At 66.6% G+C, this 57,671-nt stretch carries 52 protein-coding genes (1 of these 52 running past the window's edge); 26 read left to right on the forward strand and 26 right to left on the reverse strand.

Features of this window, described 5'->3' with window-relative positions:
* The first annotated feature begins 899 nt into the window (after positions 1 to 899).
* Positions 900 to 1,625: a formylglycine-generating enzyme family protein gene (locus tag NTY77_17335; GenBank protein MCX5797257.1), complete on the forward strand. Its 726-nt coding sequence runs from the start codon at positions 900 to 902 to the stop codon at positions 1,623 to 1,625.
* A 6-nt stretch (positions 1,626 to 1,631) separates the two neighbouring features.
* Here NTY77_17335 and NTY77_17340 read toward each other — a convergent pair whose 3' ends face one another.
* Positions 1,632 to 1,757, reverse strand: coding sequence for a hypothetical protein (locus tag NTY77_17340; GenBank protein MCX5797258.1), 126 nt, complete (start codon positions 1,755 to 1,757; stop codon positions 1,632 to 1,634).
* A gap of 235 nt (positions 1,758 to 1,992) precedes the next feature.
* Positions 1,993 to 2,187: a hypothetical protein gene (locus tag NTY77_17345; protein MCX5797259.1), complete on the reverse strand. Its 195-nt coding sequence runs from the start codon at positions 2,185 to 2,187 to the stop codon at positions 1,993 to 1,995.
* A gap of 1,862 nt (positions 2,188 to 4,049) precedes the next feature.
* Between NTY77_17345 and NTY77_17350 the strand changes: the two genes are divergently transcribed.
* From NTY77_17350 to rsgA, 3 genes are all read left to right on the forward strand, one after another.
* On the forward strand, positions 4,050 to 4,490 hold the full coding sequence (locus tag NTY77_17350) for a hypothetical protein (GenBank protein ID MCX5797260.1): 441 nt from the start codon (positions 4,050 to 4,052) through the stop codon (positions 4,488 to 4,490).
* Positions 4,491 to 5,239: 749 nt separating this feature from the next.
* Positions 5,240 to 5,641: a hypothetical protein gene (locus tag NTY77_17355; GenBank protein ID MCX5797261.1), complete on the forward strand. Its 402-nt coding sequence runs from the start codon at positions 5,240 to 5,242 to the stop codon at positions 5,639 to 5,641.
* A 164-nt stretch (positions 5,642 to 5,805) separates the two neighbouring features.
* Positions 5,806 to 6,876 carry a ribosome small subunit-dependent GTPase A gene (gene rsgA / locus NTY77_17360; protein MCX5797262.1) on the forward strand — a complete coding sequence of 357 codons (1,071 nt, stop codon included), beginning with the start codon at positions 5,806 to 5,808 and terminating at the stop codon, positions 6,874 to 6,876.
* Between the two features lie 155 nt (positions 6,877 to 7,031).
* On the opposite strand, the gene NTY77_17365 is transcribed toward rsgA, so the two are convergent.
* Positions 7,032 to 8,228: an amidohydrolase family protein gene (locus tag NTY77_17365; protein ID MCX5797263.1), complete on the reverse strand. Its 1,197-nt coding sequence runs from the start codon at positions 8,226 to 8,228 to the stop codon at positions 7,032 to 7,034.
* A gap of 52 nt (positions 8,229 to 8,280) precedes the next feature.
* Between NTY77_17365 and NTY77_17370 the strand changes: the two genes are divergently transcribed.
* The gene (locus tag NTY77_17370; protein MCX5797264.1) at positions 8,281 to 8,805 is read left to right on the forward strand and encodes a methyltransferase domain-containing protein; all 525 of its coding nucleotides are present in this window, start codon (positions 8,281 to 8,283) and stop codon (positions 8,803 to 8,805) included.
* Between the two features lie 6 nt (positions 8,806 to 8,811).
* Here NTY77_17370 and NTY77_17375 read toward each other — a convergent pair whose 3' ends face one another.
* From NTY77_17375 to pilM, 19 genes are all read right to left on the reverse strand, one after another.
* Complete coding sequence (locus tag NTY77_17375) at positions 8,812 to 9,954, reverse strand: glycosyltransferase family 4 protein (GenBank protein MCX5797265.1); 1,143 nt, start codon at positions 9,952 to 9,954, stop codon at positions 8,812 to 8,814.
* A 9-nt stretch (positions 9,955 to 9,963) separates the two neighbouring features.
* Positions 9,964 to 11,130, reverse strand: a complete 1,167-nt coding sequence (locus tag NTY77_17380; GenBank protein MCX5797266.1) for a response regulator — start codon at positions 11,128 to 11,130, stop codon at positions 9,964 to 9,966.
* Positions 11,131 to 11,158: 28 nt separating this feature from the next.
* The gene (locus NTY77_17385) at positions 11,159 to 11,926 is read right to left on the reverse strand and encodes a response regulator (GenBank protein MCX5797267.1); all 768 of its coding nucleotides are present in this window, start codon (positions 11,924 to 11,926) and stop codon (positions 11,159 to 11,161) included.
* On the reverse strand, positions 11,923 to 13,788 hold the full coding sequence (locus NTY77_17390) for an ATP-binding protein (protein ID MCX5797268.1): 1,866 nt from the start codon (positions 13,786 to 13,788) through the stop codon (positions 11,923 to 11,925). Before NTY77_17390 ends, NTY77_17385 begins: the two co-directional genes overlap by 4 nt.
* The gene (locus tag NTY77_17395; protein ID MCX5797269.1) at positions 13,785 to 14,546 is read right to left on the reverse strand and encodes a cytochrome c3 family protein; all 762 of its coding nucleotides are present in this window, start codon (positions 14,544 to 14,546) and stop codon (positions 13,785 to 13,787) included. The genes NTY77_17390 and NTY77_17395 overlap by 4 nt, the downstream gene beginning before the upstream one ends.
* Positions 14,547 to 14,550: 4 nt before the next feature.
* On the reverse strand, positions 14,551 to 15,786 hold the full coding sequence (gene hybB, locus NTY77_17400; GenBank protein ID MCX5797270.1) for a Ni/Fe-hydrogenase cytochrome b subunit: 1,236 nt from the start codon (positions 15,784 to 15,786) through the stop codon (positions 14,551 to 14,553).
* 2 nt (positions 15,787 to 15,788) lie between these two features.
* A complete protein-coding gene (locus NTY77_17405; protein MCX5797271.1) occupies positions 15,789 to 16,682 on the reverse strand; it encodes a 4Fe-4S dicluster domain-containing protein in 894 nt (297 codons plus the stop codon).
* Positions 16,683 to 16,684: 2 nt separating this feature from the next.
* Positions 16,685 to 17,707, reverse strand: a complete 1,023-nt coding sequence (locus NTY77_17410) for a glycerophosphodiester phosphodiesterase family protein (GenBank protein MCX5797272.1) — start codon at positions 17,705 to 17,707, stop codon at positions 16,685 to 16,687.
* A gap of 670 nt (positions 17,708 to 18,377) precedes the next feature.
* Positions 18,378 to 19,799, reverse strand: a complete 1,422-nt coding sequence (locus tag NTY77_17415) for an SGNH/GDSL hydrolase family protein (GenBank protein MCX5797273.1) — start codon at positions 19,797 to 19,799, stop codon at positions 18,378 to 18,380.
* A 2-nt stretch (positions 19,800 to 19,801) separates the two neighbouring features.
* Complete coding sequence (locus NTY77_17420) at positions 19,802 to 20,827, reverse strand: methyltransferase domain-containing protein (protein MCX5797274.1); 1,026 nt, start codon at positions 20,825 to 20,827, stop codon at positions 19,802 to 19,804.
* On the reverse strand, positions 20,824 to 21,816 hold the full coding sequence (locus tag NTY77_17425; protein MCX5797275.1) for a lysylphosphatidylglycerol synthase transmembrane domain-containing protein: 993 nt from the start codon (positions 21,814 to 21,816) through the stop codon (positions 20,824 to 20,826). Before NTY77_17425 ends, NTY77_17420 begins: the two co-directional genes overlap by 4 nt.
* Positions 21,813 to 23,660: a hypothetical protein gene (locus NTY77_17430; GenBank protein MCX5797276.1), complete on the reverse strand. Its 1,848-nt coding sequence runs from the start codon at positions 23,658 to 23,660 to the stop codon at positions 21,813 to 21,815. Before NTY77_17430 ends, NTY77_17425 begins: the two co-directional genes overlap by 4 nt.
* Positions 23,661 to 23,665: 5 nt before the next feature.
* A complete protein-coding gene (locus NTY77_17435; GenBank protein MCX5797277.1) occupies positions 23,666 to 25,618 on the reverse strand; it encodes a hypothetical protein in 1,953 nt (650 codons plus the stop codon).
* Positions 25,605 to 27,059 (reverse strand): O-antigen ligase family protein, encoded by a 1,455-nt coding sequence (locus NTY77_17440; protein MCX5797278.1) that lies wholly within the window; start codon positions 27,057 to 27,059, stop codon positions 25,605 to 25,607. Before NTY77_17440 ends, NTY77_17435 begins: the two co-directional genes overlap by 14 nt.
* 7 nt (positions 27,060 to 27,066) lie before the next feature.
* Positions 27,067 to 29,109, reverse strand: a complete 2,043-nt coding sequence (gene pilQ, locus NTY77_17445; protein MCX5797279.1) for a type IV pilus secretin PilQ — start codon at positions 29,107 to 29,109, stop codon at positions 27,067 to 27,069.
* Between the two features lie 58 nt (positions 29,110 to 29,167).
* Positions 29,168 to 29,641 carry a hypothetical protein gene (locus NTY77_17450; protein ID MCX5797280.1) on the reverse strand — a complete coding sequence of 158 codons (474 nt, stop codon included), beginning with the start codon at positions 29,639 to 29,641 and terminating at the stop codon, positions 29,168 to 29,170.
* Positions 29,642 to 29,648: 7 nt separating this feature from the next.
* Entirely contained in the window at positions 29,649 to 30,194 is a 546-nt protein-coding gene (pilO, locus tag NTY77_17455) for a type 4a pilus biogenesis protein PilO (GenBank protein MCX5797281.1), read from the reverse strand.
* Between the two features lie 7 nt (positions 30,195 to 30,201).
* Entirely contained in the window at positions 30,202 to 30,759 is a 558-nt protein-coding gene (locus NTY77_17460; GenBank protein MCX5797282.1) for a PilN domain-containing protein, read from the reverse strand.
* 6 nt (positions 30,760 to 30,765) lie between these two features.
* On the reverse strand, positions 30,766 to 31,884 hold the full coding sequence (gene pilM, locus NTY77_17465) for a type IV pilus assembly protein PilM (GenBank protein MCX5797283.1): 1,119 nt from the start codon (positions 31,882 to 31,884) through the stop codon (positions 30,766 to 30,768).
* Between the two features lie 254 nt (positions 31,885 to 32,138).
* On the opposite strand from pilM, the gene NTY77_17470 reads away from it, so the two are divergent.
* From NTY77_17470 to NTY77_17570, 21 genes are all read left to right on the forward strand, one after another.
* A complete protein-coding gene (locus tag NTY77_17470; GenBank protein MCX5797284.1) occupies positions 32,139 to 33,521 on the forward strand; it encodes an HAD-IA family hydrolase in 1,383 nt (460 codons plus the stop codon).
* 2 nt (positions 33,522 to 33,523) lie between these two features.
* A complete protein-coding gene (locus NTY77_17475; GenBank protein ID MCX5797285.1) occupies positions 33,524 to 34,372 on the forward strand; it encodes a hypothetical protein in 849 nt (282 codons plus the stop codon).
* 1 nt (position 34,373) lies between these two features.
* Entirely contained in the window at positions 34,374 to 35,729 is a 1,356-nt protein-coding gene (locus NTY77_17480) for an aspartate aminotransferase family protein (GenBank protein ID MCX5797286.1), read from the forward strand.
* A gap of 10 nt (positions 35,730 to 35,739) precedes the next feature.
* Positions 35,740 to 36,771, forward strand: coding sequence for a Gfo/Idh/MocA family oxidoreductase (locus NTY77_17485; protein MCX5797287.1), 1,032 nt, complete (start codon positions 35,740 to 35,742; stop codon positions 36,769 to 36,771).
* Between the two features lie 13 nt (positions 36,772 to 36,784).
* Positions 36,785 to 37,945 (forward strand): CDP-alcohol phosphatidyltransferase family protein, encoded by a 1,161-nt coding sequence (locus NTY77_17490; GenBank protein ID MCX5797288.1) that lies wholly within the window; start codon positions 36,785 to 36,787, stop codon positions 37,943 to 37,945.
* Complete coding sequence (locus NTY77_17495; GenBank protein MCX5797289.1) at positions 37,908 to 39,317, forward strand: inositol-3-phosphate synthase; 1,410 nt, start codon at positions 37,908 to 37,910, stop codon at positions 39,315 to 39,317. Before NTY77_17490 ends, NTY77_17495 begins: the two co-directional genes overlap by 38 nt.
* A gap of 179 nt (positions 39,318 to 39,496) precedes the next feature.
* Positions 39,497 to 42,064, forward strand: coding sequence for an outer membrane protein assembly factor BamA (bamA, locus tag NTY77_17500; protein ID MCX5797290.1), 2,568 nt, complete (start codon positions 39,497 to 39,499; stop codon positions 42,062 to 42,064).
* Entirely contained in the window at positions 42,064 to 42,972 is a 909-nt protein-coding gene (locus NTY77_17505; protein MCX5797291.1) for an OmpH family outer membrane protein, read from the forward strand. Before bamA ends, NTY77_17505 begins: the two co-directional genes overlap by 1 nt.
* Positions 42,973 to 44,076 carry a UDP-3-O-(3-hydroxymyristoyl)glucosamine N-acyltransferase gene (gene lpxD, locus NTY77_17510; protein MCX5797292.1) on the forward strand — a complete coding sequence of 368 codons (1,104 nt, stop codon included), beginning with the start codon at positions 42,973 to 42,975 and terminating at the stop codon, positions 44,074 to 44,076. It begins immediately after the preceding gene.
* A gap of 1 nt (position 44,077) precedes the next feature.
* Positions 44,078 to 44,959 carry a UDP-3-O-acyl-N-acetylglucosamine deacetylase gene (lpxC, locus tag NTY77_17515; protein ID MCX5797293.1) on the forward strand — a complete coding sequence of 294 codons (882 nt, stop codon included), beginning with the start codon at positions 44,078 to 44,080 and terminating at the stop codon, positions 44,957 to 44,959.
* On the forward strand, positions 44,960 to 45,439 hold the full coding sequence (gene fabZ, locus NTY77_17520; GenBank protein ID MCX5797294.1) for a 3-hydroxyacyl-ACP dehydratase FabZ: 480 nt from the start codon (positions 44,960 to 44,962) through the stop codon (positions 45,437 to 45,439). It abuts the gene before it with no gap.
* Entirely contained in the window at positions 45,436 to 46,242 is an 807-nt protein-coding gene (gene lpxA, locus NTY77_17525; protein MCX5797295.1) for an acyl-ACP--UDP-N-acetylglucosamine O-acyltransferase, read from the forward strand. The genes fabZ and lpxA overlap by 4 nt, the downstream gene beginning before the upstream one ends.
* 14 nt (positions 46,243 to 46,256) lie before the next feature.
* Positions 46,257 to 47,084: a UDP-2,3-diacylglucosamine diphosphatase LpxI gene (lpxI, locus tag NTY77_17530; GenBank protein ID MCX5797296.1), complete on the forward strand. Its 828-nt coding sequence runs from the start codon at positions 46,257 to 46,259 to the stop codon at positions 47,082 to 47,084.
* Positions 47,081 to 48,127, forward strand: a complete 1,047-nt coding sequence (locus NTY77_17535; protein MCX5797297.1) for a Gfo/Idh/MocA family oxidoreductase — start codon at positions 47,081 to 47,083, stop codon at positions 48,125 to 48,127. Before lpxI ends, NTY77_17535 begins: the two co-directional genes overlap by 4 nt.
* Positions 48,127 to 49,242, forward strand: a complete 1,116-nt coding sequence (lpxB, locus tag NTY77_17540; GenBank protein MCX5797298.1) for a lipid-A-disaccharide synthase — start codon at positions 48,127 to 48,129, stop codon at positions 49,240 to 49,242. Before NTY77_17535 ends, lpxB begins: the two co-directional genes overlap by 1 nt.
* On the forward strand, positions 49,239 to 50,183 hold the full coding sequence (locus NTY77_17545) for an ABC transporter transmembrane domain-containing protein (protein ID MCX5797299.1): 945 nt from the start codon (positions 49,239 to 49,241) through the stop codon (positions 50,181 to 50,183). The genes lpxB and NTY77_17545 overlap by 4 nt, the downstream gene beginning before the upstream one ends.
* Positions 50,180 to 51,631 (forward strand): RelA/SpoT family protein, encoded by a 1,452-nt coding sequence (locus NTY77_17550; protein ID MCX5797300.1) that lies wholly within the window; start codon positions 50,180 to 50,182, stop codon positions 51,629 to 51,631. The genes NTY77_17545 and NTY77_17550 overlap by 4 nt, the downstream gene beginning before the upstream one ends.
* A gap of 272 nt (positions 51,632 to 51,903) precedes the next feature.
* Entirely contained in the window at positions 51,904 to 52,185 is a 282-nt protein-coding gene (locus NTY77_17555; protein ID MCX5797301.1) for a helix-turn-helix transcriptional regulator, read from the forward strand.
* An 88-nt stretch (positions 52,186 to 52,273) separates the two neighbouring features.
* Positions 52,274 to 52,708, forward strand: a complete 435-nt coding sequence (gene rplM, locus NTY77_17560) for a 50S ribosomal protein L13 (protein MCX5797302.1) — start codon at positions 52,274 to 52,276, stop codon at positions 52,706 to 52,708.
* A 16-nt stretch (positions 52,709 to 52,724) separates the two neighbouring features.
* Positions 52,725 to 53,129 carry a 30S ribosomal protein S9 gene (rpsI, locus tag NTY77_17565; GenBank protein ID MCX5797303.1) on the forward strand — a complete coding sequence of 135 codons (405 nt, stop codon included), beginning with the start codon at positions 52,725 to 52,727 and terminating at the stop codon, positions 53,127 to 53,129.
* Between the two features lie 14 nt (positions 53,130 to 53,143).
* Positions 53,144 to 53,491 (forward strand): hypothetical protein, encoded by a 348-nt coding sequence (locus tag NTY77_17570; protein ID MCX5797304.1) that lies wholly within the window; start codon positions 53,144 to 53,146, stop codon positions 53,489 to 53,491.
* A 4-nt stretch (positions 53,492 to 53,495) separates the two neighbouring features.
* Here NTY77_17570 and NTY77_17575 read toward each other — a convergent pair whose 3' ends face one another.
* From NTY77_17575 to NTY77_17590, 4 genes are all read right to left on the reverse strand, one after another.
* Complete coding sequence (locus tag NTY77_17575) at positions 53,496 to 53,936, reverse strand: hypothetical protein (protein ID MCX5797305.1); 441 nt, start codon at positions 53,934 to 53,936, stop codon at positions 53,496 to 53,498.
* 120 nt (positions 53,937 to 54,056) lie between these two features.
* A complete protein-coding gene (locus NTY77_17580) occupies positions 54,057 to 54,260 on the reverse strand; it encodes a cold-shock protein (protein MCX5797306.1) in 204 nt (67 codons plus the stop codon).
* Between the two features lie 88 nt (positions 54,261 to 54,348).
* Positions 54,349 to 55,653: a hypothetical protein gene (locus NTY77_17585; GenBank protein ID MCX5797307.1), complete on the reverse strand. Its 1,305-nt coding sequence runs from the start codon at positions 55,651 to 55,653 to the stop codon at positions 54,349 to 54,351.
* On the reverse strand, positions 55,650 to 57,671 hold the 3' portion of the coding sequence (locus NTY77_17590) for an AAA family ATPase (GenBank protein MCX5797308.1). 381 nt of this gene lie beyond the right edge of the window; the window shows 2,022 of its 2,403 coding nt (coding positions 382-2,403); the start codon falls outside the window, past its right edge; its stop codon occupies positions 55,650 to 55,652. Before NTY77_17590 ends, NTY77_17585 begins: the two co-directional genes overlap by 4 nt.

Consider the following 57,671-nt stretch of genomic DNA (forward strand, 5'->3'; position numbering starts at 1 on the left):
GGTGGGCCTCAGCGGCGCGCACATAGCGCGCGCCGTAGGCCCCGGCGTTATCGAGACAAGAGTTCATAAGTGAAAAGCTCAAACCAGACCGATGCCACCGTCTATTGGGGAAGCCTGATTACCATTATTGGCGCGATGACTTTCTCCACCATCGTAATCGTCCTTCATGTTGTCCAGCGAGCAGATCCCTTCCAGCGACTGATAAGTGAATTGGCATTGCATGATTTTGGTGGAGCGATGCTAGTCGCCTTCTGTGGGCTTGGTGCGAGCTTTTTCGGCCTTCAAGTGGCAATCTCGCGGCTCGAAGCAGCAATCGTTCTGCGAGGTCTTCTAGTTGTGGCAGGGTTGGCCTTTTTGTTGGCTGGAATGGTAACCCTTGCGGCAAGAACGGACATTCACATCGGGAGCGTGGCCATCGCCTTCGTGGCATCAGTGGCAGCCATGTATTGCTTTCCTTCCGCCGGGGGACGAGCAGCGGAAGTAGCTCCTCGGTATCTTTCATGGCCTCTCGCGGCCGGAGTTGTGGCAGGAATATTATTGGGGTTATCCGTGTTGCCCGTTGGCCTAGGGCAAAGAATTGCGGCTCTGTGCCTAGCGTGCTGGCTGGCAATCACTGGTTGGCGGCTTAGAAATGCTCGATAACATCGGCTTCGGCGGCCGCGCGCAAGTGCGCGGAACGCCCACGTGGGGTCGGCCTCAGCGGCACGCGCATAGCGCGCGCCGCCGAGCCCGGCGTTATGCGGATTGACATGTTTAAGTTCAGTGGCGCCTTGTTTTGGCTTGGCGCCTCCCTTCTGGCAATCTCAGGGTGCGCTCCCGCACAGCGAAAGTCTTCGTCGGTGGGGGCTGCTCCCAGAGCAGCGCCAATCATGGGAACTGGTAAGGCCGGAATCGAGTGGGTGACCATCCCAGGCGGGAGCTTCATCATGGGCTCGAATCAATGGGCCAATATGAAATTTTTCCCAAGCACTACACCTCGGCACAAAGTGACGATCAAGGCCTTTCAAATGGCGAAGTCCACAGTAACCAACAAACAGTACCGCGCGTGCGTCCAGGCTGGCGTCTGCACTCCGCCACATATCTTGCTCAGCAAAATCATCCCAGAGGAGGGCTTAAGCCTCTATTACGACGATCGATCCTACTTTGAGGGCGATGATCAGCCAGTAGTTGGCATCGACTGGAACCAAGCCAAGACCTTTTCGGAATGGGTCGGCGGTCGGCTTCCCAGCGAGGCTGAGTGGGAATACGCCGCGCGCAGCGCCGGCAAGGAATGGAAGTTCCCCTGGGGCGATGCGGGGGCGACTTGCAGGACAGCTGTCATGGAGGGTTGTGTTGGCAGAGGGACAAAGCCCGTCTGTTCAACGCCAGCGGGAAACACTACCCAGGGACTCTGCGACATGGCAGGGAATGTCGTCCAGTGGGTGCAGGATCTATACCATCAATCCTACGCGGGACAGCCGACCGATGGGACAGCATGGGAGTTTTCAGAAGGCCCGAATCAGAACGACCGTGTTATTCGTGGAAGTTCGTGGCATTCGGAAGTCTATCTTTCCGGCCACCGTTTTCTTGGCGACCCCGCTGATCAAGGTCCTGCCCTAGGCTTCCGGCCCGCGAGGTCACCTTGAGCTCGCTTATTGGGGGAAGAACACGCATAACATTCGGCGCTGCGGGCGCGCGCACATGCGGAGCGCCAAGGTGGGGTTGGCCAATGCGGCGCGCACATAGCGCGCGCCGCAGACCGTCGCGTTATCCAGCATGAGAGTGAAAATGCGATTCTTATTTTGGGGCAGTATTTTTGTGCAGGCCTTCATGCCATCACGATGTTGTGCGCAACTCACGCAAGCAAACATCGACAAAGAGTTTTTCTTGATTCTCCCTTCGAGCATGACGGTCCATATCCATGATGCGCCAAAGTGGCTTAAGCTTCTTGATCAATATGTAAGGAAGACGCATCCATCACTGTGGAATCCAAAAACAACCTTCAGATGGTCCTCAACGATTGGCCATTTGGAACAGAATGAAGGTGGAGAGAATCGGTTTTCCCCAGGTCGACTGCCCGGCCATGGACAGATCGTCGTGGAGAACAGTCAAACGAAAGGGAAGGCTGTAATTGAAGTGGCAGTCCTTCCGCTTGATGGTGCTGATGCTCGCTTCGGTCGGCGGGTCGATATGCAACCAGGGGGGCACGACCTTCTATTCATTTTTCCGGCACTTTGTGAAGCCGTTAGGTCGCCGTGTGGCATTGAGTATGCGAAAGTCTCGCCCATTAAGAAACCTAGGCCGAATCTTCAGGGGGTCGCCCCAAAAGATAGGCTGGATGAGATTGCCAGACACGAGAATCGGCGGATTGATGTAGCTTTCCAGCATGTCAGGCCACAGACGGTTCTCGACGCAATTTCTACACAGTCTCCGGACTATCGATGGCTTCGTCAGGGGGGTGTGATTGATCTTATTCCCAAACCTGGGAAGGGTTGGGAGACAAAGGGAGACAGTATCCTTGACAGACAATTTAAGGGACCGCTATCAATGCCGGGCACCACTGCCTCGAAAGCCATGGAATTGCTAATGGAAGCAGTTGGCAGAGAGATGGGCATCAACATTAGCAGTGCACATGCAGCTTTGGGACCTGCAGCGCCTTCCCCGGGACTCGAGAGACCTGAACCGACCATTTCAATAACACTTTCCAATTGTGTCCTTCGAGAATGTTTGAACGAAATTGCCCGGGCCGATGGCCAGGCCATATGGCATTTCGGGCCGCTGCTGCCAAGTGGGTATGCATATAGGCTATCGCGCTGGGGCCGGAACTAAGGGACGAAACGGCATGAATCTGGATAACACGGGCTTCGACGGGCGCGCCTCAATGAGGTACACTCATAGCGGCGGCGCGCGCCGTCGAGCCTGGCGTTGGGCTGAAGTGCGAACGAAGAGCCAGGAATGATTTCTTCGAAAATGATAACGGCGCTGGACATTAGTGCCGCTTGCCTCGTCGCCATCGCTCTTTATTTTGCATGGCGATTCATAAGGCAAAAGCCGATGGGGAAATCCTGGACAATTAGGTTATCCATCGCTTCCGGAGCCTATAACCTCCTTTGGTGGCTGAGCATCTCCCGGCTCCTGCCTCGGGAGACGGCGCTCAAGACTAATCCGATTCACTCCATCTTCTTGCGAATCCCACCTCCGGTTGTCGAGAGACCCTTACAGCTACTGCACATCACCTGCTCTCACATCTGGGACATCCTCTTGCTGGAAATCATGATCGTTCTCGTCGCAACGGGAGTTTCGGCATTGGCCGGCGCGTGCGTTGGAGCGATTGTCGATCTTGGCTTCAGATTCCGCATACCAAAAGCTTGAAATGACTCAGCCCAACATTGGGTTTTGCTGTCGCGCGCAAGCGCGGAACACCAAAGTGGGGGCAGCCTTTGCGGCCCGCGCATAGCGCGCGCCGCAAACCCTCGCGTTGGGCCGACCACCAATCTTGATTAGACTTTTTGACTCGCCGGACGAGAGTTGCGATGGGCAGTGAATAGCGATGGAACAAATATATCTGGATCAGTTGAAAATAAGACTGTTCTTCGATTTGCATCATCGCGCCATCTTCGGAGCGGTGATAATGGCGGGCTGCTTCTACTATTTAGGAGCAGCCATCAAGCATTACAAATCTAAAGCGACTACCGCATCACGGCGGATGTTGGTTTGGGCTATTGTCGCGATAACGGCTAACTCGATTTGGCTATTTCTTGGCACCTCAGGTCTGTTCGCATCCTTCTGTTGCACAAAATTTCCTTTCTATATGACGATAGTAGTATGTCTCGGTATCATCATATTTGCCAGCTTGTGCCTTTGCGAAAAATATAGGAGTTCGATCACGAAGCAATCGGTGCCAACGGCGCGAACTCAATGAGGACCGAAAGACAAAGTATCCGCGTCCCAACATTCGGCTCTGCGGGCGCGCGCAGTTGCGGCGCAAAGTGGGGTTGGCCAATGCGACGCGCACATAGCGCGCGCCGCAGGCCGTCGCGTTGTGCCGATTTATTTATTTTGGAGGACCGGTGACCACTCGATCTAACTGCAGCTGTGGATTCCCAGCAAAATGGGCAGCCGACCCAAATATGCCCATTGCATTTGACCAGAAGCTCAACGAATTTCAGCTCCAAAATCGTAGCGGAGGTCATTGGCCCATCAGGTATTGTCCTTTGTGCGGAGGCACCCTGGCGGAATCAAAGCGGAAAGAAGAGGCTCCCCAGATTGATGAACGCGAGATGGCAGAAGTCCGCGCCCTCTTCCAGCGCAATATCCGTACAGCAGTTCAGATGAAAGAAATTCTTGGTGATCCGGACCATATCAAGGAGCGGGACAACGACCCCTATGTAAGTCAGCAATTCGTACGCTGGTATGAGTATTTCAAGCGGTGGCGCACAATCTGTCTGACCTTCGCGGAAATGCAAGATGGTAAACTCGAAATGTCGTTCCAGGGCAAGACCACGGAGTGATAGTTGGGACGGCACAACATCGGCTTCGGCGGTCGCGCGCAAATCTGTGGAGCGCCAACGTGGGGTCGGCCTCAGCGGCACGCGCATAGCGCGCGCCGCCGAGCCCGGCGTTGTGCAGTGCTAGAAAAGGACTGACATGCAGGCATTGGCCCTTTGCATCCTCTTCGCAACCTGGATCCTTCCGATAGCGTTGGTCTTTCTTCTAAAACACCCCGCTCGTCACGGCGTCATTGCTGTGGCCACTTACGGGTTAACAATGGCAGCCGTCTTGGTCCCAGCAGGAATTTACTTCGCGGCCAATGGCGGAGGTGCCTATCTCACTGCTCCGACATTATTTTCAGGCGTGGGTTTTCTAGTGGCATCCCTGGGCCTGCTACTGGCCCCGACCAACATCTTTCGCCTCTTATTCTGCATTGCGCCCATTGGCATCTTTTGGTATTGTGGCGCGGGCTTCTGGGCTATGGGAATTCGTGCGGTAATCCACATGGACGTACCAAATAGGTTGCTGCTCGGGCCCATGATTTTCGCCCCACTCTCAGGAATGATCTTTCTGAACCTCGAGTCGACAAGGAAACACCTTCGAGGGAACAAATGAAGGCAGCAAGGACCGACGAGGGCCTGCACAACATCGGCTTCGCCGGTCGCGCGCAAGCGCGGAACCCAACGTGGGGCTGGCCTCAGCGGCACGCGCATAGCGCGCGCCGTCGAGCCCAGCGTTCGGCCGCACAAATGAGGCAGCCAAAAAGTTCATGAGAAGATTTCGCGTTGTGGGGCTCTTCTTGGCGGTTTTGGTCCCGTTACTGATTTTCTTGACATACAAAGGAGCGCCAGTCGCTATTGACCATCGCAATCCCAAGTCGGTGCTTCGCGGCTATTTTGACGCATGGGGACGTAATGATTGGAAGCGTCAGGCTTCATTGATGGACGCGAAATACAGCAACATGGTCGAGGAACCCGTATATATCCTCCATCCTCTTTGGATAAGGTGTCTCAGCTCAACAGCCAACGAGACTGAATTCAGTGTCATCTTCTTCATTGATATGGCAGGCCAGGGTTTGAGCATGGAGTCAGGCCTGTATTCATGGACATATACTCTGACCTGGGACAAGAATAAGGAATCCTGGCTAATCACGAGCTATGGCATGGGTTGAGCCAGTTCCAGCAAAGGAACGTCGGCCGAACATCGGCTTCGCCGGCCGCGCGCAAATGCGCGGAATGCCAACGTGCGGCCTGGCTCTGCGGCACGCGCATCGCGCGCGCCGCAAACCCCAACGTTATGCGCCGAGATAGTTTCTTTCAAGACAACAGGTGATGAATGGCAAGCCGACACATTGATCTGGCCCGACTGGGCTGGAATGAGTGGTTCAAAAAAAGGGCGAAATGCGAGCCTGCGGATACTATCGCTCGGGTTGCTGCGGTCGATCGCGACTTGTTGTTGCTCATGAATCAAACCGGGGCCTTCCGGGCAAAATTGGCAGGCAGTTATCTATACCGACACCACCTGTCGCAGGAACTCCCGTGTGTCGGTGACTGGGTGTGTGTAGAAAAACACCCGGCTGACGATTTCGGGTTGGTCCATATGCTCCTGGAGCGAAGGACTGCTCTGCGCAGAAAGTCAGCGGGAGCCTCAGTCGGATATCAGATGATCGCGGCTAACATAGATCACGTGATCATCGTTCAGTCATGCCACTATGACTTCAACCTCAAGCGACTAGAGCGCTATCTCGTCATGGTGAGAGATGGCGGGGCAGATCCCTATGTCCTACTCACCAAAACGGACTTGGTCGAGCCCCAAGTCCTAGCATCCCAGCTAGCGGAGCTCCGCGCCGCGGGTGTCACGGCGCCGGCGCTGACCCTGAGCAACGTCACGCGAGAGGGCATTGACGAGCTCAAACGGACGCTGCTCCCCTCGAAGACGTATTGCTTTGTCGGATCATCCGGGGTCGGCAAGAGCACTCTCATCAACCGACTCATCGGCCAAGAAAAGCTCCAGACAAAAGGCGTCAGCGGAACGGGCGAGGGAAGGCATACCACCGTCCGCCGGGAATTGATCATCCTCGAGAGTGGCGCCATGGTCATCGACAACCCCGGCATGCGTGAGTTCGGGATCCTGGGGGCCGAAAGCGGGATAGACGGCAGCTTCCCCGACATCATCGGGTTCGCCTCTGGTTGCCGCTACAGGAATTGCAGTCATACAGGCGAGCCCGGCTGCGCTGTACTTGAAGCGATAGATTCAGGCGCTCTTAGCCAAGAGCACTATGACAATTACATCAAGCTCAGGGAAGAGTCCGAGTTCCATCAAATGTCATATGTCGAGAAGAGAAGGAAAGATCGTGACTTTGGAAGATACATCAAGTCCGCCAAGAAGGATCTCAAAAATCAGTAGGACACTTGCGCCGCGCATCAACATTCGCATGGGCCGCCCGTTTCTAAAAAACGGAAAGACGCCAGCCAGACAGCATCTGCCGTCCAGACACTCCGTGTCTGGACGGTTGCGCCCCAGACCTGCTGCGCATGTCCGGGGCGCTCGGAGAAAGGAGCTTACGCCTTCCTGACCAGCCGGCGCTCCTCATCGACCAGGAGCCGGACCGTCCTGCCGCCCGGCACAGCCGGCCCATAGCCCTGCGCGAGTTCATCGGAAGTCAGCCGCTGGCTTTCGTGAAGAGGGAACAGCCCCCATTGCCAGGCGGCTTCGACGCCGTGCGGCATCCCGTCCGAGCCGAGCAGGAGGTCGCGCCCAGGGACGAACCCCATGCGGTCTATGAGCATGCGGAAGGGATTGAGACTGCGCAAAAGCGCGGGCGGCAGGCGGTCCGCGTAGTCCCGGCTCTCCACGCTGAAGTTCGGCTGCATGCACAGCGCCAACCCGAGCTCCTTGGCCCTGCGGGCCTGAGCTTCGATGATGAACTGCACATGCTCCAGCCGCACGGACGGCAAGCGCAGGCCGTCCCGGTCGAGCCGCTCCAAGGCGGCGAGCGCCTGCTCGATGGCCCGTCCGCCGATGGCGTGGATGGCGACCGGCTTGCCCAAGCGCGCGAGGCCGGCCAGCCGCTCCTGGAGCGCCTCGTCGGAATGAAGCAGCGTCCCGAGCCCCCCCTGCAAGTAGGGCTCGCTGAGCGCCGCGGTATGCAGCGCCAAGGCGCCGTCCAAGAAGAGCTTGAAGCCTGCCACGGCCTGCCGGGCCCGCGGGCTGAAGCCCTGGAACGCGCCCGGATCGGCCCAGCAAGGCAGGTCCTTGCCCCAGGGGGAGGCCCGGATGACGTCCAGGGAGCGCTCATCGAGGATGAGCATGTCCTCGGCCAGACCCACGCCCAGGCCGGCGAGGCGCTCCATGAAGGCGGCCAGCTTCTCCGGGTCGAGCCCGGCCAGGCGGCCGTAAAGGGAGAGGACCGCGGCCAGGTTGAGCTCGCACCACCGCGGGTCCGCATGCCTCTCCACAAGCTCCGGGTCGCTCCGCCGCAGGCGGTCTTTCGCCCGGTCGGAAAGGAGCATGCCGTGCAGGCTGTAGTTGACGATCACGACTGGCGGCAGGGAGGCGAGCTCCTCGGGGGTGAAGGTCACGCGGGCGCTGTACCAGCCGACCACGATCGAGAGCCCATCCCGCGGCAGGCCGCGCAGCAGGAGCAAGGCCTCGTCCTGCGGCAGGCCGAGGATGCTGGGACAGTCACCCAGCGCCGCGTAGATGGAGACATGGGAATGGCGGTCGCGCAGCGGGGGCAGTGAGAGGGTTCGGCTCACGACTGCAATCATACCAAGATAGCGCGCGGTCCATTTGTTAGAATAACGCTCGATGACTCAGGCCGCCAAGATCCTGGAGCTGGGCTGCGGCGCCAACAAGACGCCCGGCGCCGTGGGCGTAGACCGCGTGGCCGGCCCGGGCGTGGACGTGGTCCACGATCTCAGGCGCCTGCCCTGGCCCTTCCCGGACAGCTCATTCGACGAGCTCCGGCTCTCCCACGTCCTAGAGCACCTCGACGATGTCCTGGGCGCCATGGAGGAGATCCACCGCATCGCCCGCCCGGACGCCCAGGTCCTCATCTGGACCCCCCATTACTCGTCCATGAACTCCTGGACCGACCCCACGCACTGCGTGCACATGGGCCTTCATCCCATGGACCTGTTCACCAAGGACGCGCGCTACGATTACACGAGCGCGCGCTTCGCCGTCCTGGAGAAACGCATCACCTTCGGCCTGGGGCTGCTGTGCCTGCCCGGCAAGCTCATCAACGCCTGGTCCCCGGACGCCTTCGAGAAGTACTTCGCCTTCATGTTCCCGGCCCGGGACCTGTTCTTCCGGCTGCAGGTCCTCAAGTAGCCCGGCTCATCGGGAATAGAGCTTCTCGTAGCTCTCGGCGACCCGCTCCAATGAGAAGTCCCGGGCCGCTTTCTCCCGGGCGGCCGCGCCCAGGCGTCCCGCCAGGCCCGGCTCGGCGAGGAACCTCCCGAGCTTGTCGGCCAGCTCGTCAGCGTCCTGGGGAGCGAAGAGCAGCCCGGTCTTGCCTTCCTCGACCGCCTCGGCCGTCCCCCCCACCCGGCTGCCCAGCACGGCCAGCCCCGAGGCCATGGCCTCCAGGAGGGCGTTGGAAAGCCCCTCGGAGACGGAGGGGAGGACGAAGACGTCCGCGGCCGCGTAAGCCTCCGCGATCCGCTCCATGGAGGCAAGCACGAAGATGCGCCCCGCCAGCGGGCTGGCCCGCGCGAGCGTCCGAAGCTCTTCGCCTTCGAGCCCGTCTCCCACCAGCGCCGCGAAGCCCGGCCGGTCCGCCGCGGCTCGGCACCAAGCCGACAGGAACCGGCCCAACTGCTTCTCCGGCGCGAGCCTGCCCACATAGAGGAAGCCCAGGCCTTCGGGCCAGCCCAGCTTGCGCCGCAGAGCCCGCTTCTCATCGGCCGAGACCGGACGGTAGCGGGCCGTGTCCACGCCGTTGGGCTGGACCTGGACCGGCACCGGCCCGAGGAACTGCGCGCATTCCTGGGCCAAGCCCTCGGTCACAGCCGCGAACTGCGGCTTGAGCCAGGAGAGCAGGCGCAGCTTCAAGCGCCCCCCGACCGTCCTGTCCGAGGTGGCGAGCTCGCCGATGCCGCGGCCGCCGCCGAGCTTGATGATGACGCGCTTGCCCAAAAGACGGCCGGCCAACGCCGCGGGCAGAGCCGGGGAGCCGGCGAGGTGGACGTGCACGGCGGAATACTCGCGGGCCCCGGTCCAGAGCCGGAGCCAGAGGGACGCCATGAAGGTCAGCGCGTTGAGGAAGCCTCCCCCGGCGCACCAGAGGCGCTCCACCGGGACGCCACGGACCTCCTCGTAGGCGGCCAGGCCGGGCAGCCGCCGGGTCAGGACCCGGACCCGGACGCCGCGAGCGAGCAAGGCGACCGAGAGCTCCAGGGCCTGCTTCTCCGCCCCCCCCACATAGGGATGGAAGCCGGCGCTGATCATCCAGACCGACAGACCGGGCAGGGTGGCCACAGCCTCAGCTCAGTTGGGCCGGAAGAACTCGGCCGCCACGCGGTCCCACTGGGTGTCGCCAAGCTGCGCCAGCTCGCCGACATGGAGGGCCCCATCCTGATATTCGTCAGTGCCGCCCTGCGGAGCCAATTCTCCCATGAGCTTGCGGAACCGCTCCAGGTCGTCCTGGTACAAGGCCACGGCCGACTTGCCGATGCGGAGCTCGGGCACTTCGACGTCGAGGTTGTCGGCGTCGATGACGCAGATCCAGTTGCGCTGGTAGGGCGTCAGGTCGAGCGCCTCGCAGTCCTCGCTCAGAGCCGGGTTGACCTTGACCACCTGCCCGCTGACCGGGGCGTAGAACTGTGCCCGGCGGCCTTTCTGGCGGAGGCTGAACAGCGGCTGGCCGGCTTTGACCGTCATGCCCACGTTGGGGAACTCGATGGAGTCCACCGGGCCGATGAGCTTCTTGGCGAAATCGTCCAGGCCGACCTTCACGGAGCCGTCCTGAGCCATGCTGGCCCAGCAATGGCCGCGGGAGATCAGCACCCCGCCCGGGATGGAGAACTCGCCGGCGCGGGCGCGCTGAGGCTCGGGCAGGTGGGTGATGTGGACCTGCGGCTGCAGCTGCTTGGCCAAGCGGTCCTGCCTCCGGATCAGGACCTTCTTCACGAAAGCCCGCAGCTCGTCCTCGGTGAAGGGCTTCTGCACATAATCCAGCGCGCCGTGCTTCATGCACTCCACCGCGGACTCCACGGTGGCGTAGCCGGTGATGATGACGACGTCGATGTCCGGGCGCATGTGCTTTACGGACTTGACGACCTCGACCCCGTCCAGCGCCGGCATGCGCAGGTCGGTGAAGACGAAATCGTAATGGTGGGTGCGGATGAGCCCCAGCGCCTCCTGGCCGGTCTCCACCGTGTCGACGCAGTAGCCGTCCAGCACCAGGATCTTGCGGAAGCTGTCCAGGATCACGGTCTCATCGTCCACGCAGAGGATGCGCGCCGCTGGGTCGGCGACCTCGGCGCGCTTGAGGGTCTTGGCCTCCCTCTGAAAATCGAGCTTGAGGCTCACGGCCAGGGCCGCCTCGCGCTCGCGCCGGATGCGCTGGTCGCGCAGCCTCTGGGCGGCCGACCGCACCGCCAGGTCGGCGAGCACGAACAGGATGACGGAAAGGAACAGGAACACGATCACCATGATGGGTCTCCTTCGGCATCGGGTCTGGTCATAGTCGCTCCGGACTGCACGAGCTCAGGCTCTTGAGGTCGTACTCCAGGTCCGCGGGCAGGACGCGGTAGAGCCAGCCCGCGAAGTACGGGTCCTTCTCCACCGCCGCAGGGTCCGCGGCCAGACGCTCGTTGCGCTCCACGACCCTGCCGCTGGCCGGGCAGAGCAGGCCGTGGCGCGCGCCGCCCTCGGAGACGAACGCGGCGCAGGGGGCGCCCTGGATGACTTCGCCGCCGGCCGGCGCCAGCTCCACCGCGCTCACTCCCTCCAGGGTCTTCAAGAAAGCATCTCCCGCGCCTATCAGGACGCTGCCCTCCGGCTCGGTCTTGAGCCAGCTGATGGTGCCCAGGCGGAAATATCCCGACGGGCACGGCGCCCAGCCCGTTTTTTGAAGCTTACTATATTTCAGTCCGCGCCGGACCACCGACGTCAGCTCGTCTTCGGTGAAAGGCTTGGGAAGGAAGTCGATGGCGCCCGCCGCCAGGGAGCGCACGGCGTTGTCCACCGTGGAATACCCCGTGACCATGACCACGGGGGTGCGCAGCCCCCGCCGCGCCGCTTCGGCGAGGAAGGCGAACCCGTCGAGGTCCGCCATCATGATGTCGCAGACGACGAGGCGGTAGGAGCGCTGCCGCAGGCGCTCCAGGCCCGCCGCCCCGCGGGCCGCGACGTCCACGGTCAGACCCTCGGCCGCGCAGATCTTGGCGACCGCCTGTCCGACCACGGGCTCGTCGTCGACGACCAGCACGTCGCGCTCCCGGCTCATGGCTTGACCGGGATGCGCAGCACGAAGGTGGTCCCGGCGCCGGGAGCGCTCTCCACGGCGATGGTCCCGTTGTGGTTGTCCATGATGCCCCAGACCACCGCCAGGCCCAGCCCGGTGCCCTTCTGCCCTTTGGTCGAATAGAAGGGCTCGAAGATCTTCTCCCGCACCTCCTGGGGCATGCCGCAGCCGTCGTCGCGGACCTTGAGCTCCACGAACTCCTTGCGGTCCATGCCGTCGACCTCCTCCCAGCGCTGCCAGCCGCAGCCCGGCCGCGTGCAGCCTTCCACGAGGCCCCGGGCCGGGACCTCGAAAACGTAGACCGCGGACCCGCACTCGGGGCAGACCTTCTTGTCGACGAGCAAAGAGACCGAGCACTCCGGGCACACGAACCGGGCCCCTGGGGCTCCGGCGGCGGCGACGGCGTGATGGTGCCCGCCCATGCCGTACATCGGGTTGAGGTAGAGGAACCCCTCGGCCTTATCGGAACGCACCCGGATGCGCACCGTGGGCCTGCCGTCGATGCGGACCTCCTCGTCCATGAGGCTGTGCCGCTTGGGGCAGACCGCCTTCTTGATCTGGGTGATGCCGATGGGGGAGAGGCTGAGCGCGGAGGAGGAGACGGTGATGGTCCCGCCCTTCGGCCCGATGGCGTCCGCGGCGTTGACGAAGAGGTTGATGAAGACCTGCTGCATCTGGTTGGCGTCCACGGTCACCTTGGGCATGTCCGGCGCCAGCGACAAGACGAGCCGGACGGCGTTGAGCGCGAGCTGGCTCTCGATGACCGTGGCGGCGCGCCCCACGATCTCGTTGATGTCGGCCTCCCCCTTCTTGGGGACCGACTGCCGCGCGAAATCCAGGAGGCTCTTGACGATCTCCCGGCTGCGGATGGTCTCGCGCACGATGACCTTAAGGTCCTCCTGCAGTTCCGGCTGGTCCTTGGTGCGCTTGAGCAGGAAGCTGCTGTAGGTGAGCACGCCGGTGAGCGGGTTGTTGATCTCGTGAGCGACGCCGGCCGCCAGGCGCCCCAGCGAGGCCAGCTTGTCGGACTGGAAGAGCTGCAGGCGCGCCTCGGAGAGCTTGCGGGTCATGTTGTTGAAGGACTGCGCCAGCAGGCCCAGCTCGTCGTCGCCGCGCTCCCGGATGGAGCATTCCAGGTCCCCGCCCGCCACGCGCCGGGTCGCCTCCACGAGCTCGCGGACCGGGGCGTCGACCCAGCGCCTGACCAGGAGCCCGACGATGAGACTCAGCGCCAGGATGGCGCCGACCGCGAAGACCAGGATGCCGAGCTGGCCGCGCCGGATGTCCCGGTCGACCGCGGCCAAAGACATGGAGACGTCGAGCACTCCCAGGACGACCTGCGCGCGGGGGTGGGCGTGGCAGGCCGCGGTCCAGCACGAGGGGGCGTTGTAGATGGGGTTGATGATGCCCAGCGTGCGCGCGCTGTCGGGGCGCAGCCGGAACACCCGGGTGCGCTCCTTCATGTCCAGGCGCTCGAGCGGCCGGTCCGCGGAATGGCAACGGTAGCAGCTCTCCGCCTTCTTGTCCACCATCTTGCCGATCTCGGCGCGGTCGGAGGAGTAGATGATCTCCCCGGCCTTGTTCATCACGCGGATGCGCTGGATGCTCTCCTGGCTCCCCAGCCTGCGGATGGTGTCGTAGATGCGGTCGCGCTGATTGAAGCGCATGTCGTACTCGGTGCTGGACTTGACCGCCTCGCTGAGCTGGTTGGCGTGGCGCTCCACCTCGGCCAGCAGGCTGCTGCTGTGGGCGCGGCTGTTGAACTCGGCGAATATGCCGATGGTCACCAGCGCCGTGGCGCAGACGGCCAGAGTCAGCTTGAGGCCGATCTTCTCCCGGATCATGGCTGGTCCTGGTGGCAATGAGAGCACTGGGCGTCGGCGTGGCAGGAGAAGCACGGCTTGTGCAGGGTCTCCATCGAGCGCTTCGGCTTCTTGGGCTGGGCCGCGGCTCCCGGCGGGCGCGGCTTGGGCTCGTGGCAGCCGGCGCAGGTCTGGTTCTGATGGCAGGCCGTGCACTCCAGGCCGAACTGCTTGACATGCGCTTCGTGCCGGAAGGTCACGAACCGGCCCTTCTGGGAGGAGGTCTCGTAGACGATGGGAGCCGGGAGCTTGGCTTGGGGGAAGCCCTTGGGCGCGCCGCCGGCTCCGGGGCCGGCCTTGCGGGCATGGCATGAGCCGCAATCGGATTCGTGGCTCCACTGCAGGTGGCAATCGACGCATTGCCGGTGGCGGGCCCCCTTGAGGTCGGGCTTGGTCAGGTCCGTACGGCGGCGCGAGGACGAGTGGCATTCGCCGCACTTGAAGATGGGGCGCGACTGGTTGTAATGATGGCAACCGTAGCAGCCGTCGCCCATCTCCGCCAGCTTCGCGTGCGCCTTATGAGGGAAACGGACCGGCCCGTAGGTGTCGGAGAGCTCGCCCATCGTGATCGTGCGGGGAGCCTGCGAGAGGGGATGGCGCCCCCAGATCTTCTCGCGGGGGCAGCTGACCAGCGCCGGGCTCTCTCGGGTCGGCTTGTCGCTGGTGTGGCAGGTCCGGCAGTCGGCCGCGCCCCAGGCGCCCGTCAGCGCGGCCAGCCCCAGCGCCAGGAGCATCTTCATGGGTTCATCCGTGCACCGTGTACTTGGCCTTGGGCGAGAGGGTCCGGTCGGGCAGGCTGATGACCGGGAAGAGCAGCACCGCGGCGCGGTAGAGAAGGACGAGCAGGCTGATGAAGCCAACGGTCACGCAGACCTCGCCGAAAGCCGGGTGGTAGGGCCGCAGCGAATACGGCGGCGTGTAGGCGATGAGGAAGTTGTCCACCCGGTTGACCGCCACCCCGGCCACGACCAGGGCCGAGGCCGTGAGGAGCAGGGCCGGGGACTTGAGGACCGCGCGCGACATGAACATGCGCAAAGGGATGACCACGCCGAACAGGACCTCGACCATGAACATGACGCTGGCGGTATTGAATGTCGCCAGGTGGACGAAGGTCTCCCGGACGAACATGTCCCCGATCTTGAAGGCGAGGTAGACGCCCAAGAGCGGCGCGGTCATGCGGCCCAGTCCCGCCAGGACGGACATCTCGGGCTTGAGGCCGAAGGAGCGCGCCGCCAGGAGGGATTCCAGGATCACCATGGGGAAGCCCACCGAGACCGCGGAGAGCAGGAACAGCAGGGGCAGGATCGGGGTCTGCCAGAGGGGATGCATCTTGGGCCCGGCGATGACCATGAGCGTGCCCAAGGAGGACTGGTGCAAGGTGGAGAGCACGACGCCGGCGATGATGAAGACGAACATGGTGCGCGCCAGGCCGCGGTCCAGGGCGGCGAGCAGGCGCTCCGCCAGGGGGTTGAGCCTGGCCAGAGGGCCCGGCAGAGCCACGCGCCCCAGGAAGCGCTCGACCGCCACGGGCAGGAACTCGATGTAGAGGACGTGGATGTAGATGACCACGCAGATGCCGACCTCGAAGAGGGCCGAGGTGCCGTTCCACATGACCAGGGGATGCCAGATGTAGTAGGGACGCCCGATGTCGATGCAGACGCCCAAGGCCACGAAGGTGTAGCCCAGCAGCGCGGTGAGCAGGGCCGGCCGCACCACCGCGTGGTACTGCTCCCGGTGCATCACGTGGCCGAGCGCCGCCGTGGTGAAGCCTCCCGCGGCCAGGGCCACGCCCGCGGCCACGTCGATGCCGATCCAGATGCCCCAGGGGTACTGGTTGCTCAGGTTCGTGACGGCTCCGATGCCGAAGAGCAAGCGGCCGGCCAGGAAGACCAGTCCGTTGAGGGCCAGAAGGATGAGCACTCCCACGCCGGGAGTCAGGAAGCGCCGGGGCAAGGGCGTGGGCCTCATGAAGCGGTCCATGCTCAGGCCTCCTCCCCGGACTCCGGGCTGTGCTTGGCGATCCACATGACCGCCCCCAGCAGGGCGTAGAGCGAGACCGGCGGGATGAAGTAGGCGAATATGCCGTGCTGGATGCTCTCCGAGACCCCGGGCGCCGGGCTGCGTCCCAGACGGGGGAACTGGAGGGCGGCGAAGTCGACTCCGGAGAGGTAGAGCCAGTCGGTGCCGCCCACCTCGAACTCCCCGAAGACGTGGCTCACGTAGCGCTCCGGGAAGCGCCGGACCCGGTCTTTGGCGATGCGCACCAGCTCCTCGCGCGGGCCGAAGGTCATGACCTCCATCGGGCAGATCTCCACGCAGGCCGGGATCCTCCCGGCCTTGCGCCGCTCGAAGCAGAAGTCGCACTTCATGATCCGGGGCTGGAGCGCCTTGTGATATTCGAAGGCCGGGATCTGGAAGGGGCAGGCGATCATGCAGTAGCGGCAGCCGATGCACTTGTCCGTGTCCCAGACCACCGCGCCGTTCTCAGCCTTGGTGAGCGCGCCTACGATGCAGGCCGAGACGCAGGCCGGCTGGGCGCAGTGCATGCACTGGACCTTCACGGTGACGGGGAGTCCGGGCTTGCGGGGGTTCTCGTAGCGGTTGACCACGGTCAGGGCCGTGTCGTCGGGGCGGCGCATCCGGGCGAAGACCGAGCGGTCCTCATAGGCTTCCTGAGGAGGGGTGGCCAGGCCGTGGGCCTGCTTGCAGGCGTATTCGCAGTTGCGGCAGCCGATGCAGACGGTGGTGTCCACGAGCACGCCGCTGCGCTCGGGCGCCGGCGACCGGCCGCCCGAGGCCTGGGCGGCGGAGGGAGTCAGCCCGGCGCCCAGGACCGCGGCGCCCGCCAGGAACTCCCGCCGGGTGAGGTTCGCCACGCCTATTTCCCTGCTCCCGGGTAGCGCGGCGGCACGCGCAGGCCGCGCGCCGCGAGCATGGAGGCCAGGCGGCCGGGGTCGTCCGTGATGATGCCGTCCACGCCCCAGGACAGGAGCTTGGCGACGAGGCCGGCATCGAATGTGGTCCCGAGCTTCTCGGGCCAGCTCCACACGACGACCTTGAGGCCCAGGCGGTGGGCCTCGGCGAGCGCCGCCTGGGTCAGCTCGGCGTCCTCGGGCTCCCAGGCGAAGCCGCCCAGGGCCTTGACCATCCTGGGGATGGAGCCGCCGTAGTCCTTGACGAGCGCGCCCCCGGTCCAGAGTCCCGCGGCCTTGGGGTCCTCGCCGTAGAAGCTGTCCGGCCCGCCGGGCTCGTTGTCCCGAGAGGTCAGGTAGGCGGTCTTGACGTTCCGGTCCAGCCGCCGCAGCTCGGAGAGGCAGCGCCAATCGAAGGCCTGGATCTCGGCGCGGCCGATGATGCCTTCCTCCTTGAGGATCCGGTGGAGGGCCTGGGCGAAAGCCTTGGGGTCCGGGCTGCGCTCCGGCTGGGCCGGGTCGGTCTTCATCTCGATCTGGAAGCCCATCTTATGCCGGGCGGCCTTCTCGACATAGCGCGCGACTTCGCGCAAAGTGGGCATGTGCGTGCCGTCCACCGGGACTTGGTCAGGGAAGAACTTGGCGTAAGCGCTCTCCGGGTTCAAGCGGCCCACGTCGAAGCTCTGGAGCTCGCGGAGCGTGAGGTCCTTGGCCGCGGGGCCCTTGGTGATGTAGCGCCCGGCGCTGTCGCGGGCGAGGTTCGGGCTGACCAGGAGGTCGTGGGAGACCAGCACTTCGCCGTCCTTGGTGAGCACGACGTCCATGTCCACCCAGTCCGCGCCGATGCTCAGAGCGGCCCGATAGGCGGGCAGGGTGTTCTCCGGGGCGAAGGAGCGGCCGCCGCGGTGGGCGTAGACCTGCACGGAGCCGGCGGGCGCGGCGGGCGCGGCCAGGACGAACGCCGAGAGCAGGGTCGTGAGTTGGGTCATGTCGCCTCAGCGCCCCGGGGCGCTGTCCCCATTGTACTATCTTTGCGGAATGCGACAGGCATGACGGCGGTCATGGGTTGCACCCACTGAAAGCAGGTAGGCTGGCGAAATGCCGTACCGGCCCTGGCGGCGCAGAGCGCCGCCAGGCGCGCGCCCCGCTATTCCTCTGGGGCGCGCAACCTCATGAAAGCACATTGTCCCGGAATCGTACATGCCTGTCCGTGATGGCTGGCCGCAAGCAGAAGACCGATATGGCGCGGTCCGCTTGCGCACCAGCCTCCGGATGGGGTCACAGCCCTCTATTGAGGTTGCGCGCGTGAGAGGAAAGGACGCGCGCGGGTTCCGGCGCCGGGCGCCGGAACCTCCATTGTGATGGGCTTTCTGGATGACTGCAAAAGACGGCGCCTGCGGTATCGGAAGTTCCACCGGTGCCGGCCGGACGGATCTCCTTACGGCCGGCGACTTCGCGAGATAAAAGTATTTATGCCACCAGCGCTTTTTGATATTTCACCGCCAGCGCTGGAGGTAATGTGACGAAAAATACATGCGCCGCCAACACTTTCTTGTTCAGAAGTCGCCGCGCTTGGCGCGACTCGACGGTCGGTGAAAATCACCTACTTATCTTGGGTGCGCCCGCGGTCATGGCTTCGGGATAGGCCTCGGGCGAGACTCAGAGCTTCTGCCGCAGCAAAGCGTCCATATCGAAGCTCGCGGCATCCGCCGCGCGGGGCGCCACCCCGAGACGTTCTCTGAGATAATCCAGAGCCTGTCGCGCGCGCCGGATATGGTAGCGTTCGGACGCCTCCTGCAGCATGGGCGCCGCGAGAAGCGGCATCCGGGCCTGGAGATATCTGAGCCCGGTCATCTCCAGGAGCTCCTCATGACGCATGCCGGTATCCCGGGGCAGGTCCGCCGCGTAAGGGGAGATCTGCGGAGCCGGGACCTCGCGAGGCGACACGGCCGACGGCTCGCGATGCTGCAGGACTTCGTCGATCGCGCGGCTCCAGAGGAAGGCCAGGGTCCAATTCCCCTCCATGGAAAGATGTATCCCGTCCACGATGAAAGGGAACGACAGGACGCCCCGCGGCGAGGCCCGGACGATGAAGTCCCGCAGTCCGACGACGTGCCCGCCGAAACGGCGCGCGGACCGTTTCCAGCATTCGCCGCGTTCGATGATCCGGTCGTCGCCCCTCACCAAGGATCGCGCCAGCGAATCGGGATCGCAGCCCTTGGTGAGCCGGCAGACCAGCAGCCGGCGATAGTCGCCGTCGCAGGCGTCCAGGAAGGAGCCCAGCGATCCGTCCCCCGCCTCGCGCCTGCGCGTGTACTCCAGAGACGTCACGGTGCTCTGGACGGGCGTGGTCACCACGGTCTCAGCGCCCATCTGCCGGGCCGTCTGAACCAGCAGATCCGTCCAGGCTTGGAAAGCGAGGTCCGCGTCGCACCGGTCGTGCCCCGGGAACTGAGGGCCGCCCCGTTGACGGAGCAGCGAGATCAGGAGGTCGGGCCCCCGCGCCCTCACGGTCCAGAGCAGATGGGAACGCTCCACGAGCCGCCGCCAAAGGCCATGCGCCTTCGGCCGGCTCAAGGGCAGGCACGCCTCGGAGTCCGTGTCGAAGCGGTCGTTCACCCCTTGATAGAAGATGATGAGGTCCGGCTGGTATCGTCTTATGGCGAGCAGGTAGTAGTAGGCATCCATGGCCATCGAGCCGGCGCGCCCCATGTTGACGACCGTGATGGGCCGGTCCGGCAGCCTGGCGCGCAGGAAGTCGCGGAGCATGGTGGGCGCGCTGCCGAAAGGCCCCCAAGGACTGCCCTGGACACTCGACTCTCCGAAGACGAACACGCGCAGCTCTCCCTTCCGGCGCCGCCGGCCCAGGGGCGCGCCCGGGCGGTGGTCCGATATCCCGTGGTCGCTGATGCGGTAGTTCACCAGCGGCAGCCGACTGACGTAGACGCCTTCTTTCAACAGCACCGGCGCCGGCACCGGGAGGAAGAGCCGAGTCAGGAGTTCGAGGGCCGAGACCGTCAAGACGAAGCTGGCCGCCGATAGCGCCACCCGCGGCAGCAGGAAGCGCAGGGCCTTGCGCATGCCTACCCGCGGCGCCTGCGCGCCAGCACCCCGGGCTTGGGGACCAATCCGTGGGGCAGGACCTTGAGCACGTCGAAGCCCGCCTCTTCGCACCAGGCGGCCAGCTCCTCCTTGGTGTGGTGGGACTGGAACGGCGGAGAGAGCCAATCGAAGTTCTCGATGAGCCGGACCCGGTAGCTCGGGTGCACGGAGAAGGTCAGGTACTTCACCAGGGGCAGGGCTCCCAGCGCGGCCAGCGGGGAGCACAGCAGGTAGACCAAAGCCAGCGGCAGGCGCGTCGTGAACACGCGCAGGCAGTCGCTGAGCAGATGCCTCGCCCCCACCACGAACCAGGCCAGACGCCGGTGCTCCTCCACCCAGGCCCGCTCCGGCCGCAGAGGATTCGTCGCGAAATCCTCGAAGCTCCCGGCCTTGCCGTAGAGCCACACGCTCAGAAGCCCCCCCGGCTTGACCAGCCTGGCCACGGCCAGGAACGCCTCATGCGCATCCTTGGTGTGATGCAGGACCCCGTGGCTGTAGACGAGATCGAAGAACCCGGCCCGGAACGGCGGCTTGAGCAGGTCGCCCTGCACCACGTGCAGGCGCTCCTCCTCGCGAGCGAAGGGCGCCAGCCTGGCCAGGCTCCCGGACAGGTCCACCCCCGCCACCTCCGCGCCCAGAGACAGCGCCACCAAGGTGTAGCGTCCCATGCCGCAGCCCGCGTCGAGCACGGTCTTGCCCTGCAGCTCTGCGGCCTCCAGCTGGCACTCCTCCAGGAACACCGCCTGGTCCTCGGCCAAGGAGCCCGGATAGCGCGACCACTCCCAAGTGAAGCTCCGGCTCGTCGCGGCCACGCGCGCATCGATCTGCTCCTCGAGCAGGAGCCGCGGCACGGACTCGGCGATCGGATACTCGCGGCGGCAGGAGCCGCAGGCCAGGCTGCCCGCCTCGATGTCCGCCTTCGGCTCCGGCATCACGCTCAAGCTCGCGAAGCGCATTGGCGCGCCGCAGCAGGGCGACGCCAGCCAACCCAGCAGACCCATCTTCATGCCTTCATCCTCCGCAGGAAGTCCTTGATCCCGCCCAAAGTGAGCCCCACGCGGTAGAGGAAGACCAGCCCCATGCCCGTCACCAGGACGAACGTGCACATGTGCAGGAACACCGCGTAAGCCAAAGCCTCGGGGGGCGCGGCGCCCAGCTTGACCACGATCGATTTCACCAAAGACTCGAAGGTCCCGATCCCGCCCGGCGCCGCGGGCAAAGCCGCGCCCGCTCCGGCCCAGGAGAGCACGAGGATGGCCCGCGGATAATCGATCCAGCCCTGCAGCCCCAGAGCGAAGGCCCCCAGCCGGAACACCAGCGCATCGACCGACCAAAGCGCCAAGCTCAGGGCCGCCACGGGGATGAGAGCCCGCGGCTGGCGCAGCACCGCCGCGCCCAAGGCCAGGTGCGTCATGATCTCGTGGACCTTGCGCCACGAGCGCAGGCGGCGCTCCACGAACCCCCCCGGCTCCAGGCTGCGCTCCGCCAAGGTGAGGAAGAGCAGGCCGCCGACCACCGCCGCCAGCAGCGCCGCGGCGACTTGACGCAGGTGGGCATCGACGATGCCGGGCTGCAAGGCCGCGGCGGTGACGAAAAGGGTCAGCAGCGCCGCCACGTCCAAGACGCGCTCGACCACCACGCTCGCCAGGACGGTGGCCAGAGGCACACGCAGCCTCTCGGCCGCCAGCACCGCGCGCAGCAGCTCGCCCAGACGGGCGAAGAGCAGATTGTTGACCGCCAAGCCGATGGTGGAAAGCCGGAACAGCTCGCCCAACGGCGCCTTCACGGCCCCCGAGAGCAGGATGCGCCAGCGCAGAGCGCGCAGCCCGATGTCCGCGAACATGATGATGAAGATGATCCCGGGCAGCCAGCGCCAGCGCGCGCCGGCCAGAGCCCGGCCCAGGTCCGCGTACTGCACGTTGCGCAGGGCCAAAGCCAGGAAGAGCCCCGTAAATCCCAAGGCCACCGCCACGGACAGGATCTTGCGGCGGCTCACAGCGCCCCCGCCCGCAGCAGGGCTCCGCAGGAAGCCAACCAGGCGGACCAAGCCAGGAGCCCGATCAGGACGAAAATGGTCCAATGGACCGGCCGAAAATCCAGGCGCAGGTCCACGTCCCGGCCCGCCGCACCCGGCGGCATGCGCACGGCCTGGAAGAAACCCCATGGCTCCAAGACCGCGGGAGCCCCGTCCAGCCAGGCGCGCCAGCCCGGATAGGCCGGGACCGTCGCCACCAGACGCTGCGCACCGGGCGGCGCCCGGCCCGCGATCCGCCAGCGCTCCGGCCTCGGAGACCCGATGTCCAATGACGCCGCCTCCGGCCCCCCCGCGGAGGTGAAGAAAGCCAGCGGCAGAGCGCCGGCATTGGGCACAAGCTCGCCCTCGGCCGTCAGCCGATAGGCGACCCCGGCCAGACGCATCAGCGGCGTGTCGGCGCGGGACAGATAGGAGCGGCTGGCGTCCGCGGCGGGCCTGCCCTCGCTGGCCGCGGCGAAGGCGGGGAAGCCCCCCAGGTAGAACGCGTCGTAGCCGTTGACGTTCATGGCCCGGTAGAGCATGGTCTTGTCCGCGCTGGCCAAGGCCGGGTCGCTGAGGATGCGCAAAGGCCGTCCGCCCGCGGCCCGGGCCAAAGCGGAGTTGACGGAGAGATAGCGGGCGGAGCTCTCCGACTTGACGAAGGGGCTTGCCCACGAGAGCAGCTGCACGAAGGCCGCGGCCAGAATGAAGGCCTTGAGCTCCGGCTTGAGCGAGCTTTCCCAGCGGCGCGCTCCGGCGCCGGCGGCCATGACCAGCCCCCACAGGGACAAGAGGAGGTATCGCGACGGCGTCCTCAGCAGGCCGGCGGGCCCCGCGCTCGCGAGCCGGTAGAGCGGATTGTTCCAGCCCAGGGCCAGGAACACACCCAGCCCGATCAGCACCGCGGCGCGCCAGGCGCGCGCGCGCCACAGCCCGGCCGCGGCGGCCAAAAGCCCGGCCCAGCCGATGAAGACCCCGGAGGACTCGAAGAACACCGACGGAACGTCTCCCCAGGTCCCGTCCAGGGGATTGCCCAGGGCGTTGGGCCAGAGCCAGGTGAGCAGGTCCCGCGGCGAGACCGAATAGGCGGCGAGGAAGGATTGCGGCCAGTTCCGGCGCACGGAGAGGCTCACGAACCGCCAGGTGTCCGGCCATTGCATGATCGCCAGGACCGCCGCGCCCAAGCCCGCGCAGGCGAGCCGGCCCATGAGCCGGCCGCGCTCCTTGCGGCACAACGCCCAGGCCGCCATGCCTGCGGCGTTGGCGAGCAGGAACTGCGGATGCCCGGAAAGGAACTGCAGGGCCCAGGCCGCGGCCAGCAAGCCCGGCCGGCAGGACAGGAATGCCAGCCAGCACCAAGGCACCCAGGCCAAGGCGGCGAGCAAGGTCGGTATGCCTTCGGTCACGCGGTAGAGGACGAAGGGCGAGAAGCAGTAGAGGCCGGCCAAGAAGAGCGCCGCTGCGGAGCTTAGGCCTTCGCGCCGCGCCAGCAGCAGCAGGCCCAGGCCGCCCCAGAGGATGTGCAGGGCGAAATCCCAGGACAAAGCCAAGGCCAGAGGCAGTATCCGGGAGAGCACGCTGAGCGGATAGAAAAGGCCGGCCTGGGAATTCGCCGAGAGCGGGCCGCCGCAGAAGATGTAGGGGTTCCAGAACGGCAGACGGCCCTCTTGCAGGGCGCCGCTGACCAAGGCGCGCAGGGGATGATGATAGGCGTAAAGGTCGCCGAACCCGGCCAGGGCCGCCGTCGGCGAGAAGACCGCCGGAGCGAGCAGCGCCAGGACCAGGCCGGAAAAAAGCGCGAATGCGCCGGAGTCTTTGGCCCTCATAGCGGTCAGCGGGAGGCGAAGCCTGCCCGCGCTCGCCGAAGGGCGAGATTATACCAATATAGCCCGAACGCCGACAGGAATACCGCGGTCAGGAGCAGGCCCGCGCGCCAGGAGGCCGGATCGTAGAAGAACCGCAGGCGCCAAGGCCCTTGCGGCACTCGGACCTTCTGGAACGCGCCCCAGGCGGGCAGGACCTCCACGAGGCGCGCGGCCCCGCCAGCCTCCAGCATCGTTTTCCAGCCGGGATAGCGGGGCTCGGCCACGAAGGCCCAGCCGGCCTGGGTCCCGGCTACCTCGAATCGGTCGTCCCGCGGCCACGACTCGGGCAGGGGTTCGGCCGCGGCCGGCAGCGGCGCGCCGGGAAGCTCCGCGGACAAAGCCTCGCCGGCGCGCTCATCGAGGGCCCAGGCCAGACCGGTCTTGCCGGCCGCGCGATAGGCGTGCCAGAGGACCTCTCCGGCCGGCTGCAGCAGGGGAGTCGCGGGCACCGGGTCGCGCGTGAGCAAGATGCCGATCCCGGCTCCGGGCAGCAGACGCGCGGCGGCCGCGGCCGAGGGCTGGCGGTAAAGCAGGTCCATGAGGTCGTATGTGGTCCTGGGCACCAGCGGCTCCCCGAAGTTGCCCGCCGCGCGCAGCCGGTACGGATCGTTGGTGAGGCCGTAGAGGCGCCATTTCCAATCCCTGACGCCGAAGCCGCTGTGGCTTTCCAGCGCCTGGGGCGAGAGGAGATAGCGCCGGCCGCCGCTGTGTTCCTGCAGCCAAGGCGGCAAGGGCCCGGCGTCGGTGAAGAGCCCGCGCGGAGCCAGGGGGGCTTGGCCCACGCCGTAGCAGAGGAGCTCGCCGGCCAAGAGCAGGACCAGCGGCGCCCGCCAGGAAGGCCGCAGCCTCTGCGCGCCCGCCGCCGCGAGCAGAGCCACGATGGGCCAACCCAGATAGGCCAGGTTGCCGGGGTAGCGGACGAAGCGCAGAGGAGCGAGATGCTGCCAGGCCGCGCGGGAGACCGCCGTCGCATCGCCCAGGATCAGGAACAACACCGTGCCGAGCAGCGCCGCCAAGCCCGCGGCCCGCCTGCGGCCCAGGCTCCAGAGGCCCCAGGCCGCCAGGAGGACGCCGGTGAAGCCCGCGTAGCTGGATCTGGTCCAATTGACCGCCGGATTGAAGCCGGGGCTGAGCAGGGGGCTGACCCAAAGGGTCAGGTCGCGCCCGGAGTAGCCGAAAAGGAGAGTCTCCTCGATCCCCATGCCGCCGCTGCGCCGGGAGAGTCCGAGGAGTTCCGCTCCGGGCAGGAGCTGGCAGGCGGCCAGGCCCGCGGCCAAGGCCCCGGCCGCCAGCCAGCCTCGGCCCCAGGACCATGCCGGCTTGGCCAGGACCGCGCTCACCGCCCAGGCCAGCAGCGAGCCGCCGACCAAGAAGGGTGGATAGCCGGCCAGGAAAGCGGCGGCCAAGGTCAAAGCCAGCAGGGCCGGCCTGCGGAAGAAGAGCAGCAGCGCCGGCAGCAGGCTCAGAACGGCCAGATGATTGAGGAAGGGCATGCGGCTCAGAAGCCCGCCGCCCAGCACGAGGACCGCGGCGCCGGCCAGGGCGGCCGATGAGCGCAGGCGCAGGGAGCGCAGCCAGAGCCACATCAGCCAGCCGGCCAGCCAGTAGTGGAGGCCATGGAAGCAGGCCGTGGCGGTGGCGAAGCCGAAGATCCGGAATGGGACCGTGCCGGGATAGAAGACGGCCCTCTGCATGTTGGCCGCCATGGGCATGCCGAAGTACAGGAAGGGGTCCCACGCCGGCAGCTGTCCCGCCTGCAGGAGCTGCGTCGAGGATTGCTGCCAGGGCAGGTGCAGATAGGTCAGGTCGCCCCAGAACGGCATGAGCCCCCGCGACCAAGCCGGCGCGAAAAGCCCCAGGACCAGCAGAGCCAGCAGGGCGGCGGCCCACGCCTCCAACCTGGGCCTAGCCCGGTCCATTTCCCCTCAGGCTCGGGCACGAGGCCGCGCCGCGCGCATGGGCGGAGCGGGCCCGGTCCTCGCGGCCCAATCGGCGGTAGGTCGTCTCCAGCCAAGACCAGGTGGAGGCCCGGAAGGGATTCTGCGCCGCGGCGCGCTCGAAGTCGGCGGCCGCGGCCTGGAGGCGCGACCCATCGGCGCCCGAGAGCGACGCCTCGATGAACCCGGAGAGCCGCGCGGTCTCCGGGTGGTCGCAACGACGGGCGGAAGCCTCCAGGAGCGCCAGCGCCTCGGTCTTGGAGCCGCCGGAGTTCACCAAGGCCTGGGCCCGGGCCCGGCCGATGTCGGCCTGCCACCTCTGCCAGACCGACTGCCCGGCGCAGAGGCCCGCGGCCAAGGCCAGCGCGCAAGCCGGCAGCCGCCAACGAGCCGGGACCGCGAGCCCTGCCCCGCTCTCGGGCAGACATGAGCCGACGCAGCAGCAGAACAGCCAGAGCACCGCCGGGATGGAGAGGGCATAGTCCCACAAGGACTGGACCAGCAAGGCCAGGGCGGCGACGCGCTTGGCCGGGGGGCCGCGCCGCAGGATCAGCCAGAGCCCGGCCAGCCAGGCCGCCAGGAAGGGGAATCCCTCCTCGGCGGCGGTCTCCAGGAAATGCTGGTGCGCGTAGAGGCTGGCCAGCGGCCGGCTGGGGTCGACGTAGGCCGGCAGGACATAGGCGAAGGTGCCGGGGCCGGAACCCAGCCAGGGCCTGGCCAAGCCCATGCGCGCCGCGGCCGTCCACCAGACCCAGCGGTCGCGCACGCCCGCGGTCCCGAGCTTGGCTGCGGCCAGGGCCAGGCAGAACAGGACCGCGGCCGCTACGGTCCAGACCCTCCCGGGCCGGCGCACCAGCAGCAGCGCCGCGGCCAGCCCCAGCCACGCGCCGACGCTGTGCGCCCAGGTCAGGCACAGCAGGAGCAGAGCCGTCAGGATCCAATCCTTCTGCGTCACGGCCAAGGGCAGGAAGAGCAGTATGGCGCCGGCGAAGACGTTCACATTGAGCAGGCTGGCCGGGGGACGGTCCAGGTGCAGGCCGAAACGCTGGTAGAGGGCGAGCAGGACCAGGGCCCAAGCGACCGCCCGCATCCCAAGGTCCACGAGCCGGCGCTGGTCTCCAGGCATGACCGAGTAGGCCAGCAGCACGCCCAAGGCCGCCAGCCACACGTGCCAGGCGGGGACCGCGTAGGCCGGCAGAGGCCCGGCGTATGCGCAAAGACCGCCCCAGACCGCCAGGCCCAAGGTCCAAGCCAGCAGAGGCCGGGGGGGCAGAGGCAGGCGGCCGCGGAGCAGCCGGCCGCAGACCCACAAGACCGCGACGGCGAGGACGGCCAGCAGGAGCAAGGACTGCGCCCAGAGGTCCCAGGCGCCGCTCAGCAGCGGTCCCAGGACGGCCAGCAGTCCCGGGAAGAGGGCCAGCACGCCGCGGTCAGTCCGCCAGGATCTTCGGCGTCACGAAGATCAGCAGCTCCGTGCGCGTGCGCGCCTTGTGCTTGCTGCGGAACAGCCAGCCCAGGATGGGGATGTCCCCGAGGAGCGGGATCTTGCTGATCCGGTCCTCGAGGCGGTCGCTGATGAGGCCGCCGATGACGATGGTCTCGCCGTCGCGGATGAGCACCGTGGTCTGGGCCTGGCGCGAGTCGATGCCGGGCGCCCCACCCGTGGCGGTCGGGGCCGTGGCCGAGGGCTGGCTGACCGTCGGGTTGACCAGGAGCGTGATGCGGCCGTCGGCGTTGATGGTCGGCGTCACCGTGAGCTGGATGCCCACGGAGACGTAGGTGACCTGCGAGGTGACGGCGCCGCCCGCGGTCGAGGCGATGCTGGAGGTCACGTAGGGATACTGGGTCGTGACATTGATGTTGGCGGGCTGGTTGTTGAGGGTCGCGATCTTCGGGTCGGAGAGGACCTTGATCTTGCCCTGGCTGGCGGCCGCGGTCAAGGTCATGTTGAGGATCTGGTTGTTGGTGATGCGCCCCAAAGTCAAGGCGCCCAGCACGTTGGACGCGGGGAGGTTGACCCCCGTACCGCCGCCGACTCCCAACGGGCTGTTGGCGCCGGCGATCTTGGTGGAGTCCATTCCGGCGACGCTGTTGAGGTCGAACGGAGTGGACTTCCCGGTCGCGACGCCGAGGGGAGCTCCGATGGTGGAGACCCCGTTCTTGCCGAACGCCTTGCCCTGGTCGGCGGAGAAATAGTTCCATTGGATGCCGTAGTCCAGGCTGTTGCTCAAAGTGACTTCGATGAGCTTGGCCTCGATGAGGACCTGCTTGGGCCGCACATCGAGCTGGGCGATGAGCCGCTCCTCGGTGGCCATCCCGTCCGGGGACTCGGTCAGGATCAGGGAGTTGGTCTTGAGGTCGGCCGTGGCCGAGCCCTGGCGGCCTTCGGCCGAGCGCACGGCGGTGAGCGCCGGCAGGATCTCGGAGGCCTTGGTGTAGTTGAGCGGGATGATCTTGGTGAGGGTGGTGGCCGTGCTGCGCTCCTTGGCCATCTGCGCCGGGGTCAGCACGCGCACGATGCTGTCGCCCACCTGCATGGTGACCAGGCCGCTCATGGACAGGATGGTCTGCACCGCCTCGTTGAAGGGCACGTCGCTGAGGTGCAGGGTCAGGGGCAGTACGGCCGCCACGTCGCTGCCGAAGATGATATTGACCCGGGCTTTGGCCGCGAGGAGCTTGAAGACGTCCCGGATATCCGTGGCGTCGAAGTCCAAGGTCACCAGATCCCGGGGCAGGCGGCTCATGATGTCGGAACGCCTCACGCGCTTGGCCAACCCCGAGGCGTGGGCCACGGACTCCTCCTCTTCGGGGGCGGCTTTCGCTTCAGACTCCCCCTCCGAGTCCTTCTCAGCCCGGTCCTTCACCAGGACCTTCGGCTTGGCCGCGGCCGCGGGGACGACCGCCGCGGCCTCCACGGCGACCGGAGCCGCCGCAGCCACCGCCGCCGGCGCCTTCGGGTGCTGAGGCTTGCGCGGGGCCGCTGCCTGGGGCGCCGCCGCGGCGGCCGCCTTGGGCGAGACCTCGGCTTGGGCGGCCGGAGTCGCCGGCGCCGGCGGCTGCGCCGCGGCGGATTCCGCCACCAAAGTGACGACCAGAGCGTGATCCGACTGGGTGAGGCGGTAGCCGGCCATCTCGTTGAGGTCCATGACGACGCGCGCGATCATCTTCGGGGAGCGTTGGTACTGGCCCACGCGCACGCGCTTGAGGAACCGCCCCTTGCCGGCGATCTCCGTGGCGCCCACCTGGTCCTCGGCATCGAGGAGCTCCACGACCAGGCGCGGGGGCTTGGCGATGAGGATGCCGTTGTACTGCGCCGGGGCGCTGAGCTTGATGGTCACCGTGTCGTAGCCGACGCTGAGGCCCTCTACGGTGGCCGACGCTTCCGCCGCGAAGCTCCGGACCAGCAGTCCCTCGGGGCACGCCAGGGCGAGGGCCAAGGCCGCGGCCAAAGAGCGCCTCGCGACTGTCTGCACGCAGGACCGCCTCATAATGGAGGGCCGCTTCGTAGTCATTGCATTCTCCCGCTCGCCGTCAATCCTTCTCTTCCTCGCCCAGCCGGAAAACCTGCACGTCGCCTTCCGGGGCGGTCAGGGTCGCCATCTTCTTCTTGAGGTCTATGGTCCCGGTCACGCCCGGTACGGCCTTCTGTTTGGGATCGTAGAGCCGGCCCTGGCGCAGGAGGAAGCCCCCGCCCGCTTCGTTGTCCACGAACAGCGCGAAATCGGTCCCCGCGTCGCGCATGATGCCCCGCAAGTAAAGCTTGTGGATGCTGAAATCCTGCAGCGAGAAGGCCCGCGCGGAGCCGCGGCTGGCGCCCCAGCGCGCGAAAGGGTCGCGCAGGCGCTCCCCCGTGTAGATGCTGCCGACGGTGGCCGCGGTGGACGCCTTGACCTCGACCGGGGCGGCAGCCGCGGGCGCCCCGCCCGCAGGCCCGCTGGCGGCCCGGGCCTCCGGAAGGCCGACTCCGAGGACCAGCGCCGCCGCCGTCAGGATCCAAGCTTTCATCATCCCTCTAATTGTACTGGTAGGAGACCAGCGTGAAGCTCACCCGCATCTCGCCCGTCCCTTCCGTGGGCTCCGGGAACTTGACGTCGTAGACGTTGTAAAGGCGCTGCTCCAGCGCCAGGGCTGCCAGGAATCTGCCGATGTTGTGGAACGTGCCGCGCACCGAGACCGGGAACCGGAACTCGGTGAAGTACTGCTGGGGCTTGCTGGGGCCCGGCGCGAAACTCAGCAGGAAGACCTTGTATTGGGCTCCCACGGAGTCCAGCGTCACCAGGATATCCGTCACCGACTTGGTCTTGGGCAGGCGCTTCTCGGCCTCGATCTTGCGCTCGTTGAGGCTCACCAACTGCCGGTCCAACTCGTCGAGCCTTGCGGCCTGGCGCTTGGCGGCCTGGATGTCGCGTTCCAGGCCCTCGATCTGGGTCTGGAGATCCTTCGTCTTCTTCGAGACCGGGAGCCAGAAGAACTGCACGTAGCAGTACGCGAAAGCGACCAGCCCGATGGCGCCCGCGGCCAGGGTCTGCTGCTGCTGCTTCGTCAGTTTGATGGCCATTCTGCGCTCACAGTTGGGGCGTATGGGCCGCGGTCAGAGTGAAGCTGCGCAGCGCGCCGGCCGCGGACTCCTGCGTGGTCATCGCGCCGAGCTCGATGCTGGTGAACCTTCCCGAATCCTCCATCTTGTGGATCCAGGTGCGGATGTCTTCGTTGGTGCGGGCCTCCGCCGTGATATTGAGCTTCAATTGGCCGCCGCCGCCGCCGCTCACGTCCAAAGTCTTGACCCGCACGCCGGACGGGATGCTCCTCACGAAATCGCTCATGAAGTAAGGATAGGTGCGCCGGCCGCGGTCCAGGCCGTCGATGACCCCAAGCCGGTCCCGCAGCGCCTTGGCCTGGGCTTCCATCTCCTTGACCTTGGCCACGACGGCGTCCAGCCGCTGGAGTTCGGCCTTGTCGATCGCGAGTTCGCCCTGCAGGCGATGGAGCCGGACCACGAACAATAAAGAGGCCAGCACGATCAGGAAGGCCGCCGCGGCGCCGGCCAGCCCGAACTGCAGGGCCTTCTGCCGCTGCTGGGCCTTGGCCAGGATTTCTTTGGGGACGAGGTTGATCTTAATCATGGCGGCTCAGAGCCAATCCCTGTTGCGCCGCAGCGCCAAGCCGACCGCCACCGCGAAGGCGGGAGCCAAAGACGCCGGCACGTCCGCGGGAGGGCGCTTCAGGCAAGCGAACGGCTCCAGCACCGAGACCGGGACCTTGAGCTCGGCGCTCAGGTGCTTGGTGAGGTTCTTGAGCGGAGCGCTCCCGCCCGCCAGGACGATGCGCGCGATGGCCCGCTCCGGCCCCTGGGACAGGTAGAAGTCCACCGAGCGGTGGACCTCGGCCACCAAGTCCTTGGCGACCGTCGTCACCGCCTGGGACACGCCCAGCGCCTCCCGGTTGCCCTCGGCCAGGGCCTTCTCTTTCTCGGCGGCGTCCACGATGATGCCCAGGTTCTTCTTGAGCTCCTCGGCCTTGGCCGCGTCGACCTGCACCCCCTTCATTATGGCCTTGGTCAGGGTGCTCCCGGAGATGAAGATGTCGCGGACCACGCGGGTGACGCCGCCCTCGATGATGGAGAGGTTGGTCACGCTGTGTCCGATGTTGAGGTAGAGGGTGGCCCCGCCCGCGGCCTTGGGATCGCGCAGCCGCTCGTGGATGTTCTCCAGCGCGAAGGAGTCCACGTCGATGATGGTGGGCACGAGCCCCGCGCCCTGCAGGATCTCCAGCCGCGCGGCCACGAGGTCCTTCTTGGCCGCCACCAGGACCGTCTCCATCTTCTTGAGCCCGTCCTCCACGATGTCGTCGAGGATGTGGAAGCCCAGCTGCACCTCGTTGATGTCGAACGGGATGAAGGGCTCGGCCTCGCTGGCCAGCGTGGCGGAAAGCTCGCTCTTGGTCAGGCGCGGGAACTTCACATAGCGCACGATGACGGAATTGCCGGAGAGCGCGGTCACGGCCTCCTTGACCTTGAGGCCCTTCTCGACCAGGAAGGCCCGCAGGGCGTTGATGGTCTGGACCTTCTTCTCCTCCGGGCTCGCCTCGGGCTTGATGGTCAGGGGCAGATGACTCCAAGCCTTGAGCGCCAGCCCGCCGTCTTCCTCCATGATGAGCGCGATCTTGATGGCATAGCTGCCCACGTCGACCGCCAGGACATAACGGGAGCCGGTCAGGGCCGCGCTGAGCCCTTTTAGTTTCTTCAGCACTTCGTCTAGTTTGGCAGCCATAAAAAAACGCCGACGCCCAGGCTCTTCCTATTTAAAGGAACACAGCCTCTGGACGGACTCGGCGCGGGCACGAACGGACCGGTCCTTCATGCAATCCGGGCCGGCAAAGGAGATTTATAACAGGTATCCACTGATTTGTCAAGGCCTTTGTTAAAGGATAGCAATGTTCGGTCGCGCCATGCCAGGCAGGCGGCGACCCATGCCCAGGCGCAAATATAGTAGAATACTCATCTGTGGACGGCATCCTTTTTGACTACGGCGGGACCCTCGATTCCGACGGGACCACCTGGATCGACCGGTTCTTCCGCATCACCCAGGACCTGGGTTTCGATTTTCCCCGCCCCCGGTTCGACCGCGCGTTCTACGACAGCGACGACAGCCTCCCCGCCCGCTTCGCGCTGAAGGGCCTGTCCCTGGAGCAGACGCTGACCCTCCAAGTCAACGGCGTCCTCGCAGCCTTGGCCCCGGACCGCGCGACGCAGGCGCCTGAGGTCGTGGCCCGCTTCATCGCCGAGTCGCGCGCCGCGTTCCAGCGCAACCGGCCGGTCCTGGAGCGGCTCGCCGCCCGCTACCGTCTGGGCGTCGTCTCCAACTTCTACGGGAACCTCGAAGACATCCTGGCCAGCGAAGGCCTGCGCGGGCTCTTCTCCTCGGTCGTGGATTCCGGGGTCCTAGGCGTCGCCAAGCCGGATCCGGCCATTTTCCGGAGAGCCCTGGCCGACCTGGGCCTCACGCCGGAGCAAGCCCTCATGGTGGGCGATTCAGTGCCCCGGGACATGAAGGGCGCCGAGGGTCTGGGCATGCGCCATATCCTGGTGGGAGATCTCTCCCGGCCGGTCTGCTGCCCCAAGGCGCTGCGAGTGGCCTCCGTCGCGGACCTGGAAAGCGTGCTGCCGAAAGCGGCCGGACCCGTCCCTCTGCGCGCGGGAATCATAGCGGCCGGCGACGGAGAGCGGCTCAAGTCCAGCCACCCCGAGACCATCAAGCCCCTGGTGCCGATACGCGGCCGGCCTCTTTGCCACTGGGTCGTCGGATCTCTGAGCGAGGCTGGCGTTCAGGATTTCACGGTCTTGTTCAATTCTCGAGGCCACCGCGCCCAGGAGAGCCTTTTGGCGTCCTTCCCGTCCTTGCGCTGGACCTTCCTCTCGCGCGACACTGCCTCCTCTTGGGAGAGCTTCCGCCTGGTGGCGCAATCTTTGGCCGAGACCGAGGGCTCATTCCTCATCAGCACGGTCGACGCGCTCATGCCCCCGGCCGGGGCCCGTCGCTTCGCCGAGGCGGCCAGGGTCTCGGGCGCCCCGGCGGCCCTCGCCCTCACCGAATTCATCGACGACGAGAAGCCGCTCTGGGCCGACTTGGGCCCGGACGGCCGGGTCACGGCCTTGGGAGCGGACGCCCGCACTCACCGGTACGCCACCTGCGGCCTCTACTATCTGACCGCGGCCGTGGCGCGGGCGCTGCCGCAGGCGCAGGCCTACGGCAGGCTGCGCGAGTATCTGCAAGACTTGGTCGCCCAAAGCGCGGTGGCGGGAGTCGTCCTGTCCAAAACCATCGACGTGGACCGGCCCGAGGACGTCCGCCAGGCCGAGAATTTCGTCACGGCGTTCGAGAGCTGACCATGGTTTCCTGCCTGGGCATCTGCAGAGAATTGACGAACTCCCCGAACCGGGAGACCGACGACGCCCTCATCCTCAAGGCGGTCATGGAGCAGCTTTCCATCTATAGGGCTCACACCATGGTCATGACCCCGGAAGAGGCGGACACCGCGGACCTGGGCTCCTGGGACATGATCGTGCCCATGTGCGAGTCCTATCCCCGCCTGCGCCGCCTCATCGCCCAGCAGCGAGCGCGGCCCGTGCTCATGGTCAACCCGCCGGAGTCGGTGCTGGCCTGCTACCGCCTGAGCATGTACGAGGCCTTCGCCAAGGACCCCAGCATCCTCTGCCCCCCCACCGAGACCCGCAGCATCCAGGGCTCGCACGCGCTGCAGCCCCCGGCCTTCGCGGACCACGGCGGACTCTGGGTCAAGCGCGGCGACGTGCACAACACCTGCACCCACGACGTGGTCTACGCGGGGGACTGGTCCGAGGTGGAGGCCATCCGCCAGGATTTCGCCTCCCGCGAGATCTCGTCCTTGGTCCTGCAGCAGCACGTCGACGGCGACCTAGTCAAGTTCTACGGCGTGGGCCCGGGGCGCTGGTTCACCTACTTCTACCACGACCCGGCCACGGCGCGCAAGCTCCCCTTCGACATCGACATCCTGGCGGCCATGGCAGCGGCCGGAGCCTCCGCCCTCAAGCTCGAGGTCTTCGGCGGCGACGCCATCATCACCCCCGAGGGCCGCATCTATCTCATCGACATCAATTCCTGGCCGAGCTTCGCGCGCGTGCGCGCCGAAGCCTCCATCCAGATCGCCTGGCAGCTGCGCTCCAGGCTCAAAACCCTGCAAGCCGTGAGGAGACCCTGACATGCCCGCCCCGACCAACGCTCCAGCCAAGACCTTCCGCTACGTCCCGGGCCCCAAATCCAAAGCCCTCTGCGACGAGGAATCCAAGCACATCGCGCCCGGCCTGCAGACCATCGCGCTCTACTCCCAGATCGCCCTGGAGAGCGGCCATGGCCGGCACCTGCGCGACCTCGACGGCAAGGAATACCTGGATTTCGTGGCCGGCATCGGCGTGGCCTCCTTGGGCTACTCCCACCCGGAGTACGTGCGCATCGTCTCCGAGCAGCTCCAGAAGATATCGGTGGGCAGCTTCACCACGCCGCACCGGGCCAACTTCGTCAAGACCCTGGCCACGGTGACCCCCAAGGGTCTCGACCGCATCCAGCTCTACTCCTCGGGCGCCGAAGCCGTCGAGGCCGCGGTGCGCCTGGCCAAGAGCCGCACCAAGAAATACGAGCTCATGGGCTTCTGGGGCGGCTTCCACGGCAAGACCGGCGGCATCCTGCCGGTGCTGGGCGACAGCTTCAAGCACGAGCTCGGCCCCCTGATGCCGGGCCTCTACCTCACCCCCTACCCCAACCAGGACCACTGCCCGTTCGGGACCAAGGGCGAGCACGACTGCGCCGCCCACTGCCTGGACTTCATGCGCGAGACGATCAAGCGCTCCACGGCCGGGGCCTTGGCCGCGGTCATCGTGGAGCCCATCCAGGGCACGGCCGGCAACGTCATCCCCGCCCGGGGCTGGCTCAAGGGCCTGCGCGCGCTGACCAAGGAGCTGGGCGCGCTGCTCATCTCGGATGAGATGATCACGGGCTTCGGCCGCACCGGCACGATGTGGGGCTGCGACAACGAGCAGGTCATCCCGGACATCATGACCGTGGGCAAAGGGCTGGGGGGCGGCTTCCCGGTCTCCGGGGTCATCACCTCCACCGAGATCTCGCAGTCCAAGCCCTGGGGCAACCCCAGCGGCTCCTCGTCGAGCTACGGCGGCAATCCCTTCGCCTCCGCGGCCTGCGACGCGGCCCTGCAGATCATCCTCAAAGAGAAGCTGGTGGACAATTCCCGCAAGATGGGAGAGCTCCTGCTCGCCCGGCTCGCGGAGCTCAAGGCCAAGAGCCCCCTCATCGGCCTGGCGCGCGGACGGGGCCTCATGATCGGCGTGGAGCTCGTCAACCCCAAGACCCGCAAGCCTCTCGAGGGAGCCCTCTGCCGCGAGCTCTTCGAGGAGTGCCTGACCCGGGGACTGCTGACCATGTCCTACAACCCCATGCTGCGCATCAACCCGCCGCTGACCATCACCAAGGACGAGGTGGAGCACGGCGTCGCGGTGTTCGGCGACGCTTTGGCCGCACTGGCCGGGCGCCACGGGCTGGCCTAGCTAGGACGAGATGGAAAAACTCAAGGGGGCGCTGGTCGGCTACGGGGCGGTGGCGCACAACGCCCACGCCCCCGCCCTGCGCGGCCGTTCGGATCTGGCCATCGCCGCGGTCGCGGACGCCGACCCGGAGCGTCTGCGCCTGGCCGAGGAGTCCTTCCCGGGAGCGCGGCCCTACCCCAGCCTCGAGGCCCTGCTCGAATCCGAGACCAACCTGGATTTCCTGGACTTGGCCACGCCGCCCTGGCTGCACGGCCGGCAGGTCCTCAGCGCGCTGGAGCGGGGCCTGCACGTGCTCTGCGAGAAGCCCCTGACCCTCGACACCACCGAATTCCGGCGCGTCGCCGAGACCGCGCGGCGCCGGGACCGCGCGGTCTTCACCGTGCACAACTGGGGCTGCGCGCCCATCTGGGCCAAGGCCGCGGCCCTCTCGGCCGAGGGCGCCTTGGGCGAGATCCGCCACGCCGAGCTCCACGCCGTGCGCACCAAGCCCTCCGTCGCCGCGGGCCCCGGCGACTGGCGCACCGACGCCAACTTGGCCGGAGGCGGCATCCTGGTGGACCACGGCTGGCACAACCTCTACCTCCTCAAGCGGGTCCTCTTCCCCGGCCTGGACGCGCCCGGGCCGGTGGAGACAGCGGCATTCTTCCATCGGCCGGCGCCCACGGCGGCGGAGAGCGAGGCCACCGTCTTCTACCGCTTCCCCGCGGCCACGGCCCTGCTGCATCTGACCTGGCGGGGGACCTTCCGCTCCAACTGGGCCGTCTTCCATGGCACGCGGGCCGTCCTGGAGATGCGCGACGACCATCTGCTGCTCCGCCAGGGAGCGCAGGAAGAGCAGCGCCTCGATTTCCCCGAGAAGCTCTCCGCCGGCTCGGCCCACCCGGAGTGGTTCGCCTCCCTCTTGCCCGACTTCTGCGCCGAGATGCGGGACCCCGCGCGGCGCGGCCGCAACCTCGCGGAGGCCGGCTTCGTGCTGGACCTCATCCGCCGGGCCTACGACGGCGGGCGCAAGCCACGCGCCGCGGAGGCGGTCCATCCGTAAGGGCGCTTCGGCCATGCTCAGCGACGCGATCCTCTGGGTCTCCAATCCGTCCCTCCTGTCCCACCGTGTCGGCGGCATGACCGTCCTGGAGCGCCAACTCCACACCCTGAGCCGGGCCGGCCTGCGCCGAGTGTGGGTCTCCGCCGATCAGGTGACGAAAGCCGCCGCCGGGCTAAGGCGCCCCGCGGGCCTGGAGGTCTTCTGGATCAGCCGCAGTATCGGCGGCGCGGCGCCGCAGTGCCAGCCTCCCTATGTGGTGGTTTCCGGCAGCCATTTCCTCCGGGTCGAGACCCTCGCCCACATCGTCTGCCATCCGGGCGACGCCCACACGGCCTACCTCGACGACCGCCAAGCCTCCGTGGTCCAAGTCGTGCCGACCCGGGACGACGCCGCCGCACCCTGCCGCAACCAGCCGCTGCCAGCGGGCGCCAGCATATCCCTGCAGCATCCCATCCAGGACGCCCTCACCGTGGAATGGCTGTTGGCCACGGGGACCAAGAGCCAGGACGGGTTCATGGCGCGCCACTTCGATCGCCACATCTCTTTGGGCATCTCCCGCTCGCTTCTGGAGACCGCGATCTCGCCCAACATGATGACGATCCTGAGCAGCCTGGTCGGCCTGCTGGGAACGTCTTTCTTCCTCTTCCACACCTGGGGCGCCCACATGGCCGGCGCGGCCCTGGTCTGGCTGCACTCCGTCCTGGACGGCTGCGACGGCGAGCTCGCCCGCATCCGCTTCCAGGAGAGCCCCCTGGGCGCGGACATCGACTTCTGGGGCGACAACCTCGTGCACGTGTCCCTGTTCGGCTGCCTGGCCGTGGGCTTCGCCCGCTCCGACCAGAGCGTCCTGCCGCTGCTGGCCGGGCTGACCGCCACGGTCGGCATACTCGGCTCCGCGAGTCTGGTGTACCGCCAGCGGCTGGCGCGCCGCCAGCTCCCTGCGGAATCACCGCCGAAGAACCTCGACTCTTTGCTCGCGCGCGTGGAGACCATCCTGGAGCAGCGCGATTTCATATACGTGCTCCTGGTCCTGGCCTATTTCAATCCCGACCTGTGCTGCACTTACGCTTTCATGTGGGCCGGCGCCGTCGGGGTCACGCTCTTCTTCGCCATGACGCTCTACATCGGGAGGCTCAATCGTGAACAAGCATTCCAACCGCATCGCGCCGGCTAAAGGCCGGCTCGGAGTCCTGCTGCCCGGGATGGGCGCCATCACCAGCACCGTCATCGCCGGCCTTCTGCTGGCCCGCAAAGGCAAGGGCCGCCTCATCGGGTCCCTGACCCAGATGCAGACCATCCGCCTGGGCAAGCGCTACGAGCACCGCGCCCCCCTCATCAAGGATTTCATCCCCCTGGCCCAACTCTCCGACCTGGTCTTCGGCGGCTGGGACCTGTTCCCGGACAACACCTACGAGGCCGCCCTGAAGGCCGGCGTCCTGGACCGCTGGACCATCGACCCCGTGCGCAAGGATATGGAAGCCATCCGTCCCATGACCGCGGTCTGGGACCCCGCCTACCTGAAGAACCTGAAGGCCACCCATTTCAAGAAGGGCCGCTCCAAGTGGGACCTGGCCCAGCAGCTCATGGCCGACATCCAGAAGTTCCAGAAGAGCACCGGGGCGACGCGCCTGGTCATGCTCTGGTGCGGCTCGACCGAGATCCTGCCGGCCCCGTCGCCGGTCCACGAGTCCCTCGCCGCCTTCGAGAAGGGCTTGCGCGAGAGCCATCCGGCCATCCCGCCCTCCATGATCTACGCCTACGCCGCGCTCAAGCTGGGCATCCCCTACGGCAACGGGGCGCCCAACCTCTCCGTGGACGTCCCGGCCATGACGGAGCTCGCCGAGAAGACCGGCACGCCCATCATGGGCAAGGACTTCAAGACCGGGCAGACCCTCATGAAGACCACCATCGCGCCCATGCTCAAGGCCCGGATGCTGGCCTTGCGCGGCTGGTATTCGACGAACATCCTGGGCAACCGCGACGGCGAGGTGCTCGACGACCCGGGCTCCTTCAAGACCAAGGAGAAGAGCAAGATGTCGGTGCTGGACACGATCCTGGAGCCCAAGCTCTACCCGCAGCTCTACGGCAAGTTCCACCACAAGGTGCGCATCGACTATTACCCGCCGCGAGGCGACGCCAAGGAAGGCTGGGACAACATCGACATCGCGGGCTGGCTGGACATGCCCATGCAGATCAAGATCAACTTCCTCTGCCGGGACAGCATACTCGCCGCCCCCATCGTCCTGGACCTGGTCCTGTTCCTGGACTTGGCCAAACGCGCCGGCCTCAAGGGCATCCAGGAGTGGCTGTCCTTCTACTTCAAGTCCCCCCAGTGCCGGCCGGACTTGGACCCCGAGCACGATATCTTCATCCAGCACCTCAAGCTCAAGAATACGCTGCGCCTGCTGATGGATGAGGAGGTCCTCGACCACTCCGGCCTGGACTACTACGACCCGGAAAAGGGCCTGCCCACGCCCGCGCCGGCCGCCAAGCCTCTGCCCAAGAGCGCGGCCAAGGCCAAGCCGCGGTCACCGGTCCTGCACTAGCCTTACGAGCGGGCGAGCGATGGCTCGCCCGCAACCGCCCCGCGAAGCGGGGCGGCAGGACCCCATTCGCCGGTTTCTCTTATTTTATAAGGTCATTTTCCACAGAAGTAGCTGTTATTCTCGAAAGTTATGATTTCTCTATAAGCGCCCTGGTTTTCGATTTTGTATACTCTCTGGGCGTGAAAAGGGTCTTCATGACAACCCTCCTGGCCGGGGTCCTGGCGTCTCCCGCGATCGGCGAGGAGGTCGCTTCTTCCACGGCAACCCCGGCCGCGGCGCCGGTCTCCACCACCAGCGTCTCCATCCCTGTCTCCACCGGCAGCGTCGCGGTAGCCCTGAGCACGCCCCCCGCTTCGGTCTCGCTGTCGTCGGCATCGGTCACGGCGACAACCTCGACGGTCGTCCTGCCCGGCCTATCGACCGGGGCCGCTCCCGGGGCTTGGACAGCGACGGCGCCCGGCTCCGCCGGCCCGGTCCCCAGGCCGTGGGTCCTCGGCGAGATCGCCGTGGAAGGCAACAAGAACGTCAAGCCCGGGGTGGTGCGCTCCCAGGTGAAAGCCCGCAAAGGCAACCTCTACGACCGCCCGGACCTCGACCGGGACGTGCAGACGCTGCTCGGCATGGGCAATTTCGAGCGCGTGGCCGCGGACGTCACGCTCACGGACAAGCCGGTGCCCGCCCATTTCGCCAAGGTGGCCGGGACCGACCGCATGGTGCGTCTGACCTTCATGGTCAAGGAAAAGCCGCTGGTCAAAAAGATCAAGTTCAACGGGAACAAGAAGCTCTCGCGCTCCGCTCTCGACGACGCCACGACTCTCAAGGCCAAGGACCCGTTGGACGACGCCAAACTGCGCGACGACCTCGAGAAGATCCTCGCCAAATACCACGAGAAGGGCTTCCTCGACGCGGCCGCGCGCTACGAAATCAAGCGCGACACCGCCGCCCAGCAGGCCTCGATCGACTGGTTCATCACGGAGGGGGCGAAGTCCCACATCGAACTGGTCACGATCAGCGGAGTGAAGGCCTATAAGCCCAAGAAGCTCCTCAAACTCATGAAGAACCGGACCAAGGGGTGGTTCCGCGCCGGCGTCTTCACCGAGAAGGATCTTCCCGAGGATGTCCGGAAGATCTCCGATTACTACCACAACCACGGCTATCTGGACGTCTCCGTCAGCACCCCGGACGTCAAGGTCAGCACGGATAAGACCCGCATCTTCATCGCGCTGGACCTCATCGAGGGCCGGGCCTACAAGTTCGGGGACACCACCTTCTCCGGGAACATCATCTTCACGTCCACCGAGCTCGTCAAAGCCTTGGAATTCCGGCGCGGACGCGTGTTCAATCAGGAGAAATTCGACGCCTCGGTGCGGGCCATCCAGGAACTCTACGCGGACAAAGGCCGCCTGCGCGCCCGCCTGACGCCCGTCAAAAGCCTCAATGAGAAGACCGACCTGATGGACGTGTCCGTAGGCATCGTGGAAGGCGACATCGTCTACATCGACCATGTCGACGTCGAGGGCAACAAGGCCACCAGGTCCTACGTGCTCAAGCGCGAGGTCACGATCAAGCCCGGGCAGTCCTTCTCGCTCTCACGCATCCGCAAGAGCCGGGAACGCATCATGAACCTGGGCTTCATCGACGACGTGGACGTGGACATCCAGCCCACCCCGGACCCGAACAAGGTTGACCTCGCCTTCGACGTCACGGAGGGCAAGCCCGGCATGCTGACCGCCGGCGCGGCCTACTCCTCCATCGACGGGCTCATCGGGACGCTCTCCCTGCAGCACATGAACCTCTTCGGCCGGGCTCAGCGCGCCTCCTTGCAGTGGTCGTTCGGCAAGCGAGTCCAGGACTATTCGGCCAGCTGGATGACGCCCTGGGTCAAGGACAAACCCATCAGCCTCGGCCTCGACGCATTCAACACCCGCCGCATCAGCCCCTACTCCACGAGCCTCTCCGCCTATATCCAGAGGCGGACCGGCGGCACCATCAGGCTGGGGCCGCGCTTCCAGGAAGACAAGTACCACCTGAACCTGACCTACACCCTATCCAAGGTCTCCATAGAGAACGTGGAGAGCGCCTTCCTGGGCACGCTCAGCCCCGGCACCAGCATCTACTCCTCCCTGACCGCCGAGCTCGCCCGGGACACGCGCGACAACATCTGGGATCCCACGCACGGCACGCGGCACGCCATCGGCGTGGCTCTCACGGGCGGACCGCTCATGGGGGATGTGCACTTCCTCAAGCCGTGGCTGACCGACGCGGCCTACTGGACCCCCTTCACGGTGGGCGACGAGGATTGGCCGATCGTGCTGGGCGCCTCGAACCGCGCTTCCTACGTCAGCCAGTTCGGGGAGACCAAGGAAGTCCCGGTCTTCGAGCGCTTCTTCATCGGCGGGCAGGACACCTTGCGCGGCTACAACGCGACGGGCGAGGCGGGCTTCCCCACCGGGGGCAAGGTCTACGACATCTTCAACATCGAGCTGGGAGTTCCCCTGGCCCGCGAGCACAAGAAGAGCATCGTCAAGCTCGTGGGCTTCTTCGACATGGGCGGCTCCTGGGACCGCATCCGGGACATCAGCGCGCGCATCGGCCCGGACCTGCGCGACCTCAAGACCGACGCCGGCATCGGGATCCGCTTCGTCACTCCGGCCTTCCCCATCCGCCTGGACTGGGGCTATGGCTTCAATCACCGTCCGGGCGAAAGACTCTACCAGATCAACTTCGGAATGGGGAACCTCTTCTGATGAAAACACGATTGCTGGCCGCTGCCGTGCTCCTGGGCCTGTCCTGGCCCGTCCGGGTGGGAGCCATCGAACTCTCGCTGGAGGAGAACAAGGCCGAGCGCGGCAACATCGGCTACGTGGACACCCAGCGGATCTTCAAGCTCTTCCCCGAGACCCTAAAAGCCAAGGAGAACTTCGAGGAGGCCGTGCGCCAGGCCGAGGACCAGGTCAACCTGCGCAAAGCCGAGGCCCTGCGCCTGCGCAAGGAGCTCGACGCCCTCAAGGTCGAGCGCGAGGTCCTGGCGAGATCCACGCCCATGGCCCCCGCGGCGCCCCCGCCCGTCTCCACCCACGCGGCGGCCGCCGTCCCGGCCGTCATCTCCGCCGCCGCAGCCGCCATGCCGGTCGTCGCTTCCACGGCCGCAGCCGCCGTCCCTATCGTCAAGTCCACCGCGGCGGCCGCCGCCCCGATCGTGCTGTCCACCGCCGCCGCAGCCCAGCCCCTGATCATCAATCTTCCCGGCGCCACCACCGGACCGGTGGTGGTCGCGCCGCCGGCCGGGCCCCCGGCTGCTCCGGCGCCGACGATCACGACCGCCGCAGTCTTGCCCGTTGCCCCGCTTGCCGCCGCTCCGCTCGTGTCAACGGCCGCCGCGCTGGCCGCGCTCGATGAGAAGATCGCGCAGAAGACGCGCGAGTTCGAGCGCAAGCAAGCCCAGGCCCGGGACGAGCAGGAATCCGCCGAGAAGAACCTTTTGGACCTGGAAAGCCGAAAATCCGAGATCCTGCTGGGCAAGATCTACAAGGCCGTGCAGGAAGTCGCCCGCCGGGAGGGTGTCAGCGTCGTCGTGGACAAGACCGGCATCCTCTACGGCCACAATGCCGTTGACCTGACGGAGAAGGTCCTCAAGTACCTCAAGGGAGGCTAGGTGGGAATCAACGAAGCGACGACCCTCACGTTGGGACAGACCGCAGCCGAGATCGCCGAGCTCGTGGGCGGCGAGCTCCAAGGCGAGGCCGGCCTCATGATCACCGGGATCAAAGGCCTTCATGAGGCCGGGCCGCAGGACCTCTCTTATCTGGACTTGGCCCACGCGAAGTACCTGGCCGCCGCGGCCGCGACCAAGGCCGGGTGCGTGCTCCTGCCCGCCGCGAACCGTCAGATCGCCTGTCCCACCCAGGCCCGGATCTACGTCCCGGACACCCAGTACGCGGTCACTTTGGTCCTGGACCTCCTCGCCTCCCGCAGGTCCAAAGCCCCGGTCGGCATAGACCCGAGGGCGCAAGTCCACTCCGAGGCCCGTCTCGGCGCCGGCGTCTCGGTGGGCCCCTTCACCGTCATCGAGCGCGGGGCCGGCATCGGCGACGGGGCCGTCATCGCCGCCCAGTGCTACATCGGGGAGAACGCCCGGATCGGGAGCTCCTCCCGCCTCTACCCTCAGGTCACGGTGCGGGAAGACTGCGTCATCGGAGACCGCTGCATCCTCCATGCCGGCGTGGTCGTCGGGGCCGACGGCTACGGCTTCCACACCGACCGCAAGACCGGCCGGCACCGCAAGATCCAGCAGTTGGGCAACGTGGTGGTCCAGGACGACGTGGAGATCGGCGCCAACACCACGCTGGACCGCGGCAAGCTTCCCAGCGACTCCACCACGATCGGGGCCGGCACCAAGATCGATAATCTTGTGCAGATCGGCCACAACTGCAGGATCGGCCGGGGTTGCCTCATCGTGGCCCAGGTCGGCATCGCAGGCTCCACGACGATCGGCGACTTCGTCGTCCTGGGGGGACAGGTCGGCATCGCAGGCCACCTGCGCATCGGCGACGGCGTCCAGATCGGCGCCCAGAGCGGCATCATGACGGACGTGGCGCCAGGGCAGATCCTCTTCGGCTATCCGGCCCGGCCGCACCGGGAGGCCTTCAAGCTCCAGGCCCTCTACGCCAAGCTCCCCGAGATGCACGCGGCCCTGCGCGAACTGCGCCGCAAGCTCGGAATCGGGACGGATGGTCCCGCTCAAAAACCGGAGGCATGACATGACCCTGAACCCCAGACAGACGACGCTCAGAGAAGAGACGACCCTCAAAGGCGTCGGCCTGCACACCGGCAACCGCTCTCAGATCACCTTCCGCCCGGCTCCGGCCAACGCCGGATTGCGGTTCTTCCGGACCGACCTGCCCGGCATGCCCATGATCCCCGCGCGCCTCGAATTCGTGATCACCACGGTGCGGGGCACGAACCTGGGCCTGGGCGAGGCGAAAGTGCACACGGTCGAGCACGTCCTCTCCGCCTGCACGGGCGTGGGCCTGGACAACGCCGACATCCTGGTCTCGGCCAACGAGCCCCCCATCCTCGACGGCTCCGCGCTGCCCTTCGTCCAGGCGCTGCGCAAGGCCGGGCTCGCGGACCTCGCCGCGCCCCGGCGCGGGCAGCGCATCCCGGGAGAGGTCGTCTACGCCGACGGCGCCGCCCGCTACCGCGCCGTGCCGGCGCCGGACTTCGCCATCACCGCCACGCTCATCCACGACCATCCCCTGATGCCCCGGATGACCCAGACCATCCGTCTCGACGCGCAGACCTACCTCTCCGAGGTGGCCCCGGCCCGGACCTTCTGCTTCGAGCACGAGGTGGCCTTCCTGCGCTCCCAGGGACTGGCCCAGGGCGGGTCCCTGGACAACGCCATCGTCATCGGCAAGGACAAGTTCCACACCAACGGCGAGGGCCTGCGCTTCCCCGACGAGTTCGTCCGCCACAAGATGCTGGACCTCGTCGGAGACCTCACCCTCATCGGACGGCCGCTGTTCAAGATGCACATCGAGGCGCAGTGCCTGGGACACGCGCACAACGTGGAGTTCGCCAAGCGCCTCGCCGCCGCCGCCGCTTCCCTGCGGCGCAAATCCGTGTCCGTGGAGGCCTGAATGCACGAAGAGAGGACCGAACCGAAGGACCTGCCCCCCATCGTCAAGACGATGGACATCAAGGCCATCCGCAAGGCCATCCCCCACCGCTACCCCTTCCTGCTCGTCGACAAGGTCGAGCTCCTGGAGGGCGGCAAACTGGTCATCGGGACCAAGTGCGTCAGCGGCAACGAGCCCTTCTTCGCGGGGCATTTTCCCGAGCACCCGGTCATGCCGGGAGTCCTCATCATGGAGGCCATGGCCCAGACCGCCGCGGCCATGGTCCTCTCCCGGCCGGATTTCGCCGGCAGGCTCGCCTATTTCATGGGCATCGACGAGGCCAAGTTCCGCCTGCCCGTATTCCCCGGCAGCGTGCTGAGGATGCACCTGGAGGCCCAGCGCATGGGGCGCATCGGCAAGTTCCGCGGCGACGCCTACGTGGACGGCAAGCTCGCGGCCGAAGCCACGCTGACCTTCGCCGTGGTCGACAAGGAGGCCTGATGAGCATCCATGCGACGGCTGTCGTACACCCCACCGCCAAGCTCGATCCGAGCGTCGAGGTGGGCCCCCACGCCGTCATCGGTCCCGAGACCGTGATCGGGCCGGGTTGCCTCATCGGCCCGCACTGCGTCGTGGAGTACGCGACCTTGGGCCGCGAGAACCGCCTGGTGGCCTCCTGCTTCGTGGGCGGCCCGCCGCAGGACCTCCATTACAAGGGCGAGCCCACGCGCCTGGTCATGGGCGACCGCAACATCGTGCGCGAAGGCGTGACCTTGAACCGCGGCACGACGGCCACCAACGAGACGCGCATCGGCTCCGGCTGCCTGTTCATGGCCCTCTCGCACGTGGCGCATGACTGCCGGGTCGGCAACAACGTCATCATGGCCAACGCCACCGGCCTGGCCGGCCACGTGCAGATCGCCGACGGCGCCATCCTCTCGACGATGATCGGGGTCCACCAATTCACGCGCATCGGCCGCCTGGTCATGGTCAGCGCGGGCTCCATGATCGGCAAGGACATCCCGCCCTTCTGCGTGGCCCAAGGCGACCGGGCTCATCTGCGCGGACTCAACATCATCGGCTTGCGGCGGGCGGGCTTCACCCCCGCCGTCATCCGGGCGCTGAAGAACGCCTACGTCGACCTGTTCCAGCCCGGCCTGCGCCTGGAGGAGGCCGCGGCGAAGCTGCGCGCCTCCAACCCCGGCCCCGAAGTCACGGAATTCCTGGACTTCATCTCCCAGGGCAAACGCGGCATCACGCGGCCCAAGGCGGGCGCGGTCGAAGAAGAGGAGGCCGCGGTCTGAGCGACCCCATCGGCCTGCTCGCCGGCTCCGGACGCTTCCCCCTGCTCTTCGCGGCCGAGGCGCGCCGGATGAGCGTCCCGGTGGTGGCCTTGGGCATCAAAGACGTCACCGACCCGGCCCTGGAGGGCCTGGCCGGCAAGGTCCAGTACTTCCCTTTGGGGCAGCTCTCCAAGCCCATCGCGGCCCTGAAGGCGGCGGGCGTACGGCGGGCGGTCATGGTGGGCAAGGTCCAGCACGTCTCGCTCTTCGGCGGGGTGATGCCCGACCTGCGCGCGATCAAGGTCCTGGCCTCCCTGAAGGACAAACGCACGGACACCATCCTGCGGGCCGTGGCCGACGAGTTCGCCAAGGACGGCATCGAGCTGCTCTCGTCGGCCACGTTCCTCTCGCACCTGCTGGTCCCGCAGGGGCCGCTGACCCGGCGCCGGCCCACGGCCGCGGAACTGGCCGACTTCCGCCTGGGCTGGTCGGCGGCCAAGGCCGTGGCCGGCTTCGACATCGGCCAGACCGTCGTGGTCAAGGACGGGGCGGTCATCGCGGTGGAAGCCATGGAAGGGACCGATGCCGCCATCCTCAGAGCGCGGGACTTGGCGCGCTCCCAAGGCCGGGAGACCGCGCTCACCGTGGTCAAGGTGGCCAAGCCCAGGCAGGACCTGCGCTTCGATATCCCGGTCCTGGGGCTCGACTCGCTTGCGATATTCGCCGAAGCCGGAGTCTCGGCCGTGGCTGTGGAGGCCGGGACCACGCTCATCTTCGACAAGGACGAGTTCCTCCGCCGTGCCGACGGCCAGAAGCTGGCTGTCGTCGGCCTGCCCGCCGGAGGCCCTGAGGGGGCGATATGACCCACGATTCCCGCATCAAGATCGGAGTCCTCGGCGCCGGCAAGATCGGCACGCTGCACGCCAAGGTCCTGACCAAGACCCCGGATTTCGAGCTGGTCGGCGTCTGCGACACCAACCTCTGGCGCGCGCAGCTCGCGGCCTGGCAATGCAACACGGTGGCGGTGCGCGACTACCGCGACGTCATCGCCAAGTCCGACGCGGTGATTGTCGGCGTGCCCACACCCCTGCACCACGAGGTGGGGCTGGCCGCCATCCGGGCGGGCAAGCACGTCCTCATCGAGAAGCCCCTGGCCTCCTCCGTGGATGAGGCCAAGGAGCTGCTGGCCGAGGCCGAGGCTCACAACGTGGTGCTCATGGTCGGGCACGTGGAGCGCTTCAACCCGGTGGTCCTGGAGGCGCTCAAGCACATCCGCAACCCGCGCTTCATCACGGTCGAGCGCCTGGGGCCCTACGACCCCCGCATGAGCCACATCGGCGTGGTCCTCGACCTCATGATCCACGACCTCGACATCCTCCTGACGCTGGTCGGCTCCCCGGTGGACTCCCTGGAAGCCGTGGGCGCGCACCTGCTCAGCCAGAAGGAGGACATCGCCAACGTGCGCGTGCGCTTCAAGTCCGGCTGCATCGCGGACCTGACGGCCAGCCGCATCTCGCTCGACAAGAGCCGCAAGCTGCGGGTGTTCCAGAAGGACTCCTACATCTCCGTGGACTACGGCAATACCACGATCAAGATCGCCAGGAAGAAGTCCGCCGTCATCAAAAGCCTCAAAGACATCGAGGTGATCCGGCCCAAGTTCGTCAAGACCGAGCCGCTGCGCAACGAGCACCTGCATTTCCTCGACTGCATCCGCCACCATCGCAAGCCTTGGCCCAGCGGCGAGCACGGCATCGAGGCCCTCAAGCTCGCCTTGCAGATCTCCGAGGAACTGCAGCGCTACGAGGTCTCCGACTATGCCGAGACGCGGTCCCTGGTCCCGCCCTGGGCCCAGGACCTCGGCCGCATCGCCAAGAGCGTGAGCAAGGACATCCTGCGCGGCGACTGATGGACAGGCCCCTCATCCTCATCGTCGCCGGCGACCCTTCCGGTGACCTGCACGGCGCCGCCCTGGCGCGGGAACTCAAGTCCGGCGGCGCCCGCGTGGCCGCGGTGGGGGGCCCGCTCCTGCGCCGGGAAGCCGACGAGTTCCTGGAGGACCTGGCCTCGCACGCCATCACGGGATTCTGGGAGCCGGTGGCCAAGGTGGGGTTTTTATTGCGGCTGGGCCTGCGCCTGAAGCGCTATCTCATCGCCTGCCGGCCCGCGGCTTTGGTCTGCATAGACTATTACGGCTTCAACCGCCGCGTCCTGGGACTGGCCAAGGCCGCGGGAGTGCCGGCCTACTACTTCATCAGCCCGCAGGTCTGGGCCAGTCGAGCCGGGCGGATAAACACCCTGAAGCGGCTCGTGCGCCGCATGCTGGTCATCTTCCCTTTCGAAGCCAAGCTCTACAGCGCGGCCGGGGTCCCCTGCACCTTCGTAGGCCACCCGCTCCTGGACCTCATCCCGGCCCCCGCCGACCGGCCTGCCCTCAAGCCGCCCTTCACGATCGGCCTTCTGCCGGGCAGCCGGTCCACCGAGGTGCGCCGCCACCTGCCGGTCTTCCTGGAGGCCTTCCAGCGGCTCCGGCAGATCTTCCCGGGCTCCCAGGCCGTGATCTTCGCATCCCCCCATCTGCCGGATTCGGCCTACGCTCCCGCAGCGGGCTTGGCCGAGCTCGTGCGCGAAGAAGGCTACACCCGGCGCGCCGCTCTGGACCTGGCCATGTCCTCCTCGGGCACGGCCACATTGGAGAACGCCCTCCTGGGCGTGCCCATGGTGGTGGTCTACAAGATGTCCTGGCCCACCTACGCCGTGGCCCGGAGCATCATCCAGGTCAAGTACATCGCCATGGCCAACCTGCTGGCCGGCCGGGGCTTGGTGCCGGAGCTCATCCAGGCCGACGCCACGCCGCAGAAGGTGGCCGATGCCGCCCGGGCGCTGCTCGGCGAGCCCGGTCGCTACGCGCGGCTGCGCCAGGACCTGCTGTCCCTGCGCGGGGTCCTGGGTGAGCCGGGCGCGGCCCGGCGCGCCGCGGGCGAGGTGCTCGCCGGCCTGGGCGCCAAGGCGGTCCGCGCATGAACGTCCCGGCGCGCTTCGGGCCCTACCTGCGGCCGCACCGGAGGCGCTTCGCCTGGGCCGTGGCCGCCATGTGCGCGGTGGCCGCCTTCAATGGCGGGGCGGTGCTCCTGCTCAAGCCCATCGTGGACCGCATCTTCATCGCCCGCGACCTGCGCATGCTCTGGCTGGCGGTCCTGGCCGTGCCGCTCCTGATGGCCGGCAAGACCGCGGTCTCCTACGTCCAGAACTACCTCATGAGCTGGATCGGGCAGAGCGTGACCCAGAGCATCCGGGAGGACCTGTTCCGCAACCTGCTGCTGTCCCCGCCGCGCTTGGCGGGCAGCCGCAAGGGAGCGGAGGTGCTTTCGCGCGTGACCAACGACCTGGCCATCATGCAGACCGAACTGGTTTCCGTGCCGCTCTACCTGATCCGAGACTCCATGACCTTGGTGTTCCTGTCCATATCCCTGCTCTATCTGGATTGGCGGCTCGCTCTGCTGGCCCTGGCCGGGACCCCGGCCACGGTCGTGGCCTTCGTGATCCTGAGCCGCAAGATGCGGCGCTACAGCCTGCAGAGCCAGGCCGTGATGGAGCGACTCACGGACCGCTTCGAGGCGAGCCTCAGCGGTGCCTCGACCTTGGACGAGTTCCAAAAAGAGAACGCGGTCTTCTTTTCGCTCATGATGCGCTACCTGCGCGCCACCGCCCTGGCCGCCCCGCTCATGGAGCTCTGCGGTTCGTTGGCCGTGGCCGCGCTCCTCTACTTCGGCGGCCGCGAGGTCATCAACGGCCAGATGACGCCCGGCGCCTTCTTCGCCTTCCTGGGCGCTTTCCTCTCGGCCTACGCGCCGATCAAGAACCTCGCGCGCACGAATTCCGACCTGCAGCGGGCCCTGGCCTCGGGGGAACGCATCTTCGAGCTGCTCGACCGGGCCCCGGCCGCCGCCGTGGAGGCTCGATGACCCCCTTGGGCAAGGAGCAGCTCATCGCCCAGTTCGCGGCCTATGCCCAGCACGTGGACACGGCGATCCTCGGCAAGGCCTACGATTTCTCGGTCCGGGCCCACGCGGACCAGGAGCGGGCCTCCGGCGAGGTCTACTTCGTGCACTGCCAGTCCGTGGCGACGTCCTTGGTGGAATGGAAGATGGACCTGCCCACCATCTGCGCCGGCCTGCTGCACGACACCTTGGAAGACACCCCGGTCACCCAGGAGGCCATGCAAGCGGAGTTCGGCGAAGAGATCACGCGCCTGGTCCTGGGCGTGACCAAGCTCGAACGCCTGCAGTACTCCTCCCGGGACGACGTGCAGGCCGAGAACTGGCGCAAGATGCTCCTGGCCACGGCGCAGGACATCCGCGTCATCGTCATCAAGCTGGCCGACCGCCTGCACAACATGCGCACGCTGGGCTACCTCCCCGAAGACAAGCGGCAGCGCATCGCCCACGAGACCGTCGCCCTTTACGCGCCCCTGGCGCATCGGCTGGGGATGTTCCAGCTCAAGGGCGAGCTGGAGGACCTGGGCTTCAAGCATCTCTGGCCCAAGGAGTTCGCGGACCTGGAGGCCAAGGTCAACGCGATGATGACGGCCCGGGAAGCGACGCTGAAGAAATTCAAGGAATCGCTGGAGAAGGCCTTGGCGGACACGCAGATCGCCCACCGCATCCTCTCGCGCTCCAAGAGCCTCTATTCGATCTACGGGAAGATGCAGCGCCAGAAGAAGCCTTTCGAGGAGATCCAGGACGCGCTGGGGGTGCGCATCATCACGGACACGATCTCCAACTGCTACGCGCTCCTGGGCGTCGTGCACACCCAGTTCAAGCCCGTGGCCGGGAGCTTCACGGACTACATCTCCATCCCCAAGATGAACCTCTACCAGAGCCTGCACACCACCGTGATGGGGCCCGGCGGGGAGCTGGTGGAGATCCAGCTCCGCACGGAGGAGATGCACCGCACCGCGGAGTACGGCATCGCGGCGCACTGGCGCTACAAGACGGCCGAGCACGCCAAGGACGCGCACCTGGAGGAGAAGCTCAACTGGCTGCGGCAATGGATCGAGTGGCTGCAGGACTTGAAGAGCCCCCGCGAGTTCCTCGACAGCCTGAAGACCGACCTGGAGCTCAACCAGGTCTTCGTCTTCACTCCCGCCGGGGAGGTCAAGCCCCTGCCCGCGGGCTCCACCCCGCTGGATTTCGCCTTCGCCGTGCACACGGACATCGGCTACTCCTGCGTGGGAGCCCATGTCAACAACAAGATGGTGCGGCTGGACTACCAGCTCAAATCCGGCGACATCTGCAAGATCATCACCAAGCGGGGCTCTCTGCCCAAGAAGGACTGGCTGATGTTCGTGAAGACCGCCCGGGCGCGCTCCAAGATCCGGCATTTCCTGCGCGAAAAAGGCATCGTCGCCTGACGGTCCTCCCCGTTGTGGGGTGCGCCGAAAATTTGCAGGTAGCCGCCAGACCGGGCGCCCGGGATTGCGCGCCCGGCAATCTCCCGTGAGGGTCCCTCCCTTGGTCCGTTGCTTTTCTGCAACGTCCCTCCCCAACGCGGCGATATAGGGCAGCTATCCCGAACCGTGTTGCTTGGGAGCAACGGACCAAGGGAGGCAAGGCTCGGCGGGTGGGAACTTTTTCGGGGTCATCTCGTAAGATAGTTATGGATTCCCAAAGGACGGTGCGTCGCATGGCGACATTGCTCAAAGAGCTGCGGCTGGACCGCGGAATCTCCCAGCGGCAGCTTGCCGATCATGCCGGCGTCAACGCTTCGGTCGTCCATCGGGCCGAGCGGGGCGAAGACGCCAAGCTCTCGACCTGGGGCAAGCTCTTTGAGGGGCTGGGCTATCGCCTCCGGATCGACGCAACGGAGCTTGCCGAGGAAGTCGGCGAGCTTCTTGCCGAGGAGCGCGACCGCAGGCGGGAAAGGCGCTCGCAAGGTCTTTGCGCGGGCAAGCGTCGTTTCTATTGACCGCATGACGAGGGTGTAAGGCCGGCTGCCTACAAATTTTCGGCGCACCCCCGTTGTGCCCCGTCTCGGATTTTTGTAATATTTACGAATGCCTCAGAAATCCTACATGCAAAGTCCCATAACCGCGCCCAACGAGAGGCGCCGGCACCTCATCGACGCCAAGGGCCAGGTCCTGGGCCGCATGGCGACGCGCGCGGCCACCTTGCTGCGCGGCAAACACAAGCCGACCTACACCGCCTTCGTGGACTGCGGCGACTACGTCGTCATCACCAACGCCGCGCTCATACGCCTGACCGGCAACAAGCTGGATCAGAAGTTCTACTTCAGCCACTCCGGCTACGCGGGCGGCGCCAAGACCACGCCCCTGCGCCGGCAGATGGAGAGAGACCCCCGCAAGGTGATCTACCTGGCCGTCAAGCGCATGATCCACGCCAACCGCCTGCGCAGCCGCCAGTTGGCGCGCCTGAAGATCTTCCCCGGGGAGCAGCCCAAGGGCGCGCAACGCCCCGTGAAGGCAAGCTGAACACCAAGGTAAACCAATGACCAAACAGAATCAGATCTGGGCGACCGGCCGCCGCAAGACCTCGGTGGCGCAGGTGCGCCTCATCCCCGAGGGCGCCGGCAAGGTGACCGTCAACACCAAGCCCGTGGAAGACTACTTCCGCGGCCAGGAGCACCGGCTGCGCGACATCATGGCCCCCATCGGCGTGGCCATCGAAGGCGCCAAGAAGTTCGACTACATCCTCAAGATCGTGGGCGGCGGGCTTACCGGGCAGGCCGAAGCGGCCCGCCACGCCATCGCCCGCGCCTTGGTCAAGCTCGACGAGAAGAACAAGAAGGCGATGCGCGCCAACGGCTTCCTCACCCGCGACCCGCGCATGGTCGAGCGCAAGAAATCCGGCCAACCCAAGGCCCGCAAGCGGTTCCAGTACTCCAAGCGCTAAGCGCCGAAGCATCCATGGCGACTACGACCGGGGGGCGGACGACGCCCCCCGGTCCTGTTTTGGAGAAGGTCAAGATACGGGGCCTGGCCCGCCTGGCGGCCTGGATATTCGGGGTCTGGGGAGCCGTGGTGACGCTCAAAGCCCTCTACGACCTCTTCGCGGGCGAACCCGAAGCCAACCTCTTCGCCCCGCGCAAGTGGGCCTTCGTGACCCAGGAGCAGTGGCTGCGCTACGGGGGCTTCGAGCTCGCCTACGGCCTGGCCCTGCTGGGCCTGGCCTTCTACGCCGTGAAGTTCTCCCGGTTCCTGCCGGAGGTCGTCACGCGAGACCGGCAGGAACCGGAGTTCAAGCTCTTCGAGTAGCGGCCTACTTGGGCTTGGCGGCCTTCTCTTTCTTGGGAGCCGGCGCCTGCTCGTTTCCGGCCGCAGGCTGCCCGGAAGGCATCATGCCCATGCCGGGGCTCATCGGCTGTCCGGGCTGAAACTGTGCGGGAGCCATCATCGTGGGCCCGGAGCCGCTGTTGCGCATCGCGTCCCTCACGTGCCCTGCGACCGCGCAGAGCAGGCCCAACAGCCCCACGATCACGAGCACGCTGCCCGTCACGTCGCCGACGCGCTTGATGCAGGTGCTGGTCTCCTTGACGGCCTGCGTGAGCACCCAATAGCCCAGGACCGCGACCAGGGCATAGAGCGCCCCGACCAACAGTATGTCGTGCTGGGGAGTGTAGCCACAGGCCGGGCCGGGCATGGGCATGTTCTGAGCCGCGGCCGGCAAAGACACGAACAACGCGATCATTAAAGCTCTCATCGGTTGGCCTCCTCTACGCCTATAGTCTACGATGTCGGGAGCCTCCGAGCAAGCCGCCACCCCCAAAAAGGAACCGCCCAGACACTCGCGTGTCTGGGCGGTCTTTAGGTCGTCGGAAGCTTAGAGCTTCTTGACGTTCGCGGCGCGCGGTCCCTTGTCGGACTGCTGCACGTCGAACTCGACGGCCTGATTCTCGGCCAAAGTCTTGAACCCTTCACCGGTGATGGCCGTGTGATGGACGAACAGATCTTTGGAGCCGTCATCCGGCGTGATGAAGCCGAAGCCCTTCTGGTCATTGAACCACTTCACTTTCCCTGTAGCCATTATGTTGGTATTCCTCTTTAATTACTACTTTGCTCACATACGACTGTGGCGAGGGCAACGTCTACCCTTGTCTATATTATAGCAAGAATCACCGTGGAAATATAGGCTCCTTGGCCCGCGGCGCCGCCAGCCGGTCCGCCAGCCGCTCCACGAAGCCCAGCATCCCATTGAACCCCAAGAACGGCCGCTCGAAGAGCGCGTGGCTCCGGTAGCTCGGGAAGCCGAACTCCAGGATCGGGAAGCGCAGGCCGTGGAAGTCCTGCTCGCACCAACAGGTCACGAAGAGGTCCAGCGGCTCCTGCGTAAGCTTGCGCACCGCGGGGGAGGAGGAGCGCGGCTCGCAGAGCACCGGGACCGGGCCGGCCTGGTCCGGCAGATGCTGGGCGCGGCCCCTGACGATGGCTCCCGCCACGGTCATGCCCAGGTCCTCGGCGATGTCCCGGAACCCCTCGAACAGGTAGGGATCGCCCATGAAGGCGGTCCGGCGGTTCAGGAAGTACTGCGGGATGATCCATTGCAGCCGCGGGATGACCCGGGCCAGCTCCGCCGCGATGAAGGCCTCGGCCTCCTTGAGCCGGCCCGCGGCCTTGCCCACATCGCGCAGGAAGCGCTCGGTCTTGGGCAGGCCGAAAGGCAGCTCCGTCTCCACCAGAGCCGCGCCCGTGGCCCGGGCCAGGCTGCGCGCCGCGGCCCGGCCGTAGGGCAAAGAGACGATGAGGTCCGCCTCGGCCACGCGCCGCAAAGCCGCGGCCGGCTCGCCGCCCAGCCAGACCGAGACCGTCTCCAGGCCCAATGCCGCCAGCATCCGGCGCAGTTCGGCGAGGTTGCCGAAGTGGTCGGCCTCGTTGCGGTCCATGAAATAGCCCACGAGCGCGGCTTTCTTGAGCGGCCCTTTCTGGGCCTTGACCCGGCGCTTGCCCCCCAGGTCCAGACCGCGGGCCAGGGCGTTGAGCACCTGGCCGTAGCCGTCGAGCCAATCGCCGATGAGCGAATCCGGCGCGATGTCGATGGCGGGCTTGGAGAGCTTGCCCGCCAAGGACCGGATGACCCGGCCGTAGTCCACGCCCGTGATGGAGCACATGGGCAAGGCCGTGACCAGCACCAAGCCCGACTCCTTGAGGCCGTCCACGGTCAGGATGTGGCGCCGGATGATCTCGTCATGCTCCTTGACCACGCCGCGCGAGCAGACGTTGGTGAAGGCCACGCGGTGGCGGCCGCTGATGCGCAGGAGCGTCGAGCCCAGGTCGTGTCGGCCGTGGATGAAGTGGGACTTGTAGAGCACGCAGTCCGGGCCGTCCACCAGGATGTAGGCGTCCGGGATCGCGTTGACAGCGAGATAGACCCCCATGAGGGTCGGGAAGTTCATCGGCTTGCCGTGGCCTTCGGACATCATTGCCCCCCCATGAAGCGCGCATAGCGCCGCGGCAGCGGCCAGCGGCAGATGCCGTCGAGCTTCCGCACGCTGCGCACGGCCCCGGCCAGGCCCATCTCGAAGCAGTCCAAGGAGAACTGCGCCTTGCCGGCCTTGGCCAGGCGGGAATCGTAGGTGTACTCGGAGTAGACCGCCTCGAAGCGGCCCTCGCGCAGCAGGCGGGCAAGCTCCTCGGGCGTCTGGAAGAAGCTCAGCCCCGGGGCCTTCTTCTTGGCCTCCCCGAAGCAGAGAATCTCCACGCCGAAGCCCATCTCCCGCAGCAGGCGCAAGAGCGGCACGCCCCAGGTCTGCGCCGGGTCGGTCAGGCGCCGCATGTGGAAGCCGTCGACTACGAAAGCGACGCTGCGGCCGCGCGCCCGGCGGCGCGCCGCGTCCCAGCCCGCGGACAGCTCCTTGGCCGCCCTGGCCAGCGCCGGCTTGGCCCCGCGCTTGAGGCCCAGTTCCCCAGCCACCGCCCGCACCCAGGCCTGGGTCCCCTCCCAGCCGTAAGGCGCCTCGGGCCGCAGGGTCTTGATGGGCAGGTGCTCGAAGAACTCCTGGTAGGTCTTGGCATAGGCGCCGTTGGGGTAGAGGACCTGGACCTCGGCAGAGAGATAGGACTGCACCGCAGCCAGGCTCAATGACGGCATGACCCGGACGTTGATCTCGACGCCCGCATCCCTCAGCAAGGCGGACAGCTCCTGCAGGGCTTGGCCTTCGGGGAAGCCCACCAGGTTGACGCAGCGGCTGCGGCGCTGCACCTTGGCGAAGGACGGGTCTTCCTGGAGCCGGCGGAACAGGGCCAGGCACACGTCGAAGTCCTTGCAGCTGGTATGGTTGAGGTAGACGATGGGGATCTTGGTGCGCTTCTGCCAGCGCGCCACCACGGCCTCCGCGTCGTCGCCGATCACGGTCGGGATGCAGGTCGAGTGCACCACCACCGCCTCGGCGCGGCCCTCCGCGTGCGCCACGGCCGCGGCCAGGGCCTCGTCGAGCTTGCGTCCGCCGCCATGGATGACGTCGAGGTCGCGGAGGTTGGTCATCACGTTCCAGCGGCCCTCGCCCTCGTCGCCCCGAGGCGCCAGGGCGCCTCGGTCCCGCAGGCGCTTGCCTTTCTCCTCTCGCCTGCGGGGCCCGGGGTCTTCCCGAGGGCCTTCATCATGCCGCTCCACGAAAGGCGGCCAGGGGAACTTGAAGAAGGCCGGCAGGCTGGCATCATTGTAGCTGGGCGTGGCGTAGGAGCATTCCAGGTCCTGGTGCCAGACGTTGACCACGGGAGTCGAGCCCTCCAGGCACATGCGCACGTTGCGGCGGGGCTCGAAGTCGCAGAAGAAGTTGCGCCACTGGTCCGCCGCCCCCCAGACCTGGGAGTTGGGGCCCGGGTCATTGTCCCAGAGCGAGCCGTGCCAGGCCGCGAGGTCCTGCTCCGAAGGCCCCCTGGGGCCGGGGTCAGGACCGGGGCCAGGATCGGGGCCGGGCCCGGGATCAGGGCCAGGGCCAGGGCCAGGCTGAGCCGGAGCCGCCGATGAGACGACGGCCGGCGCAGGCTCGACGCCGGATGAGACGAATCCATCGCGGGAGAGCTCATGGAAGCGCTCGTCCTGGAAAGGGGTCGGGACCTTGGCCTTGGCCCGGTCGAAGTCCCAGAGCCGCTGCGCCAGAGCCAGGACCTTCTTGGAGAACTCGCAGCGCGGCGCGTGCTCCGCCGCGGTCACGCGCCGCCGCTCCGCCTCCCGCACCGCGGCCTCGCGCGGCAGGAAGGCCAGGACCTTGGTCCCTAGGCCCGCGGCGAAGCGTTCCACCACAGCGCGGTCCGCTCCCGGGTCGCGCAGGTTGCCGACCAGGCCGCAGAGCGTGATGCCGTTGGCGCTGTAGTTGCGCACCGCCCGGGCGATGTTGTTGACCGCGTAGAGGGACATCAGCTCCTCGGAGGTCACGATGACCACCTTGTCCGCGAAGCCCTGGCGCAGGGGCGCGGCGAAGCCGCCGCAGACCACGTC

The organism is Elusimicrobiota bacterium (assembly GCA_026388095.1).
Lineage (GTDB): Bacteria > Elusimicrobiota > Elusimicrobia > UBA1565 > UBA9628 > UBA9628.

Coding starts and splice junctions, on each gene's coding strand:
- NTY77_17550 (MCX5797300.1), top strand. CDS start 50,180: ATGACCCCCTTGGGCAAGGAGCAGCTCATCGCCCAGTTCGCGGCCTAT.
- rsgA (MCX5797262.1), top strand. CDS start 5,806: ATGGCAAGCCGACACATTGATCTGGCCCGACTGGGCTGGAATGAGTGG.
- NTY77_17490 (MCX5797288.1), top strand. CDS start 36,785: ATGCTCAGCGACGCGATCCTCTGGGTCTCCAATCCGTCCCTCCTGTCC.
- rpsI (MCX5797303.1), top strand. CDS start 52,725: ATGACCAAACAGAATCAGATCTGGGCGACCGGCCGCCGCAAGACCTCG.
- fabZ (MCX5797294.1), top strand. CDS start 44,960: ATGCACGAAGAGAGGACCGAACCGAAGGACCTGCCCCCCATCGTCAAG.
- NTY77_17450 (MCX5797280.1), bottom strand. CDS start 29,641: ATGAAAGCTTGGATCCTGACGGCGGCGGCGCTGGTCCTCGGAGTCGGC.
- NTY77_17370 (MCX5797264.1), top strand. CDS start 8,281: ATGACTCAGGCCGCCAAGATCCTGGAGCTGGGCTGCGGCGCCAACAAG.
- NTY77_17385 (MCX5797267.1), bottom strand. CDS start 11,926: ATGAGCCGGGAGCGCGACGTGCTGGTCGTCGACGACGAGCCCGTGGTC.
- NTY77_17395 (MCX5797269.1), bottom strand. CDS start 14,546: ATGAAGATGCTCCTGGCGCTGGGGCTGGCCGCGCTGACGGGCGCCTGG.
- NTY77_17355 (MCX5797261.1), top strand. CDS start 5,240: ATGAGAAGATTTCGCGTTGTGGGGCTCTTCTTGGCGGTTTTGGTCCCG.
- NTY77_17555 (MCX5797301.1), top strand. CDS start 51,904: ATGGCGACATTGCTCAAAGAGCTGCGGCTGGACCGCGGAATCTCCCAG.
- NTY77_17535 (MCX5797297.1), top strand. CDS start 47,081: ATGACCCACGATTCCCGCATCAAGATCGGAGTCCTCGGCGCCGGCAAG.
- NTY77_17430 (MCX5797276.1), bottom strand. CDS start 23,660: ATGAGGGCCAAAGACTCCGGCGCATTCGCGCTTTTTTCCGGCCTGGTC.
- NTY77_17545 (MCX5797299.1), top strand. CDS start 49,239: ATGAACGTCCCGGCGCGCTTCGGGCCCTACCTGCGGCCGCACCGGAGG.
- NTY77_17480 (MCX5797286.1), top strand. CDS start 34,374: ATGCCCGCCCCGACCAACGCTCCAGCCAAGACCTTCCGCTACGTCCCG.
- NTY77_17475 (MCX5797285.1), top strand. CDS start 33,524: ATGGTTTCCTGCCTGGGCATCTGCAGAGAATTGACGAACTCCCCGAAC.
- NTY77_17435 (MCX5797277.1), bottom strand. CDS start 25,618: ATGGACCGGGCTAGGCCCAGGTTGGAGGCGTGGGCCGCCGCCCTGCTG.
- hybB (MCX5797270.1), bottom strand. CDS start 15,786: ATGGACCGCTTCATGAGGCCCACGCCCTTGCCCCGGCGCTTCCTGACT.
- pilO (MCX5797281.1), bottom strand. CDS start 30,194: ATGGCCATCAAACTGACGAAGCAGCAGCAGCAGACCCTGGCCGCGGGC.
- lpxC (MCX5797293.1), top strand. CDS start 44,078: ATGACCCTGAACCCCAGACAGACGACGCTCAGAGAAGAGACGACCCTC.
- NTY77_17485 (MCX5797287.1), top strand. CDS start 35,740: ATGGAAAAACTCAAGGGGGCGCTGGTCGGCTACGGGGCGGTGGCGCAC.
- NTY77_17340 (MCX5797258.1), bottom strand. CDS start 1,757: ATGCTGGATAACGCGACGGTCTGCGGCGCGCGCTATGTGCGCGCCGCA.
- NTY77_17580 (MCX5797306.1), bottom strand. CDS start 54,260: ATGGCTACAGGGAAAGTGAAGTGGTTCAATGACCAGAAGGGCTTCGGC.
- NTY77_17460 (MCX5797282.1), bottom strand. CDS start 30,759: ATGATTAAGATCAACCTCGTCCCCAAAGAAATCCTGGCCAAGGCCCAG.
- NTY77_17585 (MCX5797307.1), bottom strand. CDS start 55,653: ATGATGTCCGAAGGCCACGGCAAGCCGATGAACTTCCCGACCCTCATG.
- NTY77_17410 (MCX5797272.1), bottom strand. CDS start 17,707: ATGACCCAACTCACGACCCTGCTCTCGGCGTTCGTCCTGGCCGCGCCC.
- NTY77_17570 (MCX5797304.1), top strand. CDS start 53,144: ATGGCGACTACGACCGGGGGGCGGACGACGCCCCCCGGTCCTGTTTTG.
- NTY77_17380 (MCX5797266.1), bottom strand. CDS start 11,130: ATGGTGATCGTGTTCCTGTTCCTTTCCGTCATCCTGTTCGTGCTCGCC.
- NTY77_17575 (MCX5797305.1), bottom strand. CDS start 53,936: ATGAGAGCTTTAATGATCGCGTTGTTCGTGTCTTTGCCGGCCGCGGCT.
- lpxB (MCX5797298.1), top strand. CDS start 48,127: ATGGACAGGCCCCTCATCCTCATCGTCGCCGGCGACCCTTCCGGTGAC.
- NTY77_17390 (MCX5797268.1), bottom strand. CDS start 13,788: ATGATCCGGGAGAAGATCGGCCTCAAGCTGACTCTGGCCGTCTGCGCC.
- rplM (MCX5797302.1), top strand. CDS start 52,274: ATGCCTCAGAAATCCTACATGCAAAGTCCCATAACCGCGCCCAACGAG.
- NTY77_17505 (MCX5797291.1), top strand. CDS start 42,064: ATGAAAACACGATTGCTGGCCGCTGCCGTGCTCCTGGGCCTGTCCTGG.
- NTY77_17415 (MCX5797273.1), bottom strand. CDS start 19,799: ATGCGCAAGGCCCTGCGCTTCCTGCTGCCGCGGGTGGCGCTATCGGCG.
- NTY77_17420 (MCX5797274.1), bottom strand. CDS start 20,827: ATGAAGATGGGTCTGCTGGGTTGGCTGGCGTCGCCCTGCTGCGGCGCG.